General features: G+C 41.2%; 56 protein-coding genes and 2 pseudogenes (1 of these 58 running past the window's edge). 33 read left to right on the top strand and 25 right to left on the bottom strand.

What is annotated here, in order from left to right; translation table 11 throughout:
- On the top strand, nt 1-243 hold the 3' portion of the coding sequence (locus V7K53_RS32470; protein WP_335201596.1) for a hypothetical protein. The gene continues 6 nt to the left of window position 1, outside the view; 243 of the gene's 249 nt are visible here — the last part of the coding sequence; the start codon falls outside the window, past its left edge; the stop codon is at nt 241-243.
- On the opposite strand, the gene V7K53_RS32465 is transcribed toward V7K53_RS32470, so the two are convergent.
- On the bottom strand, nt 224-2197 hold the full coding sequence (locus V7K53_RS32465; protein WP_335201595.1) for a DUF1565 domain-containing protein: 1974 nt from the start codon (nt 2195-2197) through the stop codon (nt 224-226). The genes V7K53_RS32470 and V7K53_RS32465 overlap by 20 nt on opposite strands.
- 527 nt (nt 2198-2724) lie before the next feature.
- Here V7K53_RS32465 and V7K53_RS32460 point away from each other — a divergent pair.
- Both V7K53_RS32460 and thiS read left to right on the top strand, forming a co-directional pair.
- Nucleotides 2725-3840, top strand: a complete 1116-nt coding sequence (locus V7K53_RS32460) for a thiamine phosphate synthase (protein WP_335201594.1) — start codon at nt 2725-2727, stop codon at nt 3838-3840.
- Nucleotides 3841-3922: 82 nt separating this feature from the next.
- Nucleotides 3923-4135: a sulfur carrier protein ThiS gene (gene thiS / locus V7K53_RS32455; RefSeq protein WP_335201593.1), complete on the top strand. Its 213-nt coding sequence runs from the start codon at nt 3923-3925 to the stop codon at nt 4133-4135.
- Here the strand turns inward: thiS and blaOXA are convergent.
- The 3 genes from blaOXA to V7K53_RS32440 form a co-directional block, all read right to left on the bottom strand.
- Nucleotides 4116-4982: a class D beta-lactamase gene (gene blaOXA, locus V7K53_RS32450; RefSeq protein ID WP_335201592.1), complete on the bottom strand. Its 867-nt coding sequence runs from the start codon at nt 4980-4982 to the stop codon at nt 4116-4118. The two genes, thiS and blaOXA, sit on opposite strands and share 20 nt — an antisense overlap.
- A gap of 218 nt (nt 4983-5200) precedes the next feature.
- Nucleotides 5201-6433, bottom strand: a complete 1233-nt coding sequence (locus V7K53_RS32445) for a glycosyltransferase family 4 protein (RefSeq protein ID WP_335201591.1) — start codon at nt 6431-6433, stop codon at nt 5201-5203.
- Nucleotides 6434-6774: 341 nt separating this feature from the next.
- Nucleotides 6775-6945, bottom strand: coding sequence for a hypothetical protein (locus tag V7K53_RS32440; RefSeq protein ID WP_335201590.1), 171 nt, complete (start codon nt 6943-6945; stop codon nt 6775-6777).
- Between the two features lie 315 nt (nt 6946-7260).
- On the opposite strand from V7K53_RS32440, the gene V7K53_RS32435 reads away from it, so the two are divergent.
- Both V7K53_RS32435 and V7K53_RS32430 read left to right on the top strand, forming a co-directional pair.
- On the top strand, nt 7261-8244 hold the full coding sequence (locus tag V7K53_RS32435) for a DUF1517 domain-containing protein (RefSeq protein ID WP_335201588.1): 984 nt from the start codon (nt 7261-7263) through the stop codon (nt 8242-8244).
- Between the two features lie 438 nt (nt 8245-8682).
- Nucleotides 8683-9063: a calcium-binding protein gene (locus V7K53_RS32430; RefSeq protein ID WP_335201587.1), complete on the top strand. Its 381-nt coding sequence runs from the start codon at nt 8683-8685 to the stop codon at nt 9061-9063.
- 257 nt (nt 9064-9320) lie between these two features.
- Here V7K53_RS32430 and V7K53_RS32425 read toward each other — a convergent pair whose 3' ends face one another.
- Nucleotides 9321-10604 carry a GGDEF domain-containing response regulator gene (locus tag V7K53_RS32425; RefSeq protein WP_335201586.1) on the bottom strand — a complete coding sequence of 428 codons (1284 nt, stop codon included), beginning with the start codon at nt 10602-10604 and terminating at the stop codon, nt 9321-9323.
- Between the two features lie 976 nt (nt 10605-11580).
- Entirely contained in the window at nt 11581-11949 is a 369-nt protein-coding gene (gene folB, locus V7K53_RS32420) for a dihydroneopterin aldolase (protein WP_099102052.1), read from the bottom strand.
- A gap of 167 nt (nt 11950-12116) precedes the next feature.
- Here folB and menD point away from each other — a divergent pair, with 167 nt between their 5' ends.
- The 3 genes from menD to V7K53_RS32405 all read left to right on the top strand — a co-directional run bounded on the left by menD (nt 12117) and on the right by V7K53_RS32405 (nt 15626).
- Entirely contained in the window at nt 12117-13895 is a 1779-nt protein-coding gene (menD, locus tag V7K53_RS32415; RefSeq protein WP_335201585.1) for a 2-succinyl-5-enolpyruvyl-6-hydroxy-3-cyclohexene-1-carboxylic-acid synthase, read from the top strand.
- Between the two features lie 176 nt (nt 13896-14071).
- Nucleotides 14072-14332, top strand: coding sequence for a helix-turn-helix domain-containing protein (locus tag V7K53_RS32410; protein WP_335201583.1), 261 nt, complete (start codon nt 14072-14074; stop codon nt 14330-14332).
- Entirely contained in the window at nt 14313-15626 is a 1314-nt protein-coding gene (locus V7K53_RS32405) for a site-specific DNA-methyltransferase (protein WP_335201582.1), read from the top strand. Before V7K53_RS32410 ends, V7K53_RS32405 begins: the two co-directional genes overlap by 20 nt.
- On the opposite strand, the gene V7K53_RS32400 is transcribed toward V7K53_RS32405, so the two are convergent.
- Together V7K53_RS32400 and V7K53_RS32395 are read right to left on the bottom strand one after the other, a co-directional pair.
- The gene (locus V7K53_RS32400) at nt 15601-16368 is read right to left on the bottom strand and encodes a hypothetical protein (RefSeq protein ID WP_335201581.1); all 768 of its coding nucleotides are present in this window, start codon (nt 16366-16368) and stop codon (nt 15601-15603) included. The two genes, V7K53_RS32405 and V7K53_RS32400, sit on opposite strands and share 26 nt — an antisense overlap.
- A gap of 382 nt (nt 16369-16750) precedes the next feature.
- Nucleotides 16751-17575, bottom strand: coding sequence for a DUF2887 domain-containing protein (locus V7K53_RS32395; protein WP_335201580.1), 825 nt, complete (start codon nt 17573-17575; stop codon nt 16751-16753).
- 140 nt (nt 17576-17715) lie between these two features.
- Here V7K53_RS32395 and menB point away from each other — a divergent pair, with 140 nt between their 5' ends.
- Nucleotides 17716-18549 carry a 1,4-dihydroxy-2-naphthoyl-CoA synthase gene (menB, locus tag V7K53_RS32390; protein ID WP_335201579.1) on the top strand — a complete coding sequence of 278 codons (834 nt, stop codon included), beginning with the start codon at nt 17716-17718 and terminating at the stop codon, nt 18547-18549.
- Nucleotides 18550-18677: 128 nt separating this feature from the next.
- On the opposite strand, the gene V7K53_RS32385 is transcribed toward menB, so the two are convergent.
- Both V7K53_RS32385 and V7K53_RS32380 read right to left on the bottom strand, forming a co-directional pair.
- Nucleotides 18678-18992, bottom strand: a complete 315-nt coding sequence (locus tag V7K53_RS32385; RefSeq protein ID WP_335201578.1) for a hypothetical protein — start codon at nt 18990-18992, stop codon at nt 18678-18680.
- Between the two features lie 428 nt (nt 18993-19420).
- Nucleotides 19421-19975 carry a DUF721 domain-containing protein gene (locus V7K53_RS32380; protein WP_335201577.1) on the bottom strand — a complete coding sequence of 185 codons (555 nt, stop codon included), beginning with the start codon at nt 19973-19975 and terminating at the stop codon, nt 19421-19423.
- A gap of 199 nt (nt 19976-20174) precedes the next feature.
- On the opposite strand from V7K53_RS32380, the gene V7K53_RS32375 reads away from it, so the two are divergent.
- The 7 genes from V7K53_RS32375 to V7K53_RS32345 all read left to right on the top strand — a co-directional run bounded on the left by V7K53_RS32375 (nt 20175) and on the right by V7K53_RS32345 (nt 28079).
- Nucleotides 20175-21536 carry a hypothetical protein gene (locus V7K53_RS32375; protein WP_335201576.1) on the top strand — a complete coding sequence of 454 codons (1362 nt, stop codon included), beginning with the start codon at nt 20175-20177 and terminating at the stop codon, nt 21534-21536.
- A gap of 325 nt (nt 21537-21861) precedes the next feature.
- Nucleotides 21862-22611, top strand: a complete 750-nt coding sequence (locus V7K53_RS32370; protein WP_335201575.1) for a PspA/IM30 family protein — start codon at nt 21862-21864, stop codon at nt 22609-22611.
- 163 nt (nt 22612-22774) lie between these two features.
- On the top strand, nt 22775-23551 hold the full coding sequence (locus tag V7K53_RS32365) for a PspA/IM30 family protein (RefSeq protein WP_335201574.1): 777 nt from the start codon (nt 22775-22777) through the stop codon (nt 23549-23551).
- A 174-nt stretch (nt 23552-23725) separates the two neighbouring features.
- Nucleotides 23726-24061: a thioredoxin family protein gene (locus tag V7K53_RS32360; RefSeq protein ID WP_094349563.1), complete on the top strand. Its 336-nt coding sequence runs from the start codon at nt 23726-23728 to the stop codon at nt 24059-24061.
- Nucleotides 24062-24113: 52 nt separating this feature from the next.
- The gene (locus V7K53_RS32355; protein ID WP_335201573.1) at nt 24114-25325 is read left to right on the top strand and encodes an LL-diaminopimelate aminotransferase; all 1212 of its coding nucleotides are present in this window, start codon (nt 24114-24116) and stop codon (nt 25323-25325) included.
- A gap of 403 nt (nt 25326-25728) precedes the next feature.
- Nucleotides 25729-27102: an NF038130 family PEP-CTERM protein gene (locus V7K53_RS32350; RefSeq protein WP_335201572.1), complete on the top strand. Its 1374-nt coding sequence runs from the start codon at nt 25729-25731 to the stop codon at nt 27100-27102.
- 554 nt (nt 27103-27656) lie between these two features.
- Nucleotides 27657-28079, top strand: coding sequence for a response regulator (locus V7K53_RS32345; protein ID WP_335201570.1), 423 nt, complete (start codon nt 27657-27659; stop codon nt 28077-28079).
- 21 nt (nt 28080-28100) lie between these two features.
- Here the strand turns inward: V7K53_RS32345 and V7K53_RS32340 are convergent, their stop codons facing one another.
- Complete coding sequence (locus V7K53_RS32340; protein WP_335201569.1) at nt 28101-28280, bottom strand: hypothetical protein; 180 nt, start codon at nt 28278-28280, stop codon at nt 28101-28103.
- Between the two features lie 667 nt (nt 28281-28947).
- Between V7K53_RS32340 and uvrC the strand changes: the two genes are divergently transcribed.
- A complete protein-coding gene (uvrC, locus tag V7K53_RS32335; RefSeq protein WP_335201568.1) occupies nt 28948-30825 on the top strand; it encodes an excinuclease ABC subunit UvrC in 1878 nt (625 codons plus the stop codon).
- Between the two features lie 831 nt (nt 30826-31656).
- Nucleotides 31657-31836: a replication restart DNA helicase PriA gene (locus V7K53_RS32330; protein WP_179067652.1), complete on the top strand. Its 180-nt coding sequence runs from the start codon at nt 31657-31659 to the stop codon at nt 31834-31836.
- 280 nt (nt 31837-32116) lie between these two features.
- Here the strand turns inward: V7K53_RS32330 and V7K53_RS32325 are convergent, their stop codons facing one another.
- From V7K53_RS32325 to lgt, 6 genes are all read right to left on the bottom strand, one after another.
- Complete coding sequence (locus V7K53_RS32325; RefSeq protein ID WP_335201567.1) at nt 32117-32563, bottom strand: hypothetical protein; 447 nt, start codon at nt 32561-32563, stop codon at nt 32117-32119.
- Between the two features lie 136 nt (nt 32564-32699).
- The gene (gene rlmN / locus V7K53_RS32320; protein WP_335201565.1) at nt 32700-33794 is read right to left on the bottom strand and encodes a 23S rRNA (adenine(2503)-C(2))-methyltransferase RlmN; all 1095 of its coding nucleotides are present in this window, start codon (nt 33792-33794) and stop codon (nt 32700-32702) included.
- 79 nt (nt 33795-33873) lie between these two features.
- Nucleotides 33874-34227 carry a phenylpyruvate tautomerase MIF-related protein gene (locus V7K53_RS32315; RefSeq protein WP_094349557.1) on the bottom strand — a complete coding sequence of 118 codons (354 nt, stop codon included), beginning with the start codon at nt 34225-34227 and terminating at the stop codon, nt 33874-33876.
- A 90-nt stretch (nt 34228-34317) separates the two neighbouring features.
- Nucleotides 34318-34755, bottom strand: coding sequence for a hypothetical protein (locus V7K53_RS32310; protein WP_335201564.1), 438 nt, complete (start codon nt 34753-34755; stop codon nt 34318-34320).
- Nucleotides 34756-34777: 22 nt separating this feature from the next.
- On the bottom strand, nt 34778-35596 hold the full coding sequence (gene cobM, locus V7K53_RS32305) for a precorrin-4 C(11)-methyltransferase (RefSeq protein ID WP_335201563.1): 819 nt from the start codon (nt 35594-35596) through the stop codon (nt 34778-34780).
- Nucleotides 35597-35822: 226 nt separating this feature from the next.
- The gene (gene lgt, locus V7K53_RS32300) at nt 35823-36689 is read right to left on the bottom strand and encodes a prolipoprotein diacylglyceryl transferase (RefSeq protein WP_335201561.1); all 867 of its coding nucleotides are present in this window, start codon (nt 36687-36689) and stop codon (nt 35823-35825) included.
- Between the two features lie 295 nt (nt 36690-36984).
- On the opposite strand from lgt, the gene coaD reads away from it, so the two are divergent.
- From coaD to V7K53_RS32285, 3 genes are all read left to right on the top strand, one after another.
- Nucleotides 36985-37536, top strand: coding sequence for a pantetheine-phosphate adenylyltransferase (gene coaD, locus V7K53_RS32295; protein WP_335201560.1), 552 nt, complete (start codon nt 36985-36987; stop codon nt 37534-37536).
- Entirely contained in the window at nt 37446-38114 is a 669-nt protein-coding gene (locus V7K53_RS32290; RefSeq protein WP_335201559.1) for a DivIVA domain-containing protein, read from the top strand. Before coaD ends, V7K53_RS32290 begins: the two co-directional genes overlap by 91 nt.
- 145 nt (nt 38115-38259) lie before the next feature.
- On the top strand, nt 38260-38586 hold the full coding sequence (locus V7K53_RS32285) for a Ycf66 family protein (protein WP_335201558.1): 327 nt from the start codon (nt 38260-38262) through the stop codon (nt 38584-38586).
- Between the two features lie 109 nt (nt 38587-38695).
- Here the strand turns inward: V7K53_RS32285 and V7K53_RS34175 are convergent.
- Nucleotides 38696-38803: pseudogene (locus tag V7K53_RS34175) on the bottom strand (DUF6887 family protein); the annotation flags it as partial.
- Nucleotides 38804-38994: 191 nt separating this feature from the next.
- Between V7K53_RS34175 and V7K53_RS32280 the strand changes: the two are divergent.
- Nucleotides 38995-40035, top strand: a complete 1041-nt coding sequence (locus tag V7K53_RS32280; RefSeq protein WP_335201557.1) for an FG-GAP repeat domain-containing protein — start codon at nt 38995-38997, stop codon at nt 40033-40035.
- A 397-nt stretch (nt 40036-40432) separates the two neighbouring features.
- Here V7K53_RS32280 and V7K53_RS32275 read toward each other — a convergent pair whose 3' ends face one another.
- The 3 genes from V7K53_RS32275 to cysS form a co-directional block, all read right to left on the bottom strand.
- Nucleotides 40433-41779 carry a TldD/PmbA family protein gene (locus tag V7K53_RS32275; RefSeq protein ID WP_335201555.1) on the bottom strand — a complete coding sequence of 449 codons (1347 nt, stop codon included), beginning with the start codon at nt 41777-41779 and terminating at the stop codon, nt 40433-40435.
- Between the two features lie 246 nt (nt 41780-42025).
- The gene (locus V7K53_RS32270) at nt 42026-43465 is read right to left on the bottom strand and encodes a TldD/PmbA family protein (protein ID WP_335201553.1); all 1440 of its coding nucleotides are present in this window, start codon (nt 43463-43465) and stop codon (nt 42026-42028) included.
- A gap of 103 nt (nt 43466-43568) precedes the next feature.
- Nucleotides 43569-45035, bottom strand: coding sequence for a cysteine--tRNA ligase (cysS, locus tag V7K53_RS32265; protein WP_335201552.1), 1467 nt, complete (start codon nt 45033-45035; stop codon nt 43569-43571).
- 245 nt (nt 45036-45280) lie between these two features.
- Between cysS and V7K53_RS32260 the strand changes: the two genes are divergently transcribed.
- The 5 genes from V7K53_RS32260 (at nt 45281) to V7K53_RS32240 (ending at nt 49920) form a co-directional block, all read left to right on the top strand.
- Complete coding sequence (locus tag V7K53_RS32260; RefSeq protein ID WP_335201551.1) at nt 45281-46393, top strand: CobW family GTP-binding protein; 1113 nt, start codon at nt 45281-45283, stop codon at nt 46391-46393.
- Nucleotides 46394-46548: 155 nt separating this feature from the next.
- On the top strand, nt 46549-47001 hold the full coding sequence (gene dtd, locus V7K53_RS32255) for a D-aminoacyl-tRNA deacylase (RefSeq protein WP_335201550.1): 453 nt from the start codon (nt 46549-46551) through the stop codon (nt 46999-47001).
- A 104-nt stretch (nt 47002-47105) separates the two neighbouring features.
- Entirely contained in the window at nt 47106-47447 is a 342-nt protein-coding gene (gene psb28 / locus V7K53_RS32250; RefSeq protein WP_194042354.1) for a photosystem II reaction center protein Psb28, read from the top strand.
- A gap of 45 nt (nt 47448-47492) precedes the next feature.
- Nucleotides 47493-48038, top strand: coding sequence for a MogA/MoaB family molybdenum cofactor biosynthesis protein (locus tag V7K53_RS32245; RefSeq protein WP_442940523.1), 546 nt, complete (start codon nt 47493-47495; stop codon nt 48036-48038).
- A 130-nt stretch (nt 48039-48168) separates the two neighbouring features.
- Nucleotides 48169-49920 (top strand): diguanylate cyclase, encoded by a 1752-nt coding sequence (locus tag V7K53_RS32240; RefSeq protein WP_335201549.1) that lies wholly within the window; start codon nt 48169-48171, stop codon nt 49918-49920.
- A gap of 138 nt (nt 49921-50058) precedes the next feature.
- Here the strand turns inward: V7K53_RS32240 and mraY are convergent, their stop codons facing one another.
- On the bottom strand, nt 50059-51162 hold the full coding sequence (mraY, locus tag V7K53_RS32235) for a phospho-N-acetylmuramoyl-pentapeptide-transferase (protein ID WP_335201548.1): 1104 nt from the start codon (nt 51160-51162) through the stop codon (nt 50059-50061).
- A 79-nt stretch (nt 51163-51241) separates the two neighbouring features.
- Nucleotides 51242-51487, bottom strand: a complete 246-nt coding sequence (locus tag V7K53_RS32230) for a DUF3134 domain-containing protein (protein WP_335201547.1) — start codon at nt 51485-51487, stop codon at nt 51242-51244.
- A gap of 244 nt (nt 51488-51731) precedes the next feature.
- On the opposite strand from V7K53_RS32230, the gene V7K53_RS32225 reads away from it, so the two are divergent.
- From V7K53_RS32225 to mdh, 5 genes are all read left to right on the top strand, one after another.
- Nucleotides 51732-52316, top strand: coding sequence for a PAP/fibrillin family protein (locus tag V7K53_RS32225; protein WP_335201546.1), 585 nt, complete (start codon nt 51732-51734; stop codon nt 52314-52316).
- A gap of 310 nt (nt 52317-52626) precedes the next feature.
- Nucleotides 52627-52842, top strand: coding sequence for a photosystem I reaction center subunit IV (locus V7K53_RS32220; protein ID WP_094349537.1), 216 nt, complete (start codon nt 52627-52629; stop codon nt 52840-52842).
- A 252-nt stretch (nt 52843-53094) separates the two neighbouring features.
- The gene (locus V7K53_RS32215; protein ID WP_335201545.1) at nt 53095-53955 is read left to right on the top strand and encodes a DNA-formamidopyrimidine glycosylase; all 861 of its coding nucleotides are present in this window, start codon (nt 53095-53097) and stop codon (nt 53953-53955) included.
- An 86-nt stretch (nt 53956-54041) separates the two neighbouring features.
- Complete coding sequence (locus V7K53_RS32210) at nt 54042-54257, top strand: NAD(P)H-quinone oxidoreductase subunit O (RefSeq protein WP_194042991.1); 216 nt, start codon at nt 54042-54044, stop codon at nt 54255-54257.
- Between the two features lie 86 nt (nt 54258-54343).
- A complete protein-coding gene (mdh, locus tag V7K53_RS32205; protein WP_335201544.1) occupies nt 54344-55318 on the top strand; it encodes a malate dehydrogenase in 975 nt (324 codons plus the stop codon).
- Between the two features lie 141 nt (nt 55319-55459).
- On the opposite strand, the gene V7K53_RS32200 is transcribed toward mdh, so the two are convergent.
- Complete coding sequence (locus tag V7K53_RS32200; protein WP_335201542.1) at nt 55460-55792, bottom strand: translation initiation factor; 333 nt, start codon at nt 55790-55792, stop codon at nt 55460-55462.
- Nucleotides 55793-55882: 90 nt separating this feature from the next.
- A complete protein-coding gene (locus V7K53_RS32195; RefSeq protein WP_289795292.1) occupies nt 55883-56371 on the bottom strand; it encodes a hypothetical protein in 489 nt (162 codons plus the stop codon).
- 338 nt (nt 56372-56709) lie between these two features.
- On the opposite strand from V7K53_RS32195, the pseudogene V7K53_RS32190 reads away from it, so the two are divergent.
- Nucleotides 56710-57150, top strand: a pseudogene (locus tag V7K53_RS32190) (hypothetical protein); the annotation flags it as partial.
- Between the last annotated feature and the right edge of the window lie 89 nt (nt 57151-57239).

The raw sequence follows: 57239 nt of genomic DNA, 5'->3' as shown, positions 1-57239 counted from the left end.
GATACTGACATGGTATCGATCCCAATTACTTTAGAACAACTCATTAGAGCGGTAGAACAGTTGCAGCCAGACGAACGAGCAAAAGTTGCTAGAGCCTTGATTCAAATAGATTTACGTTCAGATTTGACGGCTTTAATTCCAGAACTTTATGCCGAACCCCCCGTGAATGAGATTACAGACGATGAAATCAGGGCTGAAATTAAAGCTGTGCGTCAGCAATCAATTAATTTAACGGCTCCATAATGACTCTTAAACCTTTACTAGAGAGTGTTTTGAGCATTTCTTTAGCGTTATATTCACTACTAAATACTCCTGCTTGCATAACTCTTTGACCTTGCCAAACTGTGGGAAACGCACCAGGAGCAAGGAATTTCACTAAATCTCGATCTTTATCAGTTGCAAGTGGCACTACTAAGCGATACCGTACACCAGATTGTGTTGCAGACGTACCACTATAGGGAATACTTGCAGAACTTGTTTGCAGATTGCGAGTATTAACAATGGGGATATTGCGATCGGGGAGTGGTAAAAGTTCTGAAGCACCTGGGGCAGAAGTTTCTAGTATTGGTAATGGCTGCTGCGTTTGATCCCTCATACTTCTTGGAACTGGTGGCTGTACAACTGAATTGGATGGAGGCTCAGTGGCAGTAAACTCAATGGTATTAGGATCGATCCGCACGTAATTTAACTGTGGTGTATCAGGTGGCTGTGCATTAATTGGTATTTGTCTACCTGACAAGCTGCTAGGAGTAGGAAATCCGGCGACTCTAGAAGTGGGTGGTTGTTTGGATATAGGCGGGGAAGGCGGTACATTATTGGCAGGCATTAATGGCAGCACTTGACTGTTTAATTGTGTAGAAACAGGATTATTTGCTGAAATACTGTTGCTGGTTTGCCCGTTAGTAGTTTCAGAGACTTCGGGAGATGAGAAGGTAATTTCCCCAGTTGATGGTATTTCTCCTAACGCATTGTTGGGGACAGGGGCGGGTTGAGAATTTTGGGTTGCTAGTGCTGTTGTACCGTTAATATCTACCTTGCCAGTGATGCGATCGCTCACAAGATTATTACCAGCAGCAGAAATCACCTGTTTAGCAGCGCTAGCGTTAATATCGTGGCGAGCATTATTTTGAAATGTATTACCCCCAGGTTCGGATGCACTACCCAAATCTGGCATTGCTTGAGCGATCGCAACTAAACCATCTTCTTTATTATCTTGAATAGAATTATTCCGCAAAATCGGGCGGGCATTTGCTTGTACGACAATTCCCGATCTATTGTTCTGAATTTGATTACCTATGACTATAGGAGCAGCATTTTGGGCAATATTAATCCCAAAACCCGTTTGCTGAAAGATATTTTCTTTCACTTGGGGATTAGAGTTACCAGCAATTGTGATGCCATTGGCTCCATTGCGATCGAAGTAATTCTTACTAATGGTAGGTGCTGCATTACCACTAACGGAAATTCCATCTTGAGTACTACCAGTAAATGTATTTTCTGCGACTACCGGATTGCTAGATTCAATCCATAAACCGTAACCACGGCGATTAGGGTTCGTCACCGTTACCCCAGTCAGCAAAGCTTGGTTTGCCCCGACAATTGTGACGTTTTGACCGCCAAAGCTCCGACTCAGATAATCACCGCCTCCCTGAATGATAATGTCCTTACCTTGATTGCTGGGGTTGCCTTGAATTGAAATACCCGGTTTCAGTATTAAGGGAAATTCCTCTCCTGTCTCGGCGCTATAAGTGCCCGTAGAGAGCATAATTACAGTATTGGCATTAGCTAATCGCAGCGCTTGGGTAATCGTTTTTACAGGAGCGGATTCGCTGCCATTGCCTGCTTTGTCATCTCCAACACCAGGATTGACAAATAGCACATTAGCCTGAGAAGGTGTTTTCTGATTCAGAGGCGCTGAATTTGGTGTCGATGGAATCTGAGCGATGCCTTTTCTACGAGAGGCCTCTCTTTCAGAGACGCTAACGCGAACGGCGGGCTTTCCTACGGAACGCTCCGCGAACGCTAACGCACTATCCAGGCTGATACCCAGAAACGCTATACTTGCCGCCCCCATACCTACAGTAAAAGATAATACTGAAAAACTAAAAAATAAAAGCCTTGCTGATTTCAGAAACTTCAGCTTTGCAAACAGAACATCTACTCTACGGTACTCAGGAAACACACGAGGGAGAATCATATTTAACACGACTCCTTATAAGTAATCATAAATTCTTATACTCTCTAGAGAGTATTATGTCGATAATATTACTCATATATTGACCGATTGGCGATATTTAATACATAGTAATAAATGATATTAGACATCTCCAGAAATTAATTGTGCGTTGCCCAAAATAATTTGTAGGCACAATTCATAAATTGTGCCTACATCATTTTCACTCTCATATCTAAATAGATATAAGAATGAAATTAAATATGCGTTATCCAAAACCCTTGTAGAGTCGTAATACTGCTAGTCTATACAAGGGTTTTGGATAGATAATATATCTATTGTGGATTTTCTGGTGTATTCCCTTTTGGCAGTCTTTTGTAAGCTTGTTGTTTACCATAAAATACTTGACTAAGCTCAGTGCGAAACTGTAGCCTCAAACTACCCTTATCACTGTCTATAGGAACATGGGATAATTTACCATAACCCTCACTACTACGTTGTTTTGCGTAGATTCCGCAAAAATTAGTAAAAAAAAGCAAATTAATTCACTTATGGTTACTAGGACTTATGATAATTCACACTTTGATGAAAGCACTAATGGGGTTGTTGTGATGGTCGAGCCATACAGCCAAAAAGGGCAAACACAGCAAGTTGTTTACCGCATTTTAGATGCCAATTTAGATCGCGCTCGTGAGGGCTTGCGAATTATCGAGGAATGGTGTCGGTTTGGGTTGAATAATGCCCAGTTGGCTCTTGAATGCAAACGGCTGCGACAAGAGGTAGCCAAGTGGCATACCCCAGAATTGCGGGCGGCGCGAGATACACCAGGCGATCTTGGGACTGAATTAACCCATCCTCAAGAAGAACAACGAGCTAGTATAAAATCGGTCTTGCAAGCTAACTTTTGCCGGATAGAAGAAGCATTACGAGTGTTGGAAGAATACAGCAAGCTTTACCAGGCAAATATGGCTAAGGCTTGTAAGCAAATGCGCTATCAGGTTTATACCCTAGAAAGTAGTTTAATGGGTCATCAGCGCCATCAATTGTTGTGGCGATCGCATTTGTATCTTGTTACTTCTCCTAGTGAAAATTTGTTGAACAATGTCGAGGCTGCACTCAAAGGCGGATTAACGCTTTTACAGTACCGCGACAAAACCGCGGATGATTCTTTGCGTCTAGAACAAGCGAGAAAATTACGCCAGTTATGCCACATCTACGGCGCTTTGTTTATTGTTAACGATCGCGTGGATGTAGCTTTAGCTGTCGATGCCGATGGCGTGCATCTAGGACAACAAGATATGCCTATTGCTATTGCTCGGCAATTACTGGGTTCGCAGCGTTTGATCGGTCTTTCTACCACAAATAAAGAAGAAATGCAAGCAGCAATTGCTGAAGGTGTAGATTATATTGGCGTGGGGCCAGTTTATGAAACTCCCACGAAAGTAGGTAAGGCAGCAACAGGGCTAGAATATGTCAGCTATGCTGCCAAAAATTGCTCAATTCCCTGGTTTGCGATTGGGGGAATAGATGCGAATAATATCAATGATGCGATCGATGCTGGAGCCGAACGTGTAGCTGTGGTGCGATCGCTCATGCAAGCCGAACAGCCTACCCTGGTGACACAATATTTGCTATCCCAACTCAATCGCATTAAACCAGAACTTTAAAAGAGTCATTTGTCGTTAGCCCAAAGTGAGTAACCAATACCCCATTCCCAATTCCCAATGCCCAATGCCCCACACACATATTATGTCTAACGAGATTACGATTCAGGTAAATGGGGAAACCCATAGCTGTTCGTTGCAAACTTCTTTACCTGACTTACTTCAACAATTGGGTTTTAACCCCCGCTTAGTAGCTGTAGAGTATAACGGTGAAATTTTACACCGCCAGTTTTGGCCGCAAACAAAAGTGCAGCCAGGCGATCGCTTAGAAGTGGTAACTATTGTCGGTGGTGGCTAGTTATTTGAGCCAGCAAGCCCAAATCTTTGAGGCTACGTCGTGTAATCTCAATGCGGGCGGGTGCATCTTCCGATTTTTGCATATCAAGGGTTGTCGCGAAAAAGTAGACGTTTTTGTTTTGCTCTAAATAACCCACAAACCAACCAATGTTTGGTTTGGTACTTGTTAACCATCCCGTTTTTCCTCGCAGTGTGTAGTCTGGAGTTTGTTCGCGTACCATAATGTCTTTGACAAGATTTATTGTCCGTTGCGAGAAAGGCAAATCGCCTTGATATAACCGTTGCAAAAACTTAATTTGCTCTTTGGGTGTAATTTGCAATAGCTGCGGTTGTAGCCAAAAACGATCGATGTCTGCGGCAGTGCCAATCTGACGGTTCCCGTAGCCTACTTTATTAATAAATTGCTGCATCCGTTCATATCCCGCCCTACGTGCCAATACTTGATAGAACCAAACAGTTGAATCTTTAAAGGCTTGACGCAAATTTGTATCATGGTTCCAGGCATCAACTTCTCGGTGAATTCCATCCCAAGTGAGAACCGCTACATCATCAGGAACTACACCTGTTTCTAGCGCCACCAGCGCGTTAAAAATTTTGAATGTTGAAGCTGGAGCGATGGCGGTTGCATTACGTTGAGGATTGTGTTCATAGATGCGGTTATTTTTTGAGTCGTAAATCAAGATAGAGCCTTCACGCCCAAATTCTTGAAAGTGTCGCCCGAAATTTGGCGCTTTAGCGGGACGTTCAGATGAAGTTGAAGCAGGTTGAGCGACAACATACATTGCCCCAAAGGTAATCACACTAACTACAGCAAGACATCCAATGACTGTAAACACGAAAGATTGCATTCGGTGTTTTGTGTAACGCCGAAGGAATTGCTCTATGTTAAACCAGATATTTTTCATTGCACATTTAGTCACATCACAAGCGAGATTTTACACTGGAATCTTGCTCTTTTGTGAAGCAATTTGTTAAAGGTTATGCAGAAACATAAATTAGAGTAAATTACCCTTTTTGGTATTTTTTGAATTTGATGATTTAATCAGGTTCAGTTAATAAAATCATTTTATAAAATTGCGTTTTTTCCATCTAATTTATAAAGCGATCGATGGAGAGTTCTACGCTTGGCTAATTCTTTACCTTTACGACCGAGTTGCTCGCGTAGTTGCTGGTCTTGGCACAACCGATTGAAAGCTTGAAAAACTTCATAACCAGAATTGGGATTAACCAATATCCCATTTTCTTCATGCTGAACTGTATCTATAACACCACCTAAACGAGGGGCAATTATCGGCTTCCCGAAGTAACTTGCTTCTAAATAAGCCATACCAAAACCTTCCATATTATTAGGTTTAGTATCCGATAAAGTCAGCATGGCAAATATGTCGCAAGCTGCATAGTAACCTGCTAATTCTCGCTCTGGCACATATCCAGCAAAGTGGACGCGCTTATCTACTCGCAAACGATGCGCCAGAGATTTCAGTTCCGACTCACTTGACCCTTGTCCGCAGAGTATATAGTGGACATCAACCCCAAAAGTTAGCAATATTGGGATATTATCAATTACTCGGTCGAAACCTTTATATTTTACTAGTCTGCCGATGGAGAGAATAACTATTGCTGAATCAGGAATGTTGTATGCCTGACGCACGCGAACCCGTAAATCATCAAGACTACTGGGACTGGCTACATTATTACCAAATTTTTCTGGTCTGATTACGGGGTTAATGACGTGGGTAGGAGTATCTAATCGGAAAGCAGTTCTCAGGTAATCTCTTGTATAAGAACTGTTACAAACAATGCCTTCGGCGCGTTTGAGTGTTAATTTAAATAGCGATCGCAGCACGGGATTGTGTAAAGTGCAAAGAAGATCGTTGCCGTGCAGATAGATAAAAAAGCGAATAGGTAACAAATAGCTCAATAGCAACAGTGAAGGAAAATCATAGCCGTGGCCCCACTCTATGTAACGATAGTGATAGCGAAAATAGAGTTTAATTGCTAGAACAAATGAGCAGACGATATTGACCAAAGGCTTTAGGATATTTCCCACATAGCCACTACGCCAATATTTAGGATAATACCAGCGATACACAGGAAACTGTTGACTCTTATCAAATACTCGATCTCCTGAGCAACTAGCTGCCAGCACAATTATTCGTTCTGGATCTTGCAGACAACGATTGTAAATATATTCCCCAATTACAGCTTCTTTCGGCAGAAAGATCCGGGATATGACTAGGATATCTGGGTATGCAGCTTTATCTCTGATTTCGGCTGTTAGTTGAGAAATATGTTCCATAATAAAGTTGATGACTATATTTCAAATAGTTTTTAATATCTACAATTAGAATTACTTTCAAAGCCATCATTATTATTTTATTTCTTTTAAAACGAATTTGGTAGACAAATTTGAAGCTTATTTTAGAAGATTAGCCAGAAAGATTGTTTTTTTATTGTGTTGATTTTATTTTTGTTGCAAATTTATCATTATTTGAGAGTTTCTGTGCATAATGAACCAAAAATAAAAGTTAACACTTGTAGCGAAATTGCTCAGTGAACAACTGCTGTAAAAATTCCGATGGTACTACTTATTCAGTGAAGGATTAAAACATTAGTCAAAATAATTACTAAAAATTAAAATCATCTGTATAATTCAAAACTGTAGTCTGAAACTAGTCCAAGGCATAGCAAACCATTGCCCGTAGCCGTAGCCCGCACTTCTCTACGAGACGCTACGCGTAGCTTGCTTCCACGTTCGCGGAGCGTGCCGTCGTAGGCAAGTGGTATGACATGGTTCGACTCCGGCTCCATCGAGCGACTTGTACTGAGCGTAGTCGAAGTAAGCCTAGATGCTTACCAGCCGCTCAGTGAAAATCTTAGACATCGCAATTTCTGTGAGGATAAACATGTCTTCAGGTACGGTTCCCCAGTCGAGAAATCCCCCCTGCTATCGCTACTTACCCAAGATAAGACGCGGTAAATTGAATATGTAGTCTCTAAAAAGCAATGCTACGTGAATGCTACAAACTTGCTTGTTACAGGCTAGCCTTAGCAACATCCTGCAACACTGCTCCCACTATCGGGAGAAATCATAAATAATAATTTCGTTTTTCAAGCGATTGTCTTATGCGTAAAAAACTACAACAAACCATCAAGCCGCTGTTAAAAACCCTCTTAGCCCTAAGCTTGGTGTTAGCTTTGGCTCTTAGTCATGCTGACGGCGCGTTAGCAGCCCGCAGTGGAGGTCGTATCGGTGGTGGCTCCTTTAGAGCGCCTTCTAGCCGCACCTATACACCGCGCACCTATGCACCTCCTGGCGGTGGCGGATACTATCCAGGTGGTGGCTTTGGTGGTGGCTTTGGCTTTCCCTTCCTACTTCCCTTCTGGGGTATCGGAGGAGGATTTGGTGGTATATTTACCATCTTAATTTTCTTGGCGATCGCTAATTTCTTATTGCAAACTTTCCGCCGCGTCTCTAGCGGTGAAACACCAGAAGCAGATTACAGCAGTAACTCTCCTGTTTCTGTAACTCGTTTGCAAGTAGGTTTGTTAGCTCAAGCCCGTGAATTGCAAAATGAACTCAACCACATTGCTGAAACTGCTGATACTAACACCCCAGAAGGCAGAGCAGAAATTCTCCAAGAAGCCAGTCTAGCTTTACTCCGCCATCCCGAATATTTTGTATATGCAGGTGGTGGCACTCAACAAGCCAGCTTGAATTCAGCTGAAGGTCAGTTTAATCGGCTGTCATTGGCAGAACGCAGCAAGTTTAGCGAAGAAACTCTTTCTAACGTCAACAACCAGCTCAAAGCAGCCCTTGCCAAAGAAGCTTTACCTCCGGCTGGTGAACTCGACAACCCCACCCGCCTATTTACCGAAGGGCCTGGTGAATACATTATCGTCACCTTGCTAGCGGCGACATTAGGTAAGTTTGACATCCCCACAGCTATTAATAGTGCTGATGATTTGCGTCAAGCTTTGCGGCAAATTGGTAGTATCCCTAGCGACAAGCTTCTAGCAATTGAAGTTCTTTGGACTCCTCAAGCTGAAAATGATACCCTTACATCTGATGATGTGTTAGCAAATTATCCAGATTTGAGACTTGTTTAATCTCTGATAAATTTTGCTCTTGAGCGCTAAGAAAAACTTTGCATCTTGGTGCAAGAATAAGTTCCCCTTAAGAACAATAACTAGAAAACCGCTTGTCAATGACAAGCGGTTTTTTGTAGAGTTTATATCATTTCTAGATAATTAGTTATGATTACCATAGTCATTTCACCCCCAATACTTTTCGGATAAACCCAACAATCTCTCTTTTGGTCTGGGGAAAGGTTAAAGGTAAATTAAAACCCTTAACCTTTCCCCCCAAAATCCGAAAAGTATTGATTTCACCCCACCTTGCCCCAAGAGTTTGCAAAGAGGGGATTAAGGAGTGGGGTTCTTAGAGGTGAATAAGTAATTAAGCGGACATCATAGATATATTTAAGTATGATTTTAGAAACATTTTGGTAGTATTATCAAAATGAATTATACGCAAAGTGTTATCTTATGCCTAGTGTTGAAGCCGACGAAAACCGAGAGCATCGCATTAAAACAGAAATTATTGTAGATGCTGAAGACAAAGAAGACCGGGCTATGGGTTGGTACTACTACCTCGAAGAGGCTCTGAATTTTCCCTTTTTGGCTACATGGACGAAGAAGGGACGCAAATCAGGTGCTGTCGAGGAGAAACAAGTGGAAGTATTGGGAATGGCCCCAGACGATGAGTGCTTAAAAGATATGTTTGTCGAAGTAGCTTATATTAATGGTAAGGATGAAGATGTGTATTCTGCAAAATTATCTGAAATAGCAGCCATTGATGCTGACAGCGAAACTCAAGAAGCGATCGCAGACTGGCTCTATTGGATTGCTAGAGGTTATAAGTTTTGAAGAAGAATGCAGAATTCAGAATTCAGAATTCAGAATTCAGAATCAAAGTGGCAAACTTAAACCTATTTTCAGCGTTCGCCTGAGCGCTTGTCTGAGTCCGCCAGTCATAAAGAATTCAATTCTGTTAGCAGATAGCTAAGGTTTAGCCCATTCTGGCTCCTGAATTCTGTTTTTCGGTTTTTTCCATGACAGAATTATAGGGCTTCTCGGTTGTATACCATAACCTTAGTAATGCCTAGAGTATCATCATTCTATCCTTAACTAAATATGGCATAAGTAGCTTTTCCCTGCCGTTTAGCTTGGTACATCGCAATATCAGCATCCCGTAGTAGAGTTGCAGGCTCCTCATAATTACTAAAATTCCAAGTAATACCAATACTAGCTGTAGCAGATAATTGATATCCATTCAGGTTAACTGGCAATCTTAAGGTGTCTTGAATACGTTTGGCAACATTAGTAGCATCGGTAATGTCTTTAATATCCTCCAAAAGAACAGTAAACTCATCACCACCAAATCGTGCTACAGTATCGCCACTACGTAAGCATGACTCTAAACGTCTAGCGATCGCTACTAAAAAATCATCCCCTATTCCATGCCCAAAGCGATCGTTAATCTCTTTGAAGCCATCTAAATCCAAAAACAAAACTGCAAAATAATAATCGCTTCTGCGTTTGCTACGTTCAATAGTTTGTCTGAGCCGATCTAAAAATAAAACACGATTCGGTAATTCTGTTAGCCCATCATAAAATGCATTGCGGATCAGTTGTGCCTCTGTCTGCTTACGTTTAGTGATGTCTTGAAAAACTAAAACCGCGCCAGTAATATTGCCATCTCCATCGCGGATAGGTGCAACATTATCCCCAATCGCTATTTCTTTACCATCTTTGGTAATTAATGTACAGTTTTCTGGTAAATTGAAAATTTCACCTGCTTCGATTACATAAGTGGCTAAATTTCCAATTTTTTCTCCTACATCTTTATTAACTAAGTTAACGACCTCTATTAAATCTTTCCCCAACGCTTCACTTTGCTTCCAACCAGTGATTAGTTCTGCTATGGGATTCATCATTTCAATACAACCGTTTGCATAGGTCACAATCACTGCACAACCCATACTATTAATAATTGTCATCAACCTCTGTTTTTCTTCGTATAATATTTTTGTGCTCTGATGTTTGTACAGTGTCATTTCAATCACAAAATGTAAATCACTTTCAAGAAATGGTTTGGCTATGTAACTAAAAGGCTCACTTAGCTGATTTTTATGTAATGTTTTATATTCAGAACACTCTGTTAGATATACTACAGGCACATGGAAGTGATTCTGGATAATATCCGCTAAGTGGAGACCATCTATTTCTCCAGCTAAACAGATATCAATTAATACTAAATGTGGATGAGTTTCTGCTACCTTTTTTATTACCTCTTCACCAGATTCAGTTATTTCTGATACTAAATAACCTAATTTTTGTAAACTTTTTCTAATATTTGAGGCTAGATTTTTTTCATCCTCAACAACTAGGATTTTGTGGGCGAACATGTTACGATAACCTGTTTGCTAAGGTTCAGATTCTTGTTGTCAGTGTCAACTCAAGTCAAAAGTGCTTATCTTATCATAAACAATTTCTAACTACCCTGTATTCTTGCTTGATATTAATACTGACTAATGAGTAAATAGCATCATGTTATTAATGTCTGGAAATTTCTATGCTTATCAAAACTAATTTTGATTAATTCATGTAGCTAATATGATGCTACTAGCATCAAGTTAAAATTATAATGCAATTATCAAGCACTCAAAAACTGATTTTAAAATGTATACAATAATTTTTCTTGGGAGAGTATAAATACTAAGTATAATATCTATATACAAATTAATCAAGAAAAATTTATCGTAAAATCACAGGATATTACTTTAATATAATTAAAAAAATATAGAGAGTCTTGTATGTAATATATTAATCTACATTCACTTAATTATTAATAATAATTAATCTTCATCTGTAATTAATGAGTTTAATGCTGTTTTACCTGTAAATAGCTTTTATATCAGATAAGGTCTAGATTGCGGTCTAAAGCTATCTGAAATATTAGTAAACTCCTATTAATTAGAAATATTCATATAACAACCATAATTAAAAAAATCAGCATTATTGTAATAGCATGGTAAGCCTAAATATGTGCAATATAAAATTAGTTATGTTTCTCAAATATCAATAGCTGAGATATTTTTAATGCACTATTTTAGCCTTGCCACGCCACTGCGCGTATTTTAAAAATAAAATACTAGCTCTATAGCTTCTGGTTAATACTTAATCACAATTTCTCTCCTCTGAAAATATGTAAGTTAAATGTTCGTCAGCCGCTCGCGGTATTTTTTAGTTTTTTGGTAATCTAATCAGTAGGTGCTGGTGCCAATGGCAGGAAAGATTCTCATTGTGAGACACTTCCAAGCTCCACGTAAACCCTCAGTTTTTTGCTAGCTGATAGATATTGAAAAAAACACATTTTGTGAATTAAAGGTTGGACTTAATTTTAGTCAGTTCAATGCTAATTTTGCCACCGAAGTCTGGAATAGGTGCAGCAGGTTTGCTGAGAGTGACTTGGACTTTTGTTACACGATCGCACTCTTGGAGGATAGAATCTGCGATCGTTGTTACCAATTTCTCCACCAAAACAAATTTAGACGTTTTGATCAGATGTTGTATCAAGCTAATGACGCTGCGATAATCTAAAGTGTCTTCGATCGCGTCAGTCTTGGCCGCTGTGGAGATATCCAACCATAACCTCACATCCACCTCAAACCATTGTCCTAGCACCTGTTCTTCTGGTAGATACCCAGTGTAGCCATAGCCGCGAATTCCCGTTAAATGAATGCAGTCCATAAAAGTTTGAGAGCAAATTGTGCATTTTGTAGAAAGTTCAGCAAGTTTGCTTGGAGATTTTCTTTCCCAGAAACTCGCGTGGCGGTGATGGAAGCCAACACCGCATTGATGGATTTTAAATTGAATTTCCCTAGACAAAATCTAAAATTTAAGATTGTTTTATAGCTATGTTTGATTTAATGCCGATCGCTTATAGGAATGTTAATCAACTTTGGGCTTATATTTTAACAGAGACCCTAAAGCGGTTGGGATTGACTTGTGCCATCATTTGCCCCGGATCGCGCTCTACACCGTTAGCGATCGCTTTTGCTCAACAAGCACCTGAGATTGAAGCGATTTCCATTCTCGATGAACGTTCCGCCGCCTTTTTCGCTTTGGGACAAGCTAAAGCAACCGGATGCCCAGTGGTACTAGTTTGCACCTCTGGTACAGCAGGAGCAAATTTTTATCCAGCAGTAATTGAAGCCTCATATAGTCGCGTACCACTGTTGATATTAACTACCGATAGACCGCCAGAATTGCGAGATTGTCACTCTGGGCAAACTGTAGATCAATTGAGATTATATGGAAACTACCCAAATTGGCAAACAGAGTTAGCCTTACCCTCCGCCGATCTGGGAATGCTAGCTTATCTGCGACAAACCGTAATTCATAGCTGGGAAAGAGCGCAAACTCTTACAAAGGGGCCAGTACATTTAAATATTCCCTTTCGCGATCCCTTAGCACCTGTACCTGATGGAACTGATTTGAGCTATTTGCGATCGCAGTTGGAATCAGAAGACTTCTTCGCAGGAATAGCAAACCCATGCCCCATGCCCCATACTTCGACTGCGCTCAGTACAAGTTCCCCATACCCCATACCCAAAGAATGGAAAGAGTGCGATCGCGGCATTATTATCGCAGGTGTTGCCCAACCGCAGCAACCAGAAGAGTATTGTAGAGCGATCGCGCACCTTTCCCAAACTCTCAAATGGCCTGTGCTAGCTGAGGGACTTTCCCCAGTGAGAAATTATGCCGAACTCAACCCTTATTTGATTTCCACTTATGACTTGATTTTGCGAAATCAGCAACTAGCAAAGCAGCTAGCACCCGAAATGGTGATTCAGGTGGGAGAAATGCCTACAAGTAAAGAACTGCGTAGCTGGATAGATGCAACCCAGCCGCGACGCTGGGTAATTGACAAGAGCGATCAAAACCTCGACCCTTTGCACGGGAGAACGACGCATTTACGGATATCTGTAGAAGATATAAAAACAGAGGAGATAAATTTATCTTTCTCCTCAGACTATTTGCAGCAATGGTGTGATGCGGAAGCGAAGGTTAGGTTAGTTGTTGACCAGATGATGGGGAAAATAGATGAAATCATTGAGAGTAAAGCAGCTTGGTTAATTTCTCAGATTTTACCGCCAGGAACGCCTCTATTTATTTCCAATAGTATGCCTGTGCGGGATGTGGAATATTTCTGGAAACCGAATAATTTAGGAGTGCGATCGCACTTTAACCGGGGTGCAAATGGCATTGATGGCACATTATCTACAGCTTTAGGAATTGCCCATCGCCAGCAAAGTAGTGTGATGTTGACGGGAGATTTAGCGCTGTTGCATGACACCAATGGTTTTTTAATCCGCAATAAGTTTGTCGGACATTTGACGATTGTGTTAATTAACAACAATGGCGGTGGCATTTTTGAAATGTTACCCATTGCCAAATTTGACCCACCATTTGAAGAGTTTTTTGGCACTCCCCAGGATATTGATTTTGCTCAGTTATGCGCTACTTATAATGTGCAGCATGAATTGATTACTTCTTGGGAGCATTTGCAGCAAAAATTCAACCTACTTCCGAATACAGGAATTCGGGTTTTAGAGTTGCAGACAAATCGCAAAGCTGATGCCAAATGGCGACAGGATAATTTGAGGAACTTTGCCGCAGATGTTGTAATTTAACTCTGCCATTAGATATTACTAAATAGCGAGATGCAAGGTATTAATTTTGCGAAATGTTTATGGTGTCAAAATTAAAAGTGATTTATATAAGCGTTTCAAGTACTGGTGGTGCTGCTGAAACTTGCAAAATATTATAATTAGTAGTACAATAACGACTCTAGCGATTTTAGCGACAAATGCGACAAAATGTAGAACATAACAATAATGAGAGTGAAGAAGATATTTCGTTTTTAACAACTATTGAAGTAGCTGAACTTCTTCGTGTTCATCAAAGAACTGTACAAAGATGGATATCATCAAATAATCTTAAAGCTACAAAAGTGGGGCCAAGAATTTGGCGTATCAGACAAAAAGACTTAGATGAGTTCTTACAAATAAATAATAGTAGAAAACAAGCAGAAGAAGATATTAACTCAAATGGCAACAGGAATACCTAGTCGAAATAGTCGTAAAAGTCAAAAACAAAATATAATTCCTTTTCGTCTGGAATATGAAGGGAAAATTCCTATAGAAGATATATTAAAAATTCCTGTAGCAAAGTTACATCGCATAATAAGTATAGATGAACATCCAAGAAATAGACTCATCTATGGAGATAATTTAAGAGTTCTTAGTTCATTCTTGAACGATGATACTGTTGCCGGTAAAGTTAGTTTAATTTATATTGACCCCCCCTATGCAACAGGAAGTAGTTTTGAGTCTCGTCAAAGAAACCATGCTTATCACGACATAATGGAAGGTGCAGAATATTTAGAGTTTTTACGTCAACGACTAGTTTTAATGAAAGAACTTTTATCAGATGAAGGTTCTATTTATATACATTTAGATGACAAGATGGCTTGTACTGTCAAAATTATAATGGATGAAATTTTTGGTTCTAAAAACTTTCGCAATTTGATTACAAGAAAAAAATGTAACCCAAAAAACTATACACGTAAACAGTACGGAAACACTTCTGACTACATTCTATTTTACACAAAAACAGATAATTATATATGGAATCAGCCTTTTAACCCTTGGACTGAAACTACTGCAAAGAAAGAGTATCAATATGTTGAAAAGGAGACTGGAAGAGTTTATAAGAAAGTTCCTGTTCATGCACCAGGTGTAAGAAAAGGTGCAACAGGCCAACCCTGGAGAGGAATACTACCTCCTCCAGGTAAACACTGGCAATATACTCCAGAAACTTTAGACGAAATGGATGCACGCGGAGAGATTTACTGGTCACCAACAGGGAACCCAAGAAGAAAAGTTTATTTAGATAATAGCCAGGGTATTTCAGTCCAAGATATTTGGCTTGACTTCAAGGATGCTCACAATCAAAATATTAAAATTACTGGCTATCCAACAGAAAAAAATCCAGATATGATCAAACGAATAATTCTAGCCTCATCTAATGAGGGAGATATTGTGTTAGATGCATTCGCGGGAAGTGGAACGACTGCTGCTATAGCTGAAGAGTTAGATAGAAAATGGATAGCTATTGATAATTCCCAACTTGCTATAGCTACAATAGTTCAGCGTTTAGTTAACGGAACAGAAGTAATGGGTGACTTCATTAACGGAAATAGTTCCCCTAAACATGAACAAAAATGCTTAATAGGTATAAATAGAATTTTACGAAGTGGTCTAGATTTATATATTGAAGAAACACCAGAATTAGAGTTTATCTCTGATACTGTAATACATGAGTGGGATAGCAAACTCAACTTTCAAGCCAATCTTGTGTAAATCTCTCATCAAGCATTTTCAGAGTGCATACCATTATTTTGCCACTACCATAACTTTCTAGACGAGCATAATCATTCCACATAGATCCTAGTAGTAATCCTGGCCCATCATTCAAAAAAAATACCTTTAAAGCCACTTTATATGTATCAGCATATCTGAGAATATCAGTTGCTTTATCTCGATTCCCACCAGTTCGATCATCTTCTTGAGAACCTCCTCTATCAGAGTCATAACGAGCAAATCCAACTACTAAGGGGGTTCCATCTAATCGAGATATAAAAATATCTGCTGGAGTTTGAGCTTCCCAATTATCCAAAACCTTATCAAGCATTACATCTTTTCCAGCACGAACTGGCCCCCGAATTATATAATTTTTGCCAAATACTCTGTCAAACCATAAGAAAAACGCTTCTGTCAAGTCATAGCCTTTTTGCCCCCGTTTACTCTGTTCTAAAAGAAGAGCCATTAGAGTTTCATCGGGTACAGGACGACTTTGCAAATTTTTTCTAACTTCTTCTAAGCTACGAAATCTATCACCAAAATCGTTAATTATAGTGGGAATATCACGTTTTTTCTTGGTCATTTCTACAGTCGTATCTGGTGATACATACCTCCGAAATACTCTAAGAAGTTGAATACGTAAAGGATCTGGGTCTTTTGTAATAATTTCAAGTAAATTTGCAGAGTTGGTTGCTTCGTCTACCAATTCTATGAAACGCTCCAAAACTTTCTCGTAGAGCATTTTAGCTTCATCTAAAGAATCTGGTTAGAATGGTGAGTCAAATATGGTAATCCACTTAGATGCAGTTACTTTGTAGCTACTGAATGAATTCAAATTACAATCTCCTGTACCATAATCGATACAATCTTTTAAGTATAAAACACATAACTCTATAAAAAAACTCAAAAGATAACTCTTTCAACGTCCCTCAGCAATTTCACCAAATAGTCGTTTTAACAGTCAGAGGATAAGCGATCGCACTTTTTCTTCCACCGCTTCTGATATACTCGCGTGTCTACAAATGCTTCTTCAGTTCGAGAAACTTTATTTGTAGCCATAATTATTTTACAGAGTGCGTAGGCGTAGCCCACCGCAGGTATCGCCCTTTTCCCCTACGTGAAACTTACCCGCTTTGTTGACTTTGTAACCACCCTTCCAAATCAGCAAGAGAAGAGAAATCCAACAAAGCGTCACCTAAAGCTTCTAACTGTTCTAGCGACAACACCTGAATCTGGCGCTGAAGCGACTCAGGAAACTCACCCACCCGTCGGTTTAATAGTCTTAAGATGAGCGATCGCGCTTCTTCTTCCTTCGCTTCCCGAATCGCCCGTGGTTCTTCCAAATTCAGTCCTAACATCGCTGCAATCTCCTCTCGACTCAGGTTAGAAAACTTGTAGACGATAATCGTCGTCACTAAATCAATTATCGCTTGCTCCGATTGTTGCCGTGCTTGTTCCAGCAAAAACCGCGCCCCTTCCACTGCTTCCGTTTCAGAAGTAACATTTGTCAGCAACATCAAACCCAATCCCAAAGGTTGTTGTCGCAAATCCCCCAACTCATCCAGATAAACCCGCCTGACTTGACCACTTTCCAATAAAGCGCGGTGAATCGAAGAAGAAGAAGGTTCCAGGCTGCGAGAGCCAAAAATTATTACCCCAAACCAGTCATCGTAACGGATAGAGTGGCGGTAGAGAAACAAAAACAATTCACTAAAGAAGCGGTGATATAAGTCTTCGTCCTTCTGAAACTGGACTTCTGCAAAAAAGACGGTTTTGGAAACTGCATTAGCGGGAGGTAAAAATACTCCATCAATCCGAAACGCCGTTTCTTTCACCTCAACTGATTCAAACTGGTAGTTCTCCGCTTCTGGGGGTGGTTCATCTACTAATTCAAATAGCAAACCAGGAAATTGCTTAAATAATTTATAGAAGATGGTGTCACGTCGCATTCTTATTCCTCAACACCCAGACAATTACCAGATTGTAAAGGCTTGAGACAACAATTTAGCGTAGGCGTAGCCCACCGCAGGTATCGCTTGTCCCTACGTCCGCGATAAAATTCTCAAGCACAACACCGCACTCCATACCAATGCAAATTAACTGGCAAACTGCCAAAACCTACGAAGATATCCTGTATCAAAAAACCGATGGCATTGCGAAAATCACCATCAACCGTCCCCATAAACGCAATGCTTTCCGTCCTGAAACGGTCTTTGAACTGTACGACGCTTTCTGTAATGCTCGTGAAGATACTACTATTGGTGTTGTTCTATTTACTGGTTATGGTCCACATACTGATGGCAAATATGCCTTCTGTTCTGGTGGCGATCAAAGCGTGCGGGGACATGCGGGTTATGTGGATGATACTGGCATCCCCCGCTTGAATGTGCTGGATTTACAACGGCTGATTCGTTCCATACCGAAAGTGGTGATTGCTTTAGTCGCTGGATATGCGATCGGTGGTGGACACGTCTTACACTTGATTTGCGACCTTACCATCGCTGCCGATAACGCCATTTTCGGACAGACTGGCCCGAAAGTCGGCAGTTTCGACGGTGGTTTTGGAGCCAGCTATCTCGCCCGCGTTGTGGGACAAAAAAAAGCTAGAGAAATTTGGTTTCTCTGCCGCCAATATGATGCACAACAAGCGCTAGAAATGGGCTTAATTAATTGTGTCGTCCCAGTGGAACAACTAGAAACTGAAGGTATTCAATGGGCGCAAGAGATTTTAGAAAAAAGTCCGATCGCAATTCGATGTCTCAAAGCCGCCTTTAACGCTGATTGTGATGGACAAGCTGGTTTACAAGAACTCGCTGGCAACGCCACCCTACTTTATTACATGACAGAAGAAGGATCTGAGGGCAAACAAGCCTTTCTCGAAAAGCGTCCACCAGATTTTCGCTCTTTTCCTTGGCTACCTTAGAATTGCAAAAATCGCCCCCCTTAAATGAGGTGCGATTTTTGTAGATATCAACTTTTACAGCACTAAAAATCTTAAAAACAAATTTTATTTTAAGCAGACTACAAACTCAGTCCAGTAATAATGGATGACTAAATGACCACTGCTTTAGTTTTTACCTGTTCAGATATGGAGGCCGTTATTTCCTCTAGAGGGGCAAGAGCAGCATTATCGAAATCTGAGGTTAAAGATTGACAAGATGTTAAAACTGGAGCTGCATCTGGTAAACCCCAAGCATCTTCTAAGGTTTCCCAAGAAGGTGCAAAAGGTGGGAGTGCCAACGAACAAGCCTTCCAAGTCGCTTGAACTGGTGCGCCCAACTGCTGGCACGTTCCACCACGGCGACCTTCTGGCTGGTAATGACGACAATATCTACAGGCAGATGCTAAAACTTTAATAGGTTTCATTCGGATTCATCTTTAGTGTTGTTTCTGGCTGAATTTCATCTTTATATTCTGCTTCTATATATAAAGACGGAGAAAAGCCAAAAAGTCATTATTTTCTATAGGTTTCAGCGATCCCAAGTAAAAAATAAACTTCAGGATATTTTTATAATCTTGTTATATATTTAAATAATTACTAGAGCAGTTACATATAGATATCGTCTAAAACTTATTAGGGATCAAGAATAAAAGCAAAGCTTTTGATTTGCCCAGCCTTTTAACTTCCTCCTTTAGGATGGCTTAAGGCATAGAATTTTAGATAAATAGTCTGCTTTAACTACCACATTCGGCAGATTTTAGCGATAAACTATATTTTTTCTCAAGAATTAGAAAGATTTGATGTAATGGCAGCAAGTTATTTCAGGATAAACTCTGCTCAACGAAATAATCGCTCAACCATTTTGCTTTGAAAACTGTTTAGCAGCACAGACAGAACAGACTTCCCAGCGCTGGAGTTCACCGGGTGGGGTGGGAGATTGACACTGGGGACAAAGGGGTAAGCCATGCGATCGCGATCGCACAATCTTCGTCCAATGTCCAAAAGCCGCATTTACATCTTTAGTGGGTGTAACATCAGGGCGGCTAATCTCATCACCAAGATAACTGGGATGCTCATGAGGCGAAACCATTTGTTGCTGTTTTCTTTCCACCGACGGATTCTGCCAGCCAGCAGTAGAGAAGCGAATATCAACCAAAGGCGTTGGCAGCTTTTTATTCAACTTTAAAAGTAGAGATGTGCGACCAAAAGTCAGGTTTTGCGCCCAAGCAGCACTAGAAGTTGCTACCGACAAAACATCACGCTGAATCGATAATGGTCGAGTATTTGCGGCAACCACTGGGCCAACAACTTCTGCCCAACACTTGAGCAGACGTTGAAATGGTTGCTCCTGCCATTTAGACTGCTTTTCCAGAATCCTTAAAACATCATTAATTGATTTCAACGACATTATTCAAAGTGGGGAGTGAGGAAGAAGGGAATAGGAGAGGTTATAGGTTACAGGTTACAGGTTACAGGGTGCAGATTATTCCCTATCACCTGTCACCTCTTCCCCAATCCCCAATCTATTTAAATAATTTCCGCTACTATTGTCACAAAATATATCTAAAAAGTTGATTCCAGTAATCTACGTTTGAGGCACAAAGGCAATGACTCAAAACCCCCTGAACGACTCCAGTACTCATCAATCGTCTAAAACACCTGGGTTGAAACCAGTACTAGCAGCAGCACTAGCAAGTTTAGAGGTGCCGCTAGATCAAGAGTTAGCTCGATATCGACGCACGCGAACTGGTTTGGTGTCATCTAAGCAGTCCCGTGTTGCAAGTTACATCAGCGGACAACACCAACCGTTAACTACTATTTCGACAATATTGGGCGCAACTCAGTCATCAGCAACGGAAATTAAAACCAATGTATCGCCTGCATCTGTACCCGTGAATCCTGAGATGAATCCAGCGCCAGCTACGGCAAAAATTGATGTCTCACCCGCATCTGTAGCTGTGAATCCTGAGATAAATCCAGCACCAACTACAGCAAAAACTGAGGAACTGAATAATCTTAATGCGCCCTCAACCTCCAATGCAGCTAAAACACAAACTCAACTTCCACCACCCCCACCCAACTTTAGTAGCAGCATTGTGCCAGCGATCGTTAAAAATACTAAAAGCGAAAATCACTTGCAGACAGATGATAGCCCCAAGCACCCAGATGACTATTTAGAATCTAGTGAAGCACTGCTGCGAAGTCTGACAGAAGAACAACCAGAAACCAAGAAACCAAGCAATTCTAGCGACAGTATGCTATCACCTTTGGGTATTGGCTCCATGTTACTGCTATTAGTGGCTAGTCTTATCTTGGGTTATGCAGTCTTCAATCCTAAAAGCTTGCCACAATGGAATTTAGGCAACTTATTTAACGGCAACTCCTCTCCCACACCAGAAAATACTGAGGAAGTTGGGAGTAATATCCAACCTCAAATTCAGCCACCAAGCACATCTATACCCAAATATCCCAATCTAGCTACTGAAGAGTTTCCTGAAGTAAGAGATCCCAATGATGTAGTTGGCTTAAAACCCAAAGTCCAACCAACCCCCGCAGTAGTGCCTAATCCAGTTGTTCCCCAAAACCCCGCAAATCCTCAAGGGGCATTTTCTAACCCCAATACAGCCCAACCGACTAACCCGATCGCTTTAGCACCAGTACCGACGCTAAAATCCTTGCCTCCCCTAAATTTACCTCCCACTTCACCGACAAAAACCTCGCCCAAACCAATCGCAACGTCACCAAAGCCAGATGCAGAAATCAAGCCAGGAACAGATGGGTTTTATCATGTAGTGATAGATAATAAAGGCGCGGCTTTTGCCTCAGCACGGCAAGTAATTCCTGATGCTTATTTATCGCCTAACAAAGAATTGATTTATCTGGGTGCTTTTAAAACTAAAGAGCAAGTAAAACAACAGATGAAACTGTTAGAAGCAAAGGGAATCAAGGCACGAGTTCAGCAGCCATGAGTTGCAAAAATCTACGATACCATGAGATAACAGTCCTGAGTCAATAAATGCTGAGTGCCCAGTTGTGTTAGCGGATAGCTAGGGTTTAGCCCGTGCTTGAGTGGTAGAGACAGAATATTGTTTGTTTACGACCCCACAACAAAAAATATTATACTCAAAACTTTTATTAGGCACTCAGCACTCCATAACTACCCGATGACAAAAAATATTACTATACTTAGGACTTTAACTAGGCACTCAGCACTCTATAACTAAATTTATTACTAAGCACGGTCTAAACGCCCTGCTAACAGCACTCAGAACTGGATTTCGTTGGAGAGCCGATATGGAATTAATCAAGCGTATCCTGCGGGTGATTCGCGCTAATCTCAATAGTTTGATCGGTGGTGCAGAAGATCCAGAAAAGATTTTGGAGCAAGCTGTCCTGGAAATGCAGGAAAATCTGGTGCAGCTGCGGCAGGGTGTAGCACAAGCGATCGCTACCCAGAAACGCACTGAACGACAAGCAGCGGCCGCTCAGTCTCAAACGGAAGAATGGTATCGCCGCGCCCAATTGGCCCTGCAACAAGGCAATGAACCTCTAGCACGTGAAGCTTTGACTAAGCGCCAAGCCTATAAAGAAACTACTACAGCCCTCTTTTCGCAGATAGAGCAACAAAACGAGATAGTTGCTAGGCTAAAAAAGGATATGCGATCGCTAGAGTTAAAAATTTCCGAGGCGAAAACTAAAAAAGATATGTATATTGCCCGCGCCCGTTCTGCTGAAGCGTCTTATCGCCTCCAAGAAATGCTCGGCGGAGTTTCTACTAATAACAGTCTGAGTGCCTTCGAGCGCATGGAAGAAAAAGTTTTACAGATAGAAGCTCAATCAGAAGCCATAGCTCAACTTAGTAGCGACGACTTGGAAACACAATTTACTTCTTTGGAATCTAATGATGTAGATACCGAATTGGCAGCGATGAAGGTACAGGTTTTCAAGCAATCAGAAAACACACAGCACAAAATCCTAACCGAGGAGAGCCAAAAGACAGAGCAGCCTCCCCAACAGCAGTTACCCAAAACTCAGGATTCTTGAAGTTCTACTAATTACCCCAGTTTGGCGATATCTTAACAATTAAGAGTTGTTAGGAGGTACTGATTCAAACTGGTAAAGATTACATTGAAATAGGTAGCTATAAAAAAGTAAAAAAGCTAACTGTCCAACAAAAAGCGTAAATCACACAAGGAAAAACAAAGTTATGGGATTATTCGATCGCATTAAGCGAGTAGTTAGTTCTAACCTCAACGACCTAGTTAACAAAGCCGAAGACCCCGAAAAAATGCTAGAGCAAGCCATCCTGGAAATGCAGGAAGACTTGGTACAGCTGCGTCAGGGAGTAGCCCAGACGATCGCCGCCCAAAAACGCAGTGAGAAACAGTATAATGATGCTCAAAATGAAATCAATAAGTGGCAACGCAATGCCCAACTAGCGCTGCAAAAAGGTGATGAAAACCTAGCACGACAAGCTCTAGAGCGCAAGAAGACTTATACTGACACCAGTGCTGCCCTCAAAGCTAGTTTAGATACCCAAAGCACCCAAGTTGAAACCCTCAAGCGCAACTTAATCCAGCTGGAAAGCAAAATTTCTGAGGCTAAAACCAAGAAAGAAATGCTCAAAGCTAGAATCACTACTGCCAAAGCCCAAGAGCAACTCCAAGGCATGGTGCGTGGGATGAATACTAACAGTGCAATGTCTGCCTTCGAGCGGATGGAAGAAAAAGTCTTGATCCAAGAATCCCGGGCCCAGGCAGCAGGAGAGTTAGCAGGTGCAGATTTAGATACCCAATTTGCCCTGTTGGAAGGTGGTAACGATGTTGATGATGAATTAGCAGCTTTAAAAGCCCAGATGCTACCACCCGCCGCTCCACAAAATCAAGCCCAACTGCCACCGCAACAACAAACCACAGCTCCTAAATCTAATGAGGTGGTTGATGCTGAGTTAGATTCCCTACGCAAGCAATTGGATCAACTGTAAAATTGACAGAAAACTTATTTAAGCTAGTCCCACACCAGTTGGCTGTGGGATTTTACGTCATTAGTCAATAGTTAACAATCCTAATCACTATAAATTATTAACTATGGACTATTGACGACTTTGGGATAAAGTATTGTGTGTGCCAACTTCGATCGCCACCTGATGGAGACTGCAATGAGTAAGGCTGTAATCACCATAACCGATGCTGAGTTTGAAACCGAAGTGTTAAAAGCCGAGCAGCCTGTATTAGTTTATTTTTGGGCTTCCTGGTGTGGGCCTTGTCAATTGATGTCGCCCGCGATTAACTCAGCTGCCAGCGAATATAGCGATCGCCTCAAAGTCGTTAAAATGGAAATTGACCCCAACCCACTGACTGTTAAGCAGTACCAAGTGGAAGGTGTACCTGCCCTGAGACTATTTCAAGGACAGGAAGTTTTGATATCCACCGAGGGAGTCATCGGCAAAGAGAAATTATTTGCTCTTCTAGATACCCACTTAAATAGTAATTAGTCAATAGTTCATAGCAAATGACTGATGACCAATGACTAATGACTAATGACAAATGACTAACATACAGTTTGCAAAACGTTTACAACCCCTAAAATCGAATGTATTTGCTGATATGGACAGAGCCAAGGCAATCGCTTTGGCCGCTGGACGAGAGGTAATTGATTTGTCGTTGGGGTCTTCTGATTTACCAGCCGAGGCACACGTTATTGAGGCGATCGCCCAATCTCTCCACGATCGCAGTACCCACGGCTATCTGTTATTTAACGGTACCCAAGGATTTCGCGAAGCCGCAGCCAACTGGTACGAACAAAAATTTGGTATCAAAGTCGATCCTCAAACTGAGGTACTACCTTTAATTGGTTCTCAAGAAGGCACAGCCCATTTACCTCTAGCAATACTCAATCCAGGAGACTTTGCCCTATTGCTCGATCCAGGTTATCCATCCCATGCGGGGGGAGTCTACCTAGCCAGCGGTCAAATCTACCCGATGCCACTACTCGCAGAAAACGGTTTTTTACCAGTGTTTGCTGATATTCCCGCCCCAGTCTTGGCCCAGTCGCGAATGATGGTATTAAGTTATCCTCATAATCCCACCGCTGCGATCGCACCTTTATCTTTTTTCCAAGAAGCTGTAGCCTTCTGCCAACAACACAATCTCGTGCTGGTTCACGATTTCCCCTACGTAGATTTAGTATTTCAGGAAAGTAGGGAGTGGGCAGATTCTTCTCCTAATTCAAAATCCTTAGTCCCTTCAATTCTGCAAGCCGATCCAGAAAAAAGCGTCTCGATTGAATTTTTCACCCTTTCCAAGTCCTACAATATGGGCGGCTTCCGTATTGGCTATGCCATCGGTAATGCCCAGTTAATTAACGCCTTACGCCAGGTAAAAGCCGCCGTTGATTTTAACCAGTATCGGGGAATTTTGAATGGTGCGATCGCTGCCCTAACTGGCCCTCAATCTGGCGTAAAATCTGCTGTCAACACCTTTCAGGGGCGACGTGATGCTTTTATCAGTGCCTTACATTGCATTGGCTGGAATGTTCCTACTCCCGAAGCTACAATGTACATCTGGGCAAAATTGCCCTCACCTTGGAGTGAAAACTCCGTAGAATTTTGTACCCAGCTAGTCAAACAAACTGGTGTAGCAGTTTCTCCAGGTGCTGGCTTTGGCAAATCTGGAGAAGGGTATGTCCGTTTTGCCTTGGTGCATGAGCCACCTTTGTTAGAAATTGCTGTAGAAAGAATGGCTGAGTTTCTTCATTAAATTTCTTCTCAAGCTAAACGCTAAGGATTTTTAGTGGCGAAGTTTACCAATGGAACATACGGTGGGGGCGCACATTTATGTGTCCCTACCGTATTGTACTGAACTTGAAAATATTTAACAGTAATTTTTGTAACTATGTTAAATGCTCAAAGTATGTAATTAGACGTATAAAATTATCAAAACATTCTTCATCTTTTTATTGATAATCGGCAGTAACTTTACCCAATCAGGTCTCTCCGTTTATTAAACTGGGTTTGTACGCTCAGATACCAAAGACGGCTAACAGTACAGGTCGTGCTTTTAAGCATCTGTATTGCCAAAAAGCCTGTGGTCAAGACAGCCCAAGCCTAAAAACGGCAGTAGTTTAAAACTTAACTTCCAAACTGACAGAGACTTGAAAACAATGAAAACGACTTTTCAGACACTTGTAATTGGTGCCTCAATGGCTATTGGTGTGAGCGCTCTTGCCACTGCCCCAGCACACGCTACATCGTTTAACTTCGATAATAATGGAGAAATTAACACTTACACTGGTGGCTCAAATGGTACTTTCATCAAAGGGAATGCCCAAGGTGGTACTAAAGCTGCGATCAAAGCTTTGACAGATAACGACTCCAGTTCTAACGTCGAGCTTTGGTATAGTAGCGAAACCCCAGGTTCTAACGTTGGCTTCACTGCCACAAAAGGAAACTACAGTGCCACCGTTAGTAGTGTCACTACTAATGACTGGAATAATTTTGGTTCGCAATGGCTAGGCGATTTATTAAGTAGCTATACACCATTTCAATCAGTTTGGAACGGGTTTTCAGCCGACAGCAAATCACTAATAACTAGTTATTTTCCTTCCTTGGGAATGGGAGATCCGAACATTGGTGGTTTCCAATTCGGTCAAAATGGTGGTGTGGAACTGAAGTTAGTTGGTCACTTGGATGTAAAGACTAAACTTGCAACAACTATTTCTATTAAGGTTGATGAAAAGTGGAATGCAATTAAATCACAGTTTCCTCAACAAACAACTCAACCAACCCTTTCACAACTTGAAAGTTCAATTCCACAACTACAAACACAACTGAACGCAATTCCAGGACAAATTACTACACTGCAAACACAACTCAACGCACTTCCAGGACAAATTACTACACTACAAACACAACTCAACGCAATTCCAGGACAGATTACCACACTACAAACACAACTCAACGCAATTCCAGGACAGATTACCACACTGCAAACACAACTCAACGCAATTCCTAACACTACAGCCAATCAAGCACAAAGGCAATTACTGACAAATCAAATTTCTCAACTGAATACTCTCAAAAATCAGACACTGCCAGGTCAAATTTCTCAACTGAATACTCTTAAAAATCAGACACTGCCAGGTCAAATTTCTCAACTGAATACTCTTAAAAATCAGCTGCCAGGCCAAATCTCTCAACTGAATACTCTCAAAAATCAGCTACCAGGTCAAATCTCTCAACTCACATCATTTAAAGATGTACTGACTCTGCAAGCTGCATTAAATGCATATAAAGGTGAAATTGCGGCTAGTGAAATTGCTAAGGTAGTTACTGGTGGTCAAACTTACTATGCCTATAGCTTTAACCCCACTGCATCCGGTATTACTGCTTCTGATGATGGTGTATCCTACAGTGCAATTTATACTTGGTCAACACCTAAGTATGTCTCAGCACCAGAACCATCAGTAATACTTGGTCTTATGGGTGTTGCTGGTGTCTTTGCTACCCGACGCAAATTGAAAAAAGCATCTGATTGAAACTCTGGTTTACATTCCAAAAAATAAGTAAGGGAGCTGTTAGCTCCCTTTTTTGATGAATAATTCCTTGCGGCTATAAGAGAATTTAATCTTCTAGGTTATACTATTTTTAAAAATACTTGCAAAAAATAAATTTGTTGCAACATTTGACATCTATATGTCTCTACCAACTTGATTTGTTTTTAATATGGATTTCGTACAATGGTATTACTTACCTTCACATCTTTAGGAAGGGAAATTACGATAATATTAGTTCCAGTATTACTTAAGTAGTTTTACTCATAAACTTTAGAAAATTACTATTGTAAAAAAGATGTTAACTTAATACTCTAAATTACCAAAAGTTCGTAAAAAAAAGATTAATTTTTGATTTAATTATATTTGATTATACTATCATTTTAGTATTGTAGTGCAGCTAAATTTGATTTCTTCAGATATTTGAATAGACTACATAAGTACAATTTATATTTATTTTACTGTTTAAATGCACTACTGTTTTAGTTTATGGTAATCCTTGTTGGCTTTTAATTAAGATAATCAGATAATAGGTAGCAATGACAGTAAAATTACTCAATATAAATCAGCCATTGCAGTCACACAAAGTTAGACGGATTTTACTAGTTGAAGACCATTACCTCAATCGGATGTTACTTAGTGACTATCTAAGTTACTGTGGGTATGAAGTCCAAAGTTTATCAGAAGGTTCTGCTTTTTTCTCAACCATAGAGAAATTTGAGCCAGATTTAATGTTATTGGACTTGAAATTGCCAGATGTTGACGGTTATTCACTCTTAAAACAAGTCCAGCAAAAACCTGATTTATCAAAAATACCTATCATTGTGGTTTCAGCCTTTGCTTTTAAAGCAGATCGAGAACTAGCTCTGAGTTTGGGTGCATGTAGCTATTTTGTCAAACCTTTAAAACTCAAGGATCTCATCCTTGCAATTGAAGAACAGTTTACTTGTCGCCACAGATAAACTTTTTTGCTAGGTGTGTATTTATTCTGCTTTTTGTTCAGCAATAAACTCTTCAACGCACTCGCTAAGATTTTGTACAGAACTGCCAATTGTTGAAATTTTCTGTTGTACTTGTGCTAATAACAAAACTGCTGTTTGCAGTTCATTGAGAGTTTCAGCCATAGCCTCACGATAGTGGATTTCAAAGTCTTGTAAATTCATAATTTAGCTCTCGTATGAAATCATCATAATAAATATTTCTCAATCATAATCGCAAATTCAACTGACTAAATCCGTTAATTCGCTTAATATTATAAATTCAATAAATAAACATAAATAGTATCAATAAATAAAATTTTTATGTGATATTTATACAAGCAATATACAAGCATATTCTTGATTAAGAAAAAACCAAAGTTAATACAAAAATACGATCGTCTAATCTAAACTATAAAGTTTCAGATAATAAAGTATTATCAATTTAAAATATTAATTATAAATTCAAAAAGCAAAGTTTTTATTCTGACAGTAGCAGCCAATGGTTAAGGCCGCAGCTAGACAAACTCTCGTCAGTTCCAAAGTTTTAATGCTTGCAGTAAGTTTTCTGGGGAGCGAGCCTCTAGCTTGGAAGCCAAAGGAGTGACTACAGCAGACTTCTCTTTGTGCAGACTAAAAGCCTACCTGGATTGATGCTGTTAGCGGATAGCTAGGGTTTGGCTCGTGCTGAGTTAGGAGTTATTATTCTCCCCTAGTCCCCAGCCCCACTTTCATCTGTTCTGGTATATGCCACTCATGACAGCTACTTTACATTTACTTGATAAATAATTTGTTAAATCGGCACGAAAAAACAATTTTTCTTAAAATAGATAAAGATTACCTAATTTTGGTTGTGACAATATCTACTCAAATATTACCACTGGTTAAAGAGCCAGAACGACTAGAAAACCGTCTAGCCGAAATTCCACCGGAACCGGGGGTTTATTTCATGCGGGACAGGAGCGATCGCATTATATATATAGGTAAATCACGTAAGTTGCGATCGCGTGTCCGTTCCTATTTCCGGGATGGCTACAACAAAAGTGAACGTATCGCCACGATGGTCAAGTTGGTGACAGAAATTGAATTCATCGTCACTGATACTGAAGCCGAAGCCTTAGCGCTAGAAGCCAATTTGATCAAGCAGCACCAACCATACTTTAACGTGCTGCTCAAAGATGATAAAAAATATCCCTATCTCTGCATTACTTGGTCAGAAGATTATCCGCGAATTTTTATTACCCGTAAGCGGCAATTCGGAAAAGAAAAGGATAAATTTTACGGACCTTATACTGATGCTGGTTTATTGCGAGAAATTGTCCGCATCTGCAAGCGCATTTTTCCACAGCGACAACGACCTCAACCACTTTTTAAAGATCGCCCTTGCTTGAATTTTGATTTAGGGCGTTGTCCAGGTGTGTGTCAACAAATGATTTCACCAGAAGAATATCGCAAAATTGTCCAAAAAATAGCGATGGTTTTTCAAGGTCGAACTCAGGAACTGATTGATATTTTGACCCAACAGATGAACGCAGCAGCTGAAAACTTGAATTTTGAGTCAGCGGCGCGGATTCGAGATCAAATTTCTGGGTTAAAGTCACTGACAGCCGACCAAAAAGTTTCCTTACCAGATGATACAGTTTCACGGGATGCGATCGCACTGGCAGCCGACGAACAGCACGCCTGCATTCAACTATTCCAGATTCGCGCTGGGCAATTGGTTGGACGTTTAGCCTTTGTAGCGGATACTCACGCCGAACCAGGAGCTATTTTACAACGAGCTTTAGAGGAACATTATCAAACTGCTGATTCCGTAGAAATCCCTTTAGAGATTTTGGTACAGCATGATTTACCAGATACGGAGATATTGGCAGATGTTTTAACTCAACGTAAAGGCAAAAAAGTCACAATATTGACTCCTTTGCGCCAAACTAAAGCAGAATTAATAGAGATGGTAGAGCGAAATGCTCAGTATGAATTGCAAAGAATGCAGAAATTTGGCGATCGCAATCACCAAGCAATGCAAGATTTAGCCGCCATTCTCGATTTACCAGATGTACCTCACCGCATTGAAGGTTATGACATTTCCCATATTCAAGGGTCAAATGCTGTAGCTTCGCAAGTTGTGTTTATCGACGGATTACCTGCAAAACAGCACTATCGCCACTACAAAATTAAAAATCCTACGGTGACAGCAGGACATTCAGATGATTTTGCTAGTCTTGCTGAAGTCATCCAGCGGCGGTTCCGTAAATATGCGGAAAATCAGCAATTAACACGTTTGGGTAATCCTGACTGGCCTGATTTAATCATGATCGATGGTGGTAAAGGTCAGTTGTCATCGGTTATCGCCGTTTTGCAAGAGATGAATTTATTAGAAGACTTGCGAGTTGTGAGTTTAGCAAAGCAGCGAGAAGAGATTTTTTTACCGGGAGAATCTAAACCCTTAACAACTGATGCAGAACAACCGGGGGTACAGTTGTTACGGCGACTGCGGGATGAAGCGCATCGGTTTGCAGTGAGTTTCCATCGTCAGCAGCGCAGTGATAAATTGAAGCGATCGCGTTTAGATGAAATTCCTGGCTTAGGACATCATCGACAAAAGCAATTACTAGGGCATTTTCGATCAGTTGATTATATTCGGCAAGCGACAACCACGCAACTCGCTGAAGTCCCAGGAATTGGACCGCGTTTGGCTCAAGAAATTTACGATTACTTTCATCCTGTTTGAAGTCACAACTCCCATTTTCACCTTGAACTTGGGATTGGGAACTACTACCGCAAGGCGGAATTAAAAATTAAAAATGAATACAGCGTAAGCGTTTCATTGATTTGGAATGGGGGTTTATTTGCGCCATGTTGTACTAGGGACTGAGTAATGGGAAGGTAGTGAGCCTTTATAGCGGTTCTCATTTACGTGAGGTACACGCGTAAACGAGAATTGCTGTCTTCTTAATTCCCTATACCCCACACCCCACACCCAAAAACCTTATAAATAATAGGTTTGCCGTTATCAAGCGTGCGATTCGATGCTAGATTTTGCTGTACTAAGATTCAGGTTTAATTACTAGCATTGCAGAGAACTTTTAGCGGCTCCTGAAGCTTCGACCACATGAAGTTTGCTAATTTTAATTAAATTATCTTACCAGAATTTAATCTCATAAATCTTGTCAGCAAATATTAACTAAATCTTAAGATAGAGATTTTGTTACTAAATATACAGTAATTTATGTGATTTAATTTTTGAATACAAGAACGGCTTTTTTGTATTCGTCTGAAATGACTGTAAACAAGACTCTCTCAAGCCATTAATCATAGGGATCAGTAAATCTCTAAACAGCATTTAATTAAAAAATAATTTATGTATCTAAAGTAGGAGGGTAAAATCACTTAAATTCTAGAATAATAGATAAAGATATCGAAAAGTTATCAAACCTGAAATTTTGTTTAAAATAATCAACCAATATTACAGCAGTTTGTTAATTTGGTCGAACCAGATTTTTTTCCTGGTTTAACTAGTAGCTTTACCAAATAAAAAATAATTACAACTAGGGGTTTTAAAATGCAGACAGTACAAAAGATTTACTGCCCAAATTGTGGTAGCCATGCCGAGCGTTATTATATTTCTGATAGTCAATTAACTCGAACACAATGCCCAAGTTGTGACTATTTGATGATTAGTTGTACTCGCACTGGCAAAGTAATTGAAGCGTATGCCCCTGGCATTCATGCACACCGCTAGCTAATAAAAAAAAATTAAAAATTGGAGAAGATTTCTCTAATTTTTAATAAAAAGTTTTTTATCAAAAGAGAATTCAGGAGTTATAATTCTGCATGAATTGGAGTCTGACTGGCGCGCAGCGGTAGTGAGTCAGCGTACCACTACGGGTAAGCAAGCTACGCGCATCATCTTGTCAACAGCTTCTGAAGAAACGTGTTTAATAGTCTGAATCCCCCACTGATTGATTCTGACTCCTCAATTCTGACTTCTGAATTCTTCTTCAACAGAAATTCCGAACACTTCATAGGTTTCCTTTCTGCTGTCTGAGTTCTTGCTGTCGTATCTGTTCTTGTAATCTAAATTGTTGCTGTTGTCTAATTTGTTGATCTTGTCTGAGTTGTTGATCTTGTATTCTCAATTGTTGCTGTCGTGTAAATTGTTGCTGTTGTAGTCTTGTTTCTTGCTGTTGCAGTCTAAATTGTTGCTGGCGTATTAGTTCTTGCCGTTGTCGTGTAAAATCTTGCTGTAGTTGTTGTTGAAGGTTTTGGCGTAGCCATGTTTCTCTCAATTGCTCTTGTGTTTGCTGAGCTCGTTCCTCTTGTTGTTGTCTCATTCTTTCTTGAAAGGACTCAGGTTGCGGAGGAATCGGTCGAATTATTTGTCCATAAGCAGGAGAATTTATCGGCAAAGCTTCTGCAAGAACAATCACTAGCGGTAATAGTTTAAGCGTCAATGATCGATTCAACATAAGTTATTTGTTATCGGTTGGGTTGAGCGATCGCTTAACCTTAATATAACAATTTCTACTGCTGCCTTCTTGCAACAATTACAACTAACGCGCAGTCCGTAAGCAAAAGTAATTAAATTTACTGACTAAAATAGATTTAATTCTTACTTGCTCTTAGTTGTCCGCAAGCAGCATCGGCTTCTAAACCACGGGAATAACGGACACTAACAGCAGTATTTTGCTGCTTGAGAACGTTCACAAAAGCTTGAATGCGATCGCGATTAGGGCGTTTGTAGTCTACTTCTTGGATGGGGTTGTAGGGAATCAAATTCACATGACTTTGAAATCCTCGCATACATTTTGAAAGTTCCAATGCGTGTTCTGGTAAATCGTTAACACCAGCAAGGAGAACATATTCAAAAGTAACGCGGCGGCCAGTGATTTCTACATATTCTCGACATTCAGCCAGTAAATCTTCGAGAGGATAGGCGCGGGCGCTGGGAATGAGTTTTTCTCGTAGTGCTTGGTTGGGTGCGTGGAGACTCACAGCCAGAGTGATTTGCAAATTATTTTGTGCGAACTGACGGATGCGATCGCGAATCCCCACTGTAGAAACTGTAAGCGATCGCTGTCCAATACCAATATCTTGATTTAGAGATTTCAGGGCTGCTAGGACATTCTCAGTATTCAACAACGGTTCACCCAGTCCCATAAATACCACATTGCTAACCCGTTGCTGAAAATCTTCTTGCACAGTCAACACCTGATCGACAATTTCGTGTCGTGTTAGGTTGCGTTTGAAGCCTCCTTTACCAGTAGCGCAGAAATCACACGCCATTGGACAACCCACCTGAGTAGAGACGCAAACTGTCAAACGGGCTTTTGGGCCTTCTCCCCTTTCTGCGAAGGTGGGGATGCCTACAGTTTCAATAATCTGCCCGTCTGTTAATCGTAAAAGATATTTTACCGTACCATCGGGAGCCTCAGAGCGGTAATGTAAAATTGAGCGCCCTATGGGAACTTCTGCTACTTCTTTGCGCCATTGCTTGGAGAAGACAGAAATATCAGCTAGCGATCGCACCCCTTTGTCATAGATCCATTCATGCAGTTGCTTTCCTCTGTAAGCAGGTTGTCCCTGTTGCTGCACCCAAGTAGTTAACTCGGACAGAGAAGCGCCTAGAAGGGGAGGGATTAATTCTGATTTTTCTGGGTTGTGTGAGTCAACCTGAGATACAAGAGGCGTAGCAGACATAAAAAAATCACGAGTTGATGCTGGATCTCTATACTACACCTGCCAGATTAACTTAGTCTTGACCAAAGAAGATGGGGAATTAGCCAAAAGTTGTGCCGTTCCAGCCCCACATTGCCCCCTTAGCATCTGCAAACTCTATGTAAATGCGATTTTTCGGCACGCCTAGAGTTTGGTTAATCTGCTGGCAAAAGTCTTGACTCATTGCTGCGGTTTGATCTGGCTTCATCGTGCCAACGCTCTTAATTTCAATGTAGCAAACAGGGTCTGTATTCCCTGCAAAAGTCATAGGAATTCCCGGTTCAAAAGCAGTCATTACATAAGATTCTGGTTTTCCCAAATGTTTCGCTAACTTGGCTGAGAGGTTTAAAAGCATTGACTCAATTTCAGCTTTTTGAGGAGCAGATGCAGAAGTTTGCACTTTAATTAAAGGCATAGTACCGAATTGGAATTTTGGATTTATTACACTGTTAAGTTTATCGAAAAGTAGAGTACAGTTTAATATTCTAAAAGTTTTTGGTTTTTGCTAATAAAAATTTAAGGGTATTTTTTCCCTAGTTGCAGCTTTTTTCATACTACTGCCAACAACGCTAACCTTAAAAGTTATACCTGACTTTTTAGGCAACCATCCTATTTCCATAGCTTGTTTTATCCATAACGCTACATCTTTTGGTGTTACTGCGGTTATTTCATACCTTGGCTCAATTCTCCAAGCCCGAACCTCTCCTAATTCTTGAAGTTGTATTGGCACGAGTTCGCTATTAATGAGGCTGTACCCCTGTGGATGAAGCCTATCAGTAATAATCACTAATACTGAGCCAGGATCAGTAGCATGTTCTACAGCAACATGTAGATATCCATCAGCATAGTCTGCTTGTACGTTGGTAGGTTGTCTTCGGATTAGCCAGATGAATGGTTCTCCATTAACTATTATTTTTCTTGTACCTTTTTTCGGTATTGACATCTCTGTTGCTATATTTCTTGGACTACTCTGAGCGAAATAGATGACTATGTTCAGGATGATATAAACGCGATCGCCCTGTTGTTGTCGAGAGTGCTGGACTGATTATATACAGTGTGGTGCGAATTAGTTTTTCTTGATGAGTGCAGTCTGCCATTTGATTCAGGGGAACAACCCTGATTTTTTCATCAGGCCATCCAATGCGAAAGCAAATCGCAATCAGGGTTTCGGCTGGATAGTGTTCGAGTAGTTTAGCTTGAGCATTTTCGACGTGACGCGCACTTAAATATAGGCAGAGGCTAGCCTGATGTGCTGCAAGAGTGGCTAATTCTTCGGCGGCGGGGACTTCTGTACGTCCGCTGATGCGTGTCAAAATAATTGTTTGGACTAAACCAGGAACAGTTAGTTCTATTTTGAGTTTGGCAGCAGCGGCTTGAAAGGCGCTGATACCAGGTATGACTTCAAAAGGAATATCTGCCTCTGTGAGGAGGTGCATTTGCTCGTGGATGGCGCTGTAGAGACTAGGATCGCCAGAATGGAGACGGACTAGAGATTTGTGTTGCGATCGCACTCTATCGATCATAATCGCCAAAATTTCTTCTAAGGTCTGATTCGCAGTCCTAATTATCTCGGCATCTTTTCGGCAAAGTTCTAAAATTTCTTCGGGTACTAAAGAATCAGCAAATAAAATTACATCAGCAACAGCCAGTAATTTTTGCGCCTTCACCGTTAATAAGTCAGGATCTCCAGGACCTGCTCCGACAATATACACAGATGGTTCTACAGCATATAGTGTTTTTTTATAGCTTAGGTTTTCTGTATATTCACTCTTAGAAGAACACACGGCAATCCCTCAAAAAATTTTTTGGCATTTTCTCAGTATCTTTCCGGATTTACCCTCTTTCCCTAGTAGAGAGTAATGGTAGATGCACCCTGGTTAAGCCCTAGAGAATACTCTGGGGCATTTTTTATTTTTTAGTCATTGGGAATTGAGCACTTGTACTGAGTTTCGACTGCGCTCAACTACCGCGTAGTCGAAGTATTGGGCATAGTTCTTCTCCTTCTCCCCCTCATCCCCCATTTCCCTTAGCAGTAGGAACTACATCAGGTAAAGGGCGTTTGAGTAAGTAAAGCCAAGCTAATCCAACTAATCCCAATAAAATTCCTAGACTACTAACTACTTGTGCCATTCGTAATGGTCCCAGCATCAAGCTATCAGTGCGAAAGCCTTCAATCCATAAGCGTCCTAAGCTGTAGGCTGGCCAGTAAATTAGAAATAGTGTACCTACCTTCAGGCGTGGCTTACCGGATAAAGACCGGAAAAACAACGTTATTAGTAGCGTAAACACCATTAAATCCCACAGAGATTCGTAGAGGAAGGTGGGATGAAAGTAATCGAAACTAACATAGTCTAAAGGACGATGGTCTTGTGGAATATACAGCTTCCAGGGTAAATTAGTAGGATCGCCAAAAGCTTCAGAATTAAAGAAATTGCCCCAACGCCCGATCGCCTGCCCTAAAATCAGCGAAGGTGCTACTAAATCTGCCAGTTGCCAAAAAGAAACCTGCTTGATTTTGGCAAAGATTAACGCAGCCACAACGCCACCAAGAATCGCTCCATGAATGGCAATACCTCCTTCCCAGATCGCAAAGATTTTTCCTGGAGTTGGGGCGTATTTTGACCATTCAAAAAAAACGTAATAGAGTCGTGCGCCAGGAATTGCCCCAATCAACAACCAAAAGAACAAATCACCTAGCAACTCAGGATTAACGTTACGGCGCTTTGCCAAATTCTGGGAAAGGATAACGCCAATTAACACTGCTGTGGCAATCAACAAGCCGTACCAACGAATACTTAGTGGCCCTATTTTCACCAGAATCGGTCCTGGAGAAGTAAATTGAAACGCCAAGGGCAAAGTGGGAAAATCCAGTGGCATGAAAAATTACCTAGAAAAGTTCGTTAACTACCCGCGCACTTTGCTAAGTACGGAGTTTCTTGTGTCTCGAATACTGTAACTACACTTAAATCTTCCACAACATTGTGGAGACGTAGGTAAAAATCCAGTATTCATATTTAGGAGTCTAGTTCCTAACGCTTAGTTGAGCATAACTTGTGCCACTAAAACAATTGAGTTTACCATCCTTACCGAGAGCGCAAGATGGTAGATTTGAGTAAGTTACACAAAATAGTTTCGATATAATCACCTAAACAACTTTGATATATTTAAAATTGTGATTGCTATTTATCCTGGTAGCTTCGACCCCATTACCTTGGGACACCTCGATCTTATCCAGCGCGGTAGTCGGCTGTTTGAGCGGGTGATTGTCGCTGTACTACGGAACCCTAACAAAATGCCACTTTTTAGTGTGGAGCAACGGCTAGATCAGATCCGTCTTTCTACAGAACATCTACCTAATGTAAAAGTAGACAGCTTTGATGGTCTTACCGTCAATTATGCTCAAATGCAACAAGCACAAGTTTTGATCCGGGGTTTACGGGCTGTGTCAGATTTTGAAGTGGAACTGCAAATGGCTCACACCAACAAAACTCTTTCTACCCAAATAGAAACAGTTTTTCTCGCAACCTCAAATGAGTATAGTTTTTTAAGTAGTAGTGTGGTAAAAGAGATTGCAAGGTTTGGTGGCTCTATCGATCATCTCGTTCCCCCACACATTGCCCTAGATATATACCAATGCTACAATCAGAAATCTCCAATGTTGAACCCAATCTCAACGGAAGCAATCCCCCCTCTCAAAAATATCTCGGTGGAGAGGGAAGCATAGATATTCAGCAGGAACTCAACCGTCTAGAGGAAATGGTTCTCTCTAGTCTCAGGATTCCGCTGACGGGACGCACACTCATAGATGAAGAAAAGCTGCTAGATCAGCTTGATTACATCCGGCTGGCTTTGCCGTCGCTTTTTCAAGAAGCAGCAGCAGTTCTCGACCAAAAGGACGAAATTCTGCTAGAAGCGGAAGAGTATGGGCAGCAGGTTGTTGAGGCTGCACAAGCAAAAAGAGCGCAAATTTTAGCTGAAAGCGATATTATTCACCAGGCAGAACAGGAAGCTGAACGACTGCGGCGACAAGTGCAACAAGAGTGTGAGGGAATAATGCAAGAAACCCTCGCCGAGATTGACCGCAAGCGGTATGCTTGTCAGCAAGAGTTAGAGCTGATGCGACAAAATGCGATCGCTCAAGCTCAAGAAATTGAAGATGGTGCTGATGCTTATGCTGATGGCATTTTGGGAAATATCGAGCAGGATCTCAAAGATATGTTGCGAATTATCACCAACGGACGGCAACAATTGCAAATTGATAACCTCACCCAGCGCAATTCACCTCCAGGTAAGAAAAAATAAAGGTTCTAACGAGAGATGAGGAAAAATTACCGATTGGGTTTCGCTATTGCTTAACCCAACAATTTTCATTAATGAATAATTTTAGGGAATCTACCTACTAATAAATTTTAAATTTTAGCTTGGAATTAAGCAGGATTTTTAATAAATGCTTACTTTTGCTCAAGTTAATTTTGGATTAAATATAGCTGGTTTAATTGGAATTATTTATTTGCTTTGGGCAATTATTTACTTGATTTTAACAGTAGCTTGGCTATCCCAACGTGGAACTAGGCTTAGAGTTTGGGCTTTAGCCCTTTACATTATCCAACTTATATTTACGCCAACTATAATGTTGTTAAGTGGAGCAATCTTGTATTATCAAGATTGGCGTTTAGATCCAATTCTTCAATTTGAACAATTTTTATTGTTGCTATTAATTCTTTACTTGAGCATCAAAGATATTGTAATTAATGCAGTTTACAGAGATAGATGATTTTAGTATTGAGAGAATTTAATTAATAATATTGGTATTGAAAAATTATACAAATAGGTACTGGGTAATGGGAAAAGTACCTAATCTCCAATATGCTTCACTGCGGTTGCTATTGATTAATTCGCTTTTGCAATTTGGCTTTAATTTCTTCGTCTGTGGTACAAATCATTTTTGGACAGTATTCTAATCTATCCATGAGAATGTGGAAAGCTTCTACATCTTTGGGATGCTAGCAAACTCAGTCCCGTAACTCTTCATCAGTAATCGCTTGGTAGTTAGAAGCTGACATAAAAATATTACGGTGTAAAGGTTTGTAAATGATTAGCGTAGTTTCTGGAACTAAAACTGAATCTTAAATAGGTACGTAGTTTTACTACGCGCAATATTATTGCTTAAAGGAGCATTATAATGAGCACTTTCGGTTCGTTGTTTGTAGCTCAGGACAATAATTTTACTGTAGTAGATGGCGGATGGACTAGCTTTGACCTATATCCGCGTCAGATTGGTGATATCAACGGCGATGGTCGTGATGATATTGTCGGCTTTGGAAATAGTGATGTCTACGTCGCTCTAGGTCAAAGCAATGGCACTTTCGGTCCGATATTTGTCGCTCAAAGCGATAATTTTTCTGTGGTTGATGGCGGATGGACTAGCTTTAACCAATATCCGCGTCAGATTGGTGATGTCAACGGCGATGGTCGTGATGATATTGTCGGTTTTGGAAATAGCGATGTCTACGTCTCTCTAGGTAGAAGCAATGGCACTTTTGGTCCGATATTTGTCGCTCAAAGCGATAATTTTTCTGCGGTTGATGGCGGATGGACTAGCTTTAACCAATATCCGCGTCAGCTTGGTGATGTCAACGGCGATGGTCGCGATGATATTGTCGGTTTTGGAAATAGTGATGTCTACGTCGCTCTAGGTCAAAGTGATGGCACTTTCGGTTCGATATTTGTCGCTCAGGACAATAATTTTACTGTAGTAGATGGCGGATGGACTAGCTTTGACCTATATCCACGTCAGCTTGGTGATGTCAACGGCGATGGTCGTGATGATATCGTCGGTTTTGGAAATAGTGATGTCTACGTCGCTCTAGGTCAAAGTGATGGCACTTTCGGTTCGATATTTGTCGCTCAAAGCGATAATTTTACTGTGGTTGATGGCGGATGGACTAGCTTTAATCAATATCCGCGTCAGCTTGCTGATATCAACGGCGATGGTCTTGATGATATTGTCGGCTTTGGAAATAATGATGTCTACGCCGCTCTAGGTCAAACCAATGGTACTTTCGGTCCGATATTTGTCGCTCAAAGCGATAATTTTACTGTGGTTGATGGTGGATGGACTAGCTTTAACCAATATCCGCGTCAACTCGGCGATATCAATGGCGATGGTCGCAATGATATTGTTGGTTTTGGAAATGCTGATGTCTACGTCGCTCTAGCTTAATAGTTTGTTTGTGATTAGCTAGCTCCAATGTCACCTCCCTATTAGAGGATGTTTGTAAAGTCTAATTTATTACTAGCATTAGTGATTATGAGTCGTGCGCCAGTTGTTCATGGGGAAACCCCCCTTATCTACGGGACGCTACGCGAATGTTTGTGTAGTAGCGATTTCTATCCGCGCAATACTTTTCAAACATCCTCTGAGGGTAAATTTATAGGTTCTATCGCTCCCCTGAACCTAAAGTGACTTACGTTATTAAATACCAAGTTGAAAAACTGTAAAACTCTTTCTCTATAAGAATAACAGGTTTAAAAAAGCATGGATTTAATACTAGGAACTATAAAGGAAGCGATAGAGCCGATTTCTATCTGTTGGCTTTGAATTTCCTATCAGCAGATGATTACAAAGTATATGTAAAATCTTCTACCAGCATACCGGGAACTAAACTACCTCCTAGCTGGCGACTGTCATAAGTACCTACTTCAGGAATGAATTCTTGAAAAGTAGTCAAATCTATTAGATTTTCTCCCCAGAACCGATAGAGACTTTCATCAAAACGTAAGTTTTCAATTGGTGCGATAATTTCTCCATTTTCTACCCAAAAACAAGCATAACGAGTCATACCTGTGATTCTACCAGTGTGGCGATCGCTCCAATTCAAGTAATGCAAATTTGATACATATAATCCTGTATCTAAACTCGGAAGAATCTGCTCAAATACTAAATTTCCCGGACTCACTTCTGGCGCTCGTAAAGTCTCTGAACCATTAGCGCCGTTGGCAATTTTTTGATATTCTTTAGCAGTTCGAGAATTCACCAGAGTATTTACCAAATATCCTTTTTCTATTACGGGTAACTCCGGTACTGCCATTTCTCCCAATTCATTAAATCGCGGCACTAATCCCCGCTGAAAATTTTCTTTTAAACTAAATCTTAGAGAAAGTTGTTTTTCTTGACGCGATAAAGCAGCTAAAGCACTGTTCCCTTGTTGGATATCAGCTTCGCTTACCGCTCCCCAAGAAAGCATTAATAATAAATCTGCAACAGCAGCAGGTGCAAAATAAGTTTTGTACTGTCCCCGTGGCAGTTCTTTAGTTGGGTGAGCAAGCAATTCTAGTTGTTTTTTAGCTTCGCTAATTTTGGCTATATATTTAGATTCATTCCAATCACTCCCGGCAAACGTACCCTTAACTGCTTGTCCAGATGGGGAAAATAAAGAATAATCCAAGGTAAAAGAATCAGTCGCAAACCAGTGTTTTTGACCGCTAGAATCACCATAAGCTTTAATTACTACTCCCCCTGCATATATCCCTGTAAAATCCAATTCAGCAACTAGTTCTAGTACCGTTGGGACTACTGCCTCAGCCGCCAATAAATTTCCAGAATGTATTTCTCGACTGATATTATTTGCTGATGGCAAAACTAGATATGGATCGACGGGTAGTAGAATAAGTTCGTCACGTAGTTCTTGCAAAGCGGTATATGCTAACTGCCAGTCTACTTCCCAATTTCCAGTAAAGGGAAACTGCCGAACGCTGTTGCGCTGATTTTGCATCAAAGTCAGTTCTATCCAACCATCAGCAACACAACCAGTTTGTCGCACTTTAGCATGATTAAAACGAGTAAATTGACTGATTTCACTGCTGAGTCTCACAGTGAATTGCTCATCTTCTGCTTTTTTAATCAGCAAACTTTCAATCAGTCGATTAAAGCTGACTTCTAACGCAGATAATTCCTCAATTTTCATGGATATTAAATATTAATAGGGAATAGAGAGAGGGAGAAAGTTAGGAGTTAGGAGTTAGGAGTTAAAAGAATTTTTATAAGTAGCTAGGCGTAAATAAATTAAAGTTTGTAGTAAGGACTTTAGTCCTGATAATCCTTTTTTGAGTGATGAATCGCTCACTACAAGCTAGGATTTTATTTAATGTTTAATTATGCCTATTTACTTAATTCAAAACTCATAACTACCAACTTATAACTATTGTATTTTTCAAGTTCCTCCACCAAAAACTTCGACATTAGCAAATACACAGACAGGTGAACCGTGTCCTACCCAAATGGCCTGATTTGGTTCTCCTTTACCACAATAAGGAGTACCATACATTTGCCAACTTGTGGCATCTCCTACTTTAATTAAACTATGCCAAAACTCTGGTGTTGTGGCGCGGTAGTTGGGATTACGGAGGGTTTTGGTGAGTTTGCCATTTTCAATTAATTTAGCGTACTCACAACCAAATTGGAATTTGTAGCGGCGATCGTCAATTGACCAAGAACGGTTAGATTCCATGTAAACGCCGTGCTCTATCCCGCCAATAATGTCTTCAAAAGTGCCGTTTAAAGGCTCTAAATTCAAGTTACCCATGCGATCGATCGCTGGTCGATTCCATGAGGAAGCACGGGCACAGGCAACTCCTGCTACACCTGCTCTGGCTTGACTCTCTAGACTGCCTAAACCCCGTTGCAGTACACCTTTTTTAACCAAATACTCCCGCGTCGCTACAGCACCAGTATCATCAAAGCCGTAGCTAGAAAATTCACCAGGCACGGTGGGATCAAAGGTAATGTTCATCAAGGGCGAACCATATACTAGGTTGCCAAAATCGCTTTTATTAACAAAGCTGCCCCCAGCATAGTTACGCTCATCTCCCAAAATTCGGTCAATTTCTAGGGGATGCCCAACACTTTCATGGATTTGCAGCATCATTTGATCTGGAGCTAAAACTAAATTGGTACGGGTGGTTGGGCATTCTTCTGCTGTCAAAAGTTCTATTGCTTGTTCGCCTATTTGCTGCACCCGATGCCATAAATTTTCTTGTTTTAATAGTTCGAGTCCGCCTTGGTAACAGTTTGCTTGCGAGCCGTTGTTGCTACGCTGTTGTACAACTGCTCCATCTTGGGCAGTGGCTCCGTAATTAGTGCCTATAGATAGTATTTTTTGATAGACTTCTGAGCCGTTACTGCTAACAAACCAAGATTCTCTCTCGATTGTGCTGGCACTAGCTATGGTTTGCACAATTTTGTCGTCAACTTTGAGCGTTTGGCAAATACGAACTAGCAAATCGTTGATTTCCCCTGGACTCAGAGAATCCAATGGCTCAAGAAATGGAGATTTATATTCACCAACAACTTTAGGGCGCTCACTTTCACGGAAGGGATGTATCCACCATTCACTGGCTGCTAGTGCCTGGTTATAGGCTGTTTGAGCAGCAGTTTGCAGGGAAGACAGTTCTAGAGAATTAGTAGCTGCATAACCCAGACAGCCATTCACCAAAACTTCCAGCATGGCTCCCACGGTGAAGGATTTGCCATTTAGTTGGGGTAAGGCGTCACGGACTGAACGGGTAGTAGAAGTCTCCTTTACAGCTCTAATACCAATCCAATCAGCGGGTATATCGAAACTAGCGATCGCTTTTTTGAGTTCAGACCACATAAAGAATGGGGAATGGGGAATGGGGAATGGGGAATGGGGAATGGGGAATGGGGAATGGTACAAAGGAGAGGAATTTATCTCCTACTCCCACTCTCCACTCTCCCTAATTCCGGTGCCAGCGCGTGCCATCACGACTATCAATTAGCGTAATACCTTGTGCTTGAAGTTCGTCACGAATGCGATCGCTTTCGGCAAAATTCTTGCCTTTACGTGCTTCTTGCCTTTGCTGAATCTTCACTTCAATTTCTGCATCGCTTAAACCACTATTCGTGTGAGTTTCTGTTTCTATCTTGGCTTCTAAACCTAAAACTCCAGCTAATGTGACGAGAGTTTGCCATTGCCGCTGTAATTCATTTGGTGATGTTTCTGTTTTCCCTTCATGCACAAGAATATTTCCTTCACGGCGCAGTTCTTTGGCTAATTCAAACAGCACTGTTAACCCACCAGGAAAATTAAAGTCATTATTCACAGTTTCCTGAAAGCGTTCAACAGTTTCAGCTAGCAGTGAAGCTGTTCCCACTCCCCAGCCTAGTTGTTTACCGTATTGGTAGCCGAAGAGTAAACCTTCTTTAATGGTGTGCCAACCGTTGGTTGCTGCGGCGATCGCTTCGTCGGTAAAATCTATGGGTGTGCGATATTGAGCGGTCAACACGAATAACCGCACTGCCATCGGGTCAACTCCTCGATCTAGCAATTCTCTAATAGTGATAAAGTTGCCCAAAGATTTGGACATTTTTTCACCATCTACCTTCACCATACCGTTATGTAACCAGTAACGCGCTAAGGGTTTTCCCGTCACAGCTTCAGATTGGGCAATTTCGTTTTCGTGATGGGGAAAAATTAAGTCAGCACCACCAGCATGAATATCGATGGTATCACCCAGGCGATCGCGCACCATTGCCGAGCATTCAATGTGCCACCCCGGACGACCTGCGCCCCAAGGTGATTCCCAAGCGGGTTCTCCCGGTTTTGCTGCCTTCCATAAAGCAAAATCGAAGGGGTCTTTCTTTTTCTGGTACTCTGGATCTTCTATGTTGACGCGTTGGCGTAGCCCGCCGTAGGCATCGCTTTTCCCGGCTTGCATATCTTCTAACTTACGTCCTGAAAGCTTGCCATACTCAGCAAACTGCCGTACTGCATAATACACATCACCGTCAGCAGGGTAAGCAAAACCTTTATTTTCCAACTCATGAATTAACCGCTGAATGCCATTCATCGTGTGGGTAGCACGGGGATACTCATCAGCTTCTTTGATTCCCAATCGCGCCATATCCTCAAAATATGCTTTGATAAAGCGATCGGCTACGGCTTCCATCGATGAATGTTCAGCACAGGCTCGATTGAGAATCTTGTCATCAATATCAGTAAAATTTTGGATATATCGGACTTCATAGCCGATAAACTGGAGGTATCTGCGGATTACATCCCAAACAATGCAAGCTCTAGCATGACCCAAATGGCAGTAGTCGTATACCGTCACGCCGCAGTAATACATCTTAACCTTGCCTGCTTCGACTGTTTCAAACGGTTCTTGACGACGGGTGAGGGTATTGTAAAGGGTTAGGGTCATAACAGAGTAATGCTGAAATAAGAAGATACGTAATAATAGGGTAAAGCAGCTGGGATGACAGTCCAGCATCCCTATGCTAGTACGTCACGGCGGAAATCAACATACTATTGGACAAAATCTCGAAAGCCCAGAAATCAAGGGTTTCGACTTTTGACTTTTGACTTTTGACTTCCGCATAGCGGCGCTAGTGTTTTCTGGACTATCTGCGCTACATTACTATTTTTTGACTATTTGATAACAGCGCTATGCAATCAGCAGTTACACCCGAATCTTCGGCAATGGATACGCCCAAACAAGGAATGCCAGTAACAATTATTACGGGTTTCCTCGGTAGCGGCAAGACGACTTTACTCAATCATATCCTCAACAACCAACAGGGTTTGAAAACCGCTGTTCTCGTGAATGAATTTGGCGAAATTGGCATCGACAACGAGCTAATTGTTTCCACTGGTGAGAACATGGTGGAGCTAAATAATGGTTGTATCTGCTGCACTATTAATAATGATTTAGTAGATGCAGTTTACAAAGTTTTAGAACGCCAAGAAAATCTAGATTATCTAGTAGTGGAAACAACTGGATTAGCAGATCCGCTACCAGTAGCTCTAACATTTCTGGGCACAGAATTGCGGGATTTAACTCGCTTAGATTCGATTATTACCGTGGTAGACGCGGCTAATTACAGCCTAGATTTATTTAACTCGGAAGCAGCATACAGCCAAATTGCCTATGGTGATGTAATTGTGCTGAACAAGGCAGATTTAGTTGATGAAGCCACTTTGAACGAGTTAGAAAGAAAAATTAACGAAGTCAAGGAAGGAGCAAGAATAATCCGCGCGACGCGATCGCAAGTGCCACTTCCTTTGATTCTCAGTGTTGGTCTGTTTGAGTCGGATAAATATTTTGACACAGTGGTGGATGAACACGATCATCACGCTCATGAACATCACGATCATCATGATGAGCATGACCACTCAACATGCGGTCACGATCATCACGACCATGACCATCACGATCATCACCATCATTCTGACCATTTAGAAAATGATGGTTTTACTTCCATCTCTTTCCAAAGTGACAAGCCTTTTTCTATTAGGAAGTTTCAGTATTTCTTAGATAACCAGCTACCTTCAAATATCTTCCGAGCCAAGGGGATTATGTGGTTTGATGAAAGTCCGAAGCGTCATATTTTCCACCTTTGTGGTAAACGCTTCACCTTAGATGATGATGAATGGAAAGGTCAACTGAAAAACCAGTTAGTACTGATTGGTCAAAATTTGGATCGTGAGGCTTTAATTTCTCAACTCGAAAAATGCATTTGTCTACCTTCAACCTCTCGCGGTAAAGGCTTTGGCAAATAAAAGTTAGAAGTTAGAAACTTACTACTCGTTCCCAGGTTCCATCTGGGAATGCATTCTCAATGGCTCCGCCATCAATTTTGAACAATGGAAAATCGTTGTTTTTAGTTTTTATATATTGCTCTAAAATCAAAACGTTGATAAATGTTCTGATTAAAATGCGCGTTGTTATCCAGCGAGTCAAATCATCTCAAGTTACAGTTAATGGTGAAATTATCAGCAAAATTGGGCAGGGGCTAAATTTGCTTGTAGGTATAGCCAATACCGATACTGATGCTGAAATCGACTGGATGGTTCGTAAATGCTTAGAATTACGGCTGTTTCCTGACGAAGAAGGAGACGACCGATGGCAAAAATCTATACAAGAGATTGGCGGCGATTTGTTAGTTGTCAGTCAGTTCACACTTTATGGTGACTGTCGCAAAGGTCGCCGTCCTTCTTTTGACCGTTCATCTGCTCCCCAATCGGCAGAAGATTTGTATAATCGTTTTGTTATCAAGTTAAGAGCTAGCGGGTTGCAGGTAGAAACAGGTAAGTTTGGTGCAATGATGCAAGTTACGATTGAAAACGACGGCCCCGTAACTTTATTACTTGAAAAAGAAGCGATTTAAGTACATACACCATAAAACTGAATCACAGTAGCTTCTAGACCGTGGTGTTCTAATTGATGAGAGAATATTAAATTAACCATCATCAAAGTTTAAATTCATTCATCATGGCGAAAATCCAGTTTTCTAGAGGTCTTGACGAAGAGGTAACTCCAGATGTGCGCTTGACGCGATCGCGTACTGGGGATAGTGGTACAGCGACCTTTATTTTTACGAATCCGAAAATTTTAGATCAAGGTACTACCGAAGATATTACCGGAATGTACTTGATTGACGAAGAAGGCGAGATAATTACCCGTGAAGTTAAAGCCAAATTTATTAACGGGAAACCGGAAGAATTAGAAGCACTTTATGTAATGAAATCTGCCCAAGAATGGGAGCGCTTTATGCGCTTCATGGAGCGGTATGCTGAAGAAAACGATCTGGGACTGAGTAAAAATGAGGCATAGGGCATAGGGCATCGGGCATCGGTAACTGTCAATGCGCCATTTACCATGCCCAATTATCCATTATTAAAAGTTCATGAGTTACATATAATGCCACAACCCCATCCAGACTCGCCTGGAATTTTAGTAACTTGTGCTGTGGTTACTGTCAGCGATACACGCACTTTGGAAACAGACAAAAGTGGCCAGCTAATTCAGCAATTACTCCTTGGTGCTAACCATACTGTAGGAGCCTACACGATTATTAAAGATGAACCAACACAAATTCAAGGGCAGATAGAAAATTTAGGTAAAAGCGCAAATTTGGATGCTGTAATTTTCAATGGTGGTACAGGTATTGCACCAAGAGATACCACTTACGACGCCATTGAGAAGTTACTGGAGAAAACTTTGCCGGGATTTGGTGAATTATTTCGTTTTTTAAGTTATCAAGAAATTGGTTCGCGGGCGATCGCTTCTCGCGCTGTTGCTGGTGTTTATCAAGATAAATTAATCTTCTCGCTTCCTGGTTCTAGTAATGCTGTGCGACTGGCGATGAAAAAACTGATTTTACCCGAACTCACTCACTTGGTAAGTCAGGTTTGCAAGGGGTGAAACGAGCAACTTTTCAGAAAACTACCATAAAATTCAGTTATGAAGCACTGAAATCATCCTTTATCCACTTACATATTGAGACTATCCAGAATTATAGTCAAACGGATGAAATATTAATATCAGATCAGTAATGGAACCTATTTACTGGAATTGCATAATTGCTCATAGCATTACTGCATTTTCATACTTTGGTATCCCCATAATAATAGGGGTTTTCTTTGCCAAAACTAAGGCAACTATCCCTTCTAAGTTTTGGCTAGCCTTTTTCTTATCAGGTGGATTCGTACTATTTTGCGGATTTGACCACTTTTTGGCGATCTTTGAGCCATATATGGCAGTGTCCCTGCTGCACTTAGGCATACTTGATGTAATGGCGTTTATTTCCTTGTCTGCCTTAATCTACCTAATGCCAACCGCTTATCAAATTGTAGAGGCGATCGCCAGATATCAAGAAGATACCCGCGAACTACAACGCAGCCAGCAGATGCAACAGCTATTCCTAGATCAGGGGCCATTTGCAGCATATATCAAAGATGAGCAATCTAGAGTGCTTTACTACAACCAGGAAATACAGTCTAGATTTTCTGTAAATTCACAAGAATGGTTGGGAAAAACTGATAGTGAATTCTTGCCAGATCCAGAAGAGGGGCGGCAGGTTATGGAGAACGATCGAGTTGTTTTGAAGACTCTACGTCCCTTGAAGCTGATTGAAGAGGTAAAAGTATCTGGTAACAATCAGCCGTGCTATTGGCTATCGTTTAAGTTTCCGTTCAGCGATTACGCAACGGGCGCTTACCGTATTGGGGGAATCAGTATTGATATTACAGAATCTATAGAAGCACAACGATCGCTCACTGATTTAAATCGGCAACTAGAAGAAAAAACACTGGAATTGGAAGCAAAAAAACGAGAACTTATATATCTCTCAGATATGGCGGAGATGCTTTATTCCTGCGAGTCTGAAGATGAGGTGTATCAAGTAGTTGCTTTAACGTGTTCCAAGCTATTTCCGAATATGAGTGGTTCTATTTATATAATTGCTAATTCTAAAAATTATGTTCAGATGAATAGTTTTTGGGGAGGTGAAAGAAGGAGTAAAGAAATATTTTCACTATCTGATTGTTGGGCTTTACGGAGAGGAAAATTAAATCTTTTATCGCCTCGTAATTCAGGACTAATGTGCAGTCACTTAATACAACCTGTTAGCGGCACACATTTGTGTGTTCCATTGTTTGCACAAGGCGAAATAGTTGGCAGTTTACACCTCAACGCCCTTGAAGAAATCAGTCCAGAAGATCGACAAACTTCTGAGATTATTGCTAGAACATTAGGCATTGCAATGAATAATCTATCGATCAAACAACGTCTAACCCATGAAAACTTGCGGGATGGGATGACCCAACTATTCAATCAAAGCTATATGGAAAGCATAACGGAACAAAGGCTAGCAGAAGCTGAACGATCGGGACAACCTCTTAGTATGATTTTTCTTGATATCGATAACTTCAAGTCTTACAACTCGCGTTATGGACATGTGACTGCCAATATTGTTCTCCAGGGATTAGCAAAGTTACTTTTAAAATCTATTCGATCCTTTGACATTGCTTGCAGATGGGGTGGTGAAGAATTTGTGATTGTGATGCCTAATATGACACTGGAAACGCTCAGAAAGCGAGTAGAACAATTAAGGGTAGATATTGAACAAATGCAATTGAAGGATGGCGATCGTCTCCTCGAAAGCATCACCGCTTCTTTTGGAATAGCTGTATCAGAACCAGGGATTACGGTTAAAGATTTTCTAAATCGGGCGAATCAAGCGATGCTTGAGGCAAAGCGAACAGGGAAGAATCGAGTTAGGGAGTATATAAATGCCTATAATTGAAGAATAAAGAATTCAGAAGACCGCAAACGGTCAAACAATTTTAGATTGACTCCATGACTTTATAAATTTATCCTATAAAAAAACAACTCCCTGAAGATGTGGGAGTTGTTTTTTATATTCAAGCAGTTTTTAAAACATTCAGAATGGAGCGATCGCTAAACAGATGGTAGCCAAAATCGCTGCGATTATATAAAACACTCCAACAACTTGTAATTCTGACCAGCCAGTAAGTTCTAAATGATGGTGTAAGGGTGCCATTTTAAAGAGACGTTTGCCTTTGCCATCGGGGCCCTTCGTGGCTTTGTAATAACTTACCTGTGCCATCACCGAAAGGGTTTCTACGAAGAAGATACCACTGAGAATAAACAGACCTACTAAGGTGTTTGTTAATAGTGCTACAGCAGCTAAAGCTCCTCCCAGTGCCAGAGAACCAGTATCTCCCATGAAAACGCGGGCTGGGTTGCGATTATGGGCTAAGAAACCTAAACACCCGCCACTTAAAGCAGCACAGAAAACCATCAATCCTGGTACTGTTGGTGCGACTAAAGCACCTAATGCCAAAAGTGCGATCGCTACTGTTCCTGCTGCCAAGCCATCAATACCATCTGTTAAATTAGTCGCATTGCTTTCTGCAACTAGTACAAAACCTGCTAAAGGCCAAAATAGGAATCCTAATGGTAGTGTGAAGCCCACCCAAGGCAAAGCAATATTTGTAATATTAGAAGGTTGATTAAACATCAGCCATAGACAAAATACAGCCGCAAAACTCACCTGCAAAGCTAGTTTTGTGCGGGGAGATATACCTTTATTTGATTTCCGGCGCAGAATTTGCCAATCGTCGAGCCAGCCAATCAATCCATAGCTGATTGTCAAAGCCGAAACTGCAAGCACCTCTTTAGAAAAGTTAGACAATATGCAGGCAAGCAGCACAGATACAGGTATAAAAAATATACCGCCCATTGTGGGAGTGCCTGCTTTTTTGAGATGAGCTTGAGGCCCATCTTCGCGAATTATTTGTCCAGTTTTAAGTGCTTGAAGTAAAGGTATTACCCAATAGCCCACTACACCTGAACCCAACGCACACAACAGTAGTGGCAGAGTTAGCGACATACTTTGCCACGGTAGCCGATTGGCCATCGAATCCAAGAAAAATGCTGTTGTACCTAACCCTACGGCTAATAAAGAGGCTAGAGCGATTCCAGAAATGTTTAATCCTTGCTCAGGAGATAATTTAGCGTCCACAGAAGTTTCCCTTCACTCCACACTTATAAAATTGAATACTAGTAACTAGGGATACTACCAAGTCCCTAGCCTGAAAAGGCTAATTCTCAGCGATTCCTATATCATCATCATCGTCATCATCATCGAGGTCGTAGCCAATTCCATCATCTACACCCATTAGGGAGTCTATTCCTTCTTCGTCAGCTTGAAAATCCGGTTCGTGAACGTCACGGGCGATGATGCGACCGTTGTTTTGTAACCAGTCCAACAAAGAGGACTCTGGCTTTAGGGGGATGACATCGGCTCTTTGGTTACGAGCTACTTCACGTAATGGAGAGTTCAACATATCGAGTCAGGGCAAGAAAAGGTTTACGTAAGTTGACATTTAGAGTCTATCACTTGGCACGGATTAATTTAGTTATCTTTTCAACCCTTTAGTTGATAAATCCGCATTCAGATAGAAATTTTTTTATTTAATAAGCATAAGGCTTAAGTCAAGCGATTCTTAGTAATTTTTATGGCTCTACATATATGTCATTAATATCTTGTTTATGCTGATGGAAAGTGAGTGATTTTTGAGGTTACAGGCAATGATGGGAAAAGCGGCTCTTATGGATGCGATCGCTGGTACAAATCGCGGTCTACTGGCGACCGAAGAACAGAAACAAGCTATCTTAGTAGCGATCGCCAATTTAGAAGACTTTAATCCTACACCCCGTCCAGTGGAAGCTAGTAATTTGCTAGATGGCAATTGGCGATTACTATACACCAATAGCAAGGCTCTTTTAAACTTAGATCGTCTACCCTTATGTAAACTGGGTCAAATCTATCAGTATATCCGGGTAGATACTACCAGTGTTTACAACATAGCTGAGATTTATGGCTTACCTTATTTAGAAGGATTAGTCAGCGTTGCTGCTAAATTTGAGCCAGTTTCAGGTCGGCGTGTCCAAGTGAAATTTGAGCGTTCTATTATCGGCTTACAACGTTTAATAGAATACAATTCTCCGGTAACTTTTATCCAACAAATTGAAGAAGGTAGAAAATTTCCCGGAATTGATGTTGCCATAAACAGTGACAAACAGCAAGGCTGGTTAGATATCACTTATATAGATAACGACCTACGGATCGGCAGAGGTAATGAGGGAAGTGTGTTTGTCTTAACTAAAACATAAGCTGCTTTGCACAAATAACCTTTTGCGAACGAAGGTACGCTATAACGTGTACCTTGTCAAGTGGGATCTAATACCTTTTGCAATTTTGGATGTGCTATGGAGTCGGGAGTGAAGAAGGGAATAGGGTACAGGTTACAGGGTACAGATTATTCCCTATCACCTTTCACCTGTAACCTCTCCCCTAATCCAATGCCCACTTCCCAATTCAGACAAATAACTTAACAAAGACTCTTGCTGCGACCTTGAGGTTGTAGAGTGAAATCAATTAGCCCTCTAGATTGGCGATTGATAACTAAAAGGGAAAATAATCATGGTTCAACGTGGTTCTAAAGTACGTATTCTCCGCCCTGAATCCTACTGGTTTCAGGATCTAGGAACTGTGGCTTCCATCGACCAAAGCGGCATCAAATACCCTGTAATTGTCCGCTTTGAAAAGGTCAATTACTCTGGTATCAATACCAACAACTTTGCCCAGGATGAATTAGTCGAGGTTGAAGCACCAAAGGCTAAAGCACCGAAAAAATAGCAGCAAAGCTACAAGGGGGTTGTTTGATGCGATGATGAAGGGTAGTCTTAAGTCTGAAGTATGAAATCTGAAAATTTCAGTTCATTCATTCTTTGTCCTAGCCTACCCTAATCTAAGAGAGCCGCCCTGCGGGTATTTACGGTTTCTTTTGGGTAGTAATACGAGCCATCTACGGCTATGTAAGTTACTACCCCATCTCTTTTCCCCCGATCCCTCAAAATAAATCACAATTGCCTGCTTAACTCAGCTTGAATGCCCGAACTGCCTGAAGTTGAAACAGTCCGAAGGGGTCTAAATCAATTGACCCTCAACCAAGAAATCACGGGTGGAGATGTGTTGCTCGATCGCACCATCGCCTACCCGTTTTCTGTTGGTGAGTTTGTTAATGGAATTGAAAAAAATGCGATCGCTACTTGGCATCGTCGCGGTAAATATCTCCTCGCCGAACTCTCCTCGTCTTCCGGCTGGCTAGGGGTTCATTTGCGAATGACTGGTCAACTATTATGGCTAGATAGACATGAACCATTACATAAGCACACGCGGGTTAGATTATTCTTTGGGGATCGGCAGGAATTACGTTTTGTCGACCAGCGAACCTTCGGTAAAATATGGTGGGTTCCGCCTGGTGTTGCTGTAGAAAGTATTATCACTGGTTTGGCAAAACTGGCAGCAGATCCATTTTCACCCGAATTTACTATTGAATATCTAGCAAGCAAACTCCAAAACCGCCGCCGTCCAATTAAGACTGCGCTACTAGATCAATCGGTGGTGGCGGGATTAGGTAACATCTATGCTGATGAAGCATTATTTAAGAGTGGGATTTTACCTGAAACCTTGTGTATAGATTTGCAGATCAAGCAAATTGAACGTTTGCGAACAGCGATAATTCAGGTGTTAGAAACCAGCATTGAGGCTGGTGGTACGACATTTAGTAATTTCTTAAATGTTAAAGGTACTAACGGCAATTATGGTGGTGTAGCCTGGGTTTATAACCGCGCTGGAGAACCCTGTCGAGTTTGTGGTACATCAATTCAACGGATCAGGTTAGCTGGGCGATCTAGTCATTTTTGCTCCGAGTGTCAAACTTTACGGGGAGTCATGAGACGCGATTAATCGCGTCTTTACAAGAGTTAGGAGTTATAACTCGGAACTCTTTTAAAATGCAGGTGAAAGACGTTACAAATTTGAGAGAGGAACTCATGGCAGTCAAAAAAGGAGATATGGTTCGCGCTGTGCGCGAAAAACTAGAGAACAGTCTGGAGGCTAAAGCCAGTGATGCTCGCTTTCCTTCTTATTTGTTTGAAACCAAGGGCGAAATTGTCGATATCAAAGGTGATTACGCCCTGATTAAGTTTGGGAAAGTGCCAACACCTAATATTTGGTTACGTGTGGATCAACTCGAAGAGTTTAAATAAGTAAAAAGAATTCAGGAGTCAGAATTCAGAATTTAGCATTTATTCTGACTTCTGAATTCTTGTTGAGAAAAATCGCATCTTAATTTATGTCTTCTTTCCCTAACTCCTCAATTGTCTGTAATTTACCCCGTGTCACTATCGTCGGTGCGGGTAGGGTTGGCAGTACTTTAGCTCAACGCGTTGCAGAGAAAAACCTGGCAGATGTCGTTTTACTAGATATTATTGCGGGAATGCCTCAAGGTTTGGCGCTGGATTTGATGGAAGCTAGGGGAATTGAAATACATAATCGCCAGATTGTTGGCACAAATAATTATGCTGATACATCTGGTTCCCAAATCGTGGTAATTACCGCCGGATTTCCCCGCAAACCAGGCATGAGTCGAGATGATTTGCTGAAAATTAATGCCAAGATTGTCGTAGAAGCGGCAAAAAATGCGATCGCTCATTCTCCCAATGCTATTTTTATTGTTGTCACCAACCCGTTGGATGTGATGACTTATTTAGCTTGGCAAGCAACAGGTTTACCACGCGATCGCATTATGGGTATGGCTGGCGTGTTAGATTCCGCCCGTTTTGAAACCTTCATTGCCCTAGAATTGGGCGTTTTACCTGCTGATGTCAAAGCAATGGTATTGGGTAGCCACGGCGATTTAATGGTTCCCTTGTCTCGTTATGCTACCGTTAACGGCATTCCCATCACTGAATTGCTGGATGCAGCCACAATTGAACGTTTGGTAGAAAGAACTCGGAACGGTGGCGCAGAAATTGTGGAATTGATGCATACGGGAGGTGCTTTTTTTGCTCCGGCGTCGGCTACTAGTGTGATGATAGAATCGATTTTATTAAATCAGTCGCGGTTGTTGCCTGTGGCGGCGTATCTGCAAGGTGAATACGGTTTAGAAGATGTTGTAATTGGTGTTCCCTGTCGGTTGGGATGCGGTGGAATTGAGAGTGTTTTGGAATTGACGCTGACTGATAAAGAAAGAGAGGGTTTGCATATTTCGGCTCGATCTGTGCGTCAAAATATTGAGCGATCGCAGGAAATAATTCGTAATTCGTAATTCGTAATTCGTAATTCGTAATTTTTAATTTATATAAATAGTAGCCAAAATAAAAAGCAGTAGGTTCTAATCCCACTGCCTTATTTGTTATTCCAAAATTCATCACCCTATGAAAACCAATATCACCAGATTGGTTTTGCGTTAGCGGCGAGAATCCTGATCTGCGGGGTCGCCGTAGGGGTCTTCGCTGGCTGGGCGGACATCACCAAACTCCCCAGTATCTGCGGGGTCGCCGTAAGGGTCTTCACTAGCTGGGCGAACATTGCCGTAAGACGATATATCTGCGGGATCGCCGTAGGGGTCTTCACTAGCTGGGCGGACATCGCCGTAAGATGTCGGGTCTGCGGGATCGCCGTAGGGATCTTCGCTGGCTGGACGTACATTGCGATCGCGGAATTCGGCATCTTGATCGGCTTGATCGCTGTTTGATCCCAAAAGTAAGTCTTTCGCCTTTCGGAAAAATTCATTTACCATAATCTGTCTCCTGATTTAAGTTCGTGTTTCCGACGGGCGCGATCGGCGTTATCCTCCAGGAAACCCGCTTTATACACACGCTTCGCCGATCTAGAGTGCTGGAGCTGCGGATGAAGTTATACCAGTTAGATCGCGACCTGTAGCACTCCGGTTATAACCTTGGAATTCCCGATACTTTTGTGCTTCAGATTCTGGTACTCGAATTCCTTCTGATGGTGGCGTTACCCAGTGAGCGCGATGTTCAGCATCACGGTAATATACACGCCCGTTCTTGGAAAGATAGTATTTACCTTGCGCTCCTTCTTGGGGAGCATTCTTATGCTGGTTGTACATATAGTAAAGTGCCGCAGCTCCAGCCAAAAGTGCCACTTTTTGCCCCGTACCCAATCCTTTCTTAACTTCGGTTTGGTTTGTGCGATCGCTCACTGTTCTACCAATGGTGTCATCTACTGGTGGTGGAACATTAGCCTTTTGGGAACCGCCTCCGCAACTACTCAGCAAGGGCACCATTAACAATGCCGAAAGCAGCACTGCAAATAGACGCGAAACTATTTTACGTTCTTTATATATTGTGTTCATTGGATTTCGTTCTCACCTGTATTTGCTAAAAGCCTTGCTGTTGCAAAAACAAAGTTGGAATTCCTGTTATTTCGCTTGGAATTGAAAAAACATATACCACTCAATTTACAACTGCACAGCTACAGCGTTTCTCTTTCATATTCGTGGATTTTCTCAAGTATTCCATCCAGCCTTTGAGAGAAATCGTATTCATCCCAAGGAAATATATTTTTGATTTTTGATAAGTTTATTTAACTGAAACGTCGAAATCTTCAGCAATTTCTCGGTTATTTTTTCTGCATAAATAACTTAGAAAGATACAGTTACTATGATGCTTTTTGTCAAAAAGTAAACTTAATATGACATCAAAAAATACTAGCACTCGTCTTCTTTTGGCTTTGTGGGATTTGGGAGGAATCCAGCAGGAAGTTAAGAAGGGTCAACTCACTAAGCGAATTGTATCCAAAAGCCAGAAGGTAGCAGATTATCAGGGCATATTCGAGGAATTACAGAAGCAGGGTGCGATCGCAATTTCCAAAAAGGGATATTCTCTCACATCTCCCAAGGGTTTAGAGGTATTGGGTGAGGGTTTGAGAAGTGGCGATTTTAAGTTTGAAGAGACAACTGTTAGCACTTGGGTGGCGAATGCGTTAGTGAAGTGGATTAGTCAGATAGATGTTGCGGTAGTTGGTGCAGATGTACCAGTTAATGGGAAGGGTGCGTTAGCGAAGCTTTCCGAAGGAATCGCTTCTTACGATGAGTTTAAATTTGTGGCGTTGGAAGTCTACGACAAGCTTAACGGGACTTAGACAAAAATTAAGCCCAAATAAAGCCCAAACTAGCTTTATGAGCAGCAAATACGTCACGGTTGAAGGTCAACCAGTCAAAA

It is taken from the genome of Nostoc sp., from assembly GCF_036917355.1.
Taxonomy (GTDB): Bacteria; Cyanobacteriota; Cyanobacteriia; order Cyanobacteriales; family Nostocaceae; genus Nostoc.
The sequence above is the reverse complement of the archived record's forward strand: the minus strand, read 5'-3'. Positions and strand labels throughout refer to the sequence as shown.

Bases quoted from the DNA above. Each gene is read 5' to 3' on its own strand.
- V7K53_RS32465 (WP_335201595.1), bottom strand. From the start codon at position 2,197: ATGATTCTCCCTCGTGTGTTTCCTGAGTACCGTAGAGTAGATGTTCTG.
- V7K53_RS32460 (WP_335201594.1), top strand. From the start codon at position 2,725: ATGGTTACTAGGACTTATGATAATTCACACTTTGATGAAAGCACTAAT.
- thiS (WP_335201593.1), top strand. From the start codon at position 3,923: ATGTCTAACGAGATTACGATTCAGGTAAATGGGGAAACCCATAGCTGT.
- blaOXA (WP_335201592.1), bottom strand. From the start codon at position 4,982: ATGCAATCTTTCGTGTTTACAGTCATTGGATGTCTTGCTGTAGTTAGT.
- V7K53_RS32445 (WP_335201591.1), bottom strand. From the start codon at position 6,433: ATGGAACATATTTCTCAACTAACAGCCGAAATCAGAGATAAAGCTGCA.
- V7K53_RS32440 (WP_335201590.1), bottom strand. From the start codon at position 6,945: ATGGAGCCGGAGTCGAACCATGTCATACCACTTGCCTACGACGGCACG.
- V7K53_RS32435 (WP_335201588.1), top strand. From the start codon at position 7,261: ATGCGTAAAAAACTACAACAAACCATCAAGCCGCTGTTAAAAACCCTC.
- V7K53_RS32430 (WP_335201587.1), top strand. From the start codon at position 8,683: ATGCCTAGTGTTGAAGCCGACGAAAACCGAGAGCATCGCATTAAAACA.
- V7K53_RS32425 (WP_335201586.1), bottom strand. From the start codon at position 10,604: ATGTTCGCCCACAAAATCCTAGTTGTTGAGGATGAAAAAAATCTAGCC.
- folB (WP_099102052.1), bottom strand. From the start codon at position 11,949: ATGGACTGCATTCATTTAACGGGAATTCGCGGCTATGGCTACACTGGG.
- menD (WP_335201585.1), top strand. From the start codon at position 12,117: ATGTTTGATTTAATGCCGATCGCTTATAGGAATGTTAATCAACTTTGG.
- V7K53_RS32410 (WP_335201583.1), top strand. From the start codon at position 14,072: ATGCGACAAAATGTAGAACATAACAATAATGAGAGTGAAGAAGATATT.
- V7K53_RS32405 (WP_335201582.1), top strand. From the start codon at position 14,313: ATGGCAACAGGAATACCTAGTCGAAATAGTCGTAAAAGTCAAAAACAA.
- V7K53_RS32400 (WP_335201581.1), bottom strand. From the start codon at position 16,368: ATGCTCTACGAGAAAGTTTTGGAGCGTTTCATAGAATTGGTAGACGAA.
- V7K53_RS32395 (WP_335201580.1), bottom strand. From the start codon at position 17,575: ATGCGACGTGACACCATCTTCTATAAATTATTTAAGCAATTTCCTGGT.
- menB (WP_335201579.1), top strand. From the start codon at position 17,716: ATGCAAATTAACTGGCAAACTGCCAAAACCTACGAAGATATCCTGTAT.
- V7K53_RS32385 (WP_335201578.1), bottom strand. From the start codon at position 18,992: ATGAAACCTATTAAAGTTTTAGCATCTGCCTGTAGATATTGTCGTCAT.
- V7K53_RS32380 (WP_335201577.1), bottom strand. From the start codon at position 19,975: ATGTCGTTGAAATCAATTAATGATGTTTTAAGGATTCTGGAAAAGCAG.
- V7K53_RS32375 (WP_335201576.1), top strand. From the start codon at position 20,175: ATGACTCAAAACCCCCTGAACGACTCCAGTACTCATCAATCGTCTAAA.
- V7K53_RS32370 (WP_335201575.1), top strand. From the start codon at position 21,862: ATGGAATTAATCAAGCGTATCCTGCGGGTGATTCGCGCTAATCTCAAT.
- V7K53_RS32365 (WP_335201574.1), top strand. From the start codon at position 22,775: ATGGGATTATTCGATCGCATTAAGCGAGTAGTTAGTTCTAACCTCAAC.
- V7K53_RS32360 (WP_094349563.1), top strand. From the start codon at position 23,726: ATGAGTAAGGCTGTAATCACCATAACCGATGCTGAGTTTGAAACCGAA.
- V7K53_RS32355 (WP_335201573.1), top strand. From the start codon at position 24,114: ATGACTAACATACAGTTTGCAAAACGTTTACAACCCCTAAAATCGAAT.
- V7K53_RS32350 (WP_335201572.1), top strand. From the start codon at position 25,729: ATGAAAACGACTTTTCAGACACTTGTAATTGGTGCCTCAATGGCTATT.
- V7K53_RS32345 (WP_335201570.1), top strand. From the start codon at position 27,657: ATGACAGTAAAATTACTCAATATAAATCAGCCATTGCAGTCACACAAA.
- V7K53_RS32340 (WP_335201569.1), bottom strand. From the start codon at position 28,280: ATGAATTTACAAGACTTTGAAATCCACTATCGTGAGGCTATGGCTGAA.
- V7K53_RS32330 (WP_179067652.1), top strand. From the start codon at position 31,657: ATGCAGACAGTACAAAAGATTTACTGCCCAAATTGTGGTAGCCATGCC.
- V7K53_RS32325 (WP_335201567.1), bottom strand. From the start codon at position 32,563: ATGTTGAATCGATCATTGACGCTTAAACTATTACCGCTAGTGATTGTT.
- rlmN (WP_335201565.1), bottom strand. From the start codon at position 33,794: ATGTCTGCTACGCCTCTTGTATCTCAGGTTGACTCACACAACCCAGAA.
- V7K53_RS32315 (WP_094349557.1), bottom strand. From the start codon at position 34,227: ATGCCTTTAATTAAAGTGCAAACTTCTGCATCTGCTCCTCAAAAAGCT.
- V7K53_RS32310 (WP_335201564.1), bottom strand. From the start codon at position 34,755: ATGTCAATACCGAAAAAAGGTACAAGAAAAATAATAGTTAATGGAGAA.
- lgt (WP_335201561.1), bottom strand. From the start codon at position 36,689: ATGCCACTGGATTTTCCCACTTTGCCCTTGGCGTTTCAATTTACTTCT.
- V7K53_RS32290 (WP_335201559.1), top strand. From the start codon at position 37,446: ATGCTACAATCAGAAATCTCCAATGTTGAACCCAATCTCAACGGAAGC.
- V7K53_RS32285 (WP_335201558.1), top strand. From the start codon at position 38,260: ATGCTTACTTTTGCTCAAGTTAATTTTGGATTAAATATAGCTGGTTTA.
- V7K53_RS32280 (WP_335201557.1), top strand. From the start codon at position 38,995: ATGAGCACTTTCGGTTCGTTGTTTGTAGCTCAGGACAATAATTTTACT.
- V7K53_RS32275 (WP_335201555.1), bottom strand. From the start codon at position 41,779: ATGAAAATTGAGGAATTATCTGCGTTAGAAGTCAGCTTTAATCGACTG.
- V7K53_RS32270 (WP_335201553.1), bottom strand. From the start codon at position 43,465: ATGTGGTCTGAACTCAAAAAAGCGATCGCTAGTTTCGATATACCCGCT.
- cysS (WP_335201552.1), bottom strand. From the start codon at position 45,035: ATGACCCTAACCCTTTACAATACCCTCACCCGTCGTCAAGAACCGTTT.
- V7K53_RS32260 (WP_335201551.1), top strand. From the start codon at position 45,281: ATGCAATCAGCAGTTACACCCGAATCTTCGGCAATGGATACGCCCAAA.
- dtd (WP_335201550.1), top strand. From the start codon at position 46,549: ATGCGCGTTGTTATCCAGCGAGTCAAATCATCTCAAGTTACAGTTAAT.
- psb28 (WP_194042354.1), top strand. From the start codon at position 47,106: ATGGCGAAAATCCAGTTTTCTAGAGGTCTTGACGAAGAGGTAACTCCA.
- V7K53_RS32245 (WP_442940523.1), top strand. From the start codon at position 47,493: ATGCCCAATTATCCATTATTAAAAGTTCATGAGTTACATATAATGCCA.
- V7K53_RS32240 (WP_335201549.1), top strand. From the start codon at position 48,169: ATGGAACCTATTTACTGGAATTGCATAATTGCTCATAGCATTACTGCA.
- V7K53_RS32230 (WP_335201547.1), bottom strand. From the start codon at position 51,487: ATGTTGAACTCTCCATTACGTGAAGTAGCTCGTAACCAAAGAGCCGAT.
- V7K53_RS32225 (WP_335201546.1), top strand. From the start codon at position 51,732: ATGATGGGAAAAGCGGCTCTTATGGATGCGATCGCTGGTACAAATCGC.
- V7K53_RS32220 (WP_094349537.1), top strand. From the start codon at position 52,627: ATGGTTCAACGTGGTTCTAAAGTACGTATTCTCCGCCCTGAATCCTAC.
- V7K53_RS32215 (WP_335201545.1), top strand. From the start codon at position 53,095: ATGCCCGAACTGCCTGAAGTTGAAACAGTCCGAAGGGGTCTAAATCAA.
- V7K53_RS32210 (WP_194042991.1), top strand. From the start codon at position 54,042: ATGGCAGTCAAAAAAGGAGATATGGTTCGCGCTGTGCGCGAAAAACTA.
- mdh (WP_335201544.1), top strand. From the start codon at position 54,344: ATGTCTTCTTTCCCTAACTCCTCAATTGTCTGTAATTTACCCCGTGTC.
- V7K53_RS32200 (WP_335201542.1), bottom strand. From the start codon at position 55,792: ATGGTAAATGAATTTTTCCGAAAGGCGAAAGACTTACTTTTGGGATCA.
- V7K53_RS32195 (WP_289795292.1), bottom strand. From the start codon at position 56,371: ATGAACACAATATATAAAGAACGTAAAATAGTTTCGCGTCTATTTGCA.